Source organism: Chryseobacterium sp. II3a (assembly GCF_057815135.1).
The window spans coordinates 115,343-171,786 of the sequence record NZ_JBYPZJ010000009.1 but is presented as its reverse complement, the minus strand read 5'-3'; the positions used below and the strand labels follow the sequence as shown (position 1 = coordinate 171,786).

The window sequence follows — 56,444 nt, the reverse complement described above, 5'->3', positions numbered from 1 at the left end:
GGAAGTGTAGGGAATTTGTTTTCTATGGTAGAGCAGTTGAAAAAAGCTGGATGGGATGATCCAATTAATACTAAGGCGAAATATAATGATAAAGATGCCCTACTTAAAAAAGTTCCAGCATTAGCTGAGATATTTGCAATAACAGGAGCTGGTTTTAAGGAGGATTCTACGATTAATTCTCCTGGGGTTACAAGAGGAAAAGAGGTTCTAATAAATATGAATAACATTTCAAATATACTTAGTTATGCTTTTACACTGGGGCATGAAATGTATGGTCATGTTTTTGCAAACTTATTTTTTAGAGATACTTTTAATCGTGTAACTCGTACTCCAGAGAAAAGTACTAGGGCATTTGATTTTTTTCAAGAGACTATGGGGTTGGATTGGGAACTTAGGATGGGAAGTACAAAGTGGTGTGGCTTTTCAGGTCTTGAAGCAGCTTCGTTTTATTATAACGTGAAAAATTTAGGATCAGGATATGATCAATCAATTATTGATAAAGTAAGTATTTACTATAATCGATTAAAGTTCGAGTGGAATAATATTTATAATCAAAAATTAATACAACTCAAGAAATAATGAAAACTACATTTTTTATAATATTTTCCTTTTGTGGGAATTATCTTTTTTCGCAGATAAAACTAGAACTCAAGCTAGATTTCGATGATAAGATTGCAGATATTACTATAGTTAATAATTCTTCTGAAAACTACGCTTTTCCATTGGATAAAAGCTTTTTACGGCCATATGAACCTGAATGTTTTAATTATCAGGAATATGAAGGAGATTTCCCTTTTTTAGCATTAATGTTAATGATAGAAAAGCAAAATAATAACGAATTATTAACATATTATGTAGAGGACTACGTAGATCCTGTTAAGTTTGATTCAATAACTAGAGAATATCAAAAGGAGAAAAAAAAATATGATAATTTAATTGAGAATTGGAGAATTATAAACAAGATTAAGAAAATGAAAGATGCTAAAATAAATTATAGTATTATGAATAGTTTTGTTTATTTAAAACCAAATGAAAAAATAAATTATAAAGTCAGAATAAATATTAATAATATAACCAATCAAAAGTTTAAGTTTTACTCATACTCTTATGATTCTTTTCAAACATATAAGTATTATTTAGAATATTGTGATGTATCAAAGGCGTATGAGTATTTAACAAAAAAACAAAAGAAAGAAATAAAAGAAAAAGGCTATACATTATTCTCTAATAAAATAATTTCTAATTTTTATATAGATAAGAGGTAAAAAGATTTAATGGATTATTCAAATCCAAACTGCGCATTCTATGATAAAAAGCAAGTAAAAAGTATTTAAATTTAAGATGCAAATTTATAAGTATTAACAAATGGAGTATTACGTGCTATTACAGCAAATGCTACTGATTATTTTGCATTTCATGTTATTTATTACTAAGAGGGAATGTTTTCCCCTAGCTGCCGCACGAATCCTTTCGTGTGGCATTTTTATTAACAATTATCTATATTTATGAGTACAAAGACCACCTTGGAAATACCAGGGTAAGCTTTACCAAAAACAGCGCAGGCGTTATTAAGTTACAGATAACAACCACTATTATCCTTTTGGGTTAAACCATATTGGAAGCTTTTTTTGAACATACCTGATCTGGGAAGATGGGGAGTTGTAGCTGCTCTTGCAGAGGTAATGAGAAGACATTCTCCTTATAACTATTCATTTAATAATCCTGTCAACTATATAGATCCGGATGGCAACACACCAAGAGATATTTATGGAGAACATTCGGCCTTTAATGGAGATTACGATCCTAACACATCTTTATCCGGTTATAATGGAATGGGCGGAGCCCATGGGATGTATTTTGCGAATAATGATGGAGGTGGTTTTGGATCTGCGCAACAAGGAAGTGGTACTGGTGCATTATCTTTTAGTACTCCAGAGGGAATTAGGTTTGCTTTCAGCTATTTTGGAGGTGGCGGAAGTGTAGGGAATTTGTTTTCTATGGTAGAGCAGTTGAAAAAAGCTGGATGGGATGATCCCGCTAATACTCGTGCAAAATTTAATGATATCGATACTTTGGTAAAAAAAGTTCCTGCTTTAGCTGATTTTTTTGCAATAACAAAAGTAGAATTTATTGATAATACTGGTGGAAGTTGTGCAAATAAGGCTGAATACCAAAGAGTATGGATTAATATGAATAATGCTCAGAATATTTTAAAACTAGCTTTTACTTTAGGACATGAAATGAATCATTCATTTGCAGATTTATTTTTTAGTGATAAATTTAATGAAATTACCCATCAATCTAAAGGCTCAAAAACTACTACAAGTTCCTTTAATTTTTTCCAAGAAGTGATGGCTCTATCATGGGAAATACATTTGGGCTCTGATAGATATGGGAAACGTTCAGGTTTTGAAGCAGCTCAGTTTTACTATGGGCCAAATGGCTTAGGCTATAGTCAAAAAAGTATTGATATGGTAAATAAATATTTATATGAATTAAAATCGGCTTGGAATTTTATATATAACTCGAAACTGAAATAATATGAAAAATTTAATAATTTTGTTCCTTTTATTACATAATATTTGTAATTCTCAAGTTAAAATAACTTGGGAATACTCTAAAAATCTTAAAAAAGCTGATGTAATCATTTATAATGAGGGTGCGAAAGATATTCTCTTGCCTCTAGATTTTAAATCTTTAAAGCCTCATTTTGAGAATGAATGTTCTATGGTTGATTATGAATTTCCATATCCTTCTTTTGGGTTAACTCTATTAGTAGAAAATGAACATGAAAAGATGTTTGGCAGTATTCATAACATTGAAGTGTCAGAAAATAATAATTTTAATAGAATTGTACTAGAAAGACAAGAAATTAATAATGAATATTTAGATTTTATTAAAAAATGGGATGAAAGCAATAAAATTTCAGATTTAGATTTTGCAAAAAAAAATTATTATTTATATAATAATCTAGTATTTATTAAATCTAAGCAAAAAATTAAATTTCAAATTGCTGTTAACTTTGATAACATAACAAATCAAAAATATATTTATTATTATTATCCAATAGATTGGGGTAAGAAGATTGAAGTAATGCTTTCTACTTGTATTGATTCAGATACTTACAACTATCTTACGGAAAGACAAAAGCAAGAATTAAAAAAATATGAATTTTTTACAGGAAACTTGAGAAGTAATATAATTGTGTTAAATCAATAGTTTATATCTTGAAGTGGTTTCACAAGCTGCCCTAGCTGCCGCACGAATCCTTTCGTGTGGCATTTTTATTAACAATTATCTATATTTACGAGTACAAAGACCCCCCGCTCCCGCACGATTGTATCGTGTGGCAGATAATAAAAAACAAGCTGCCGCCTTTCGTGTGGTACTTTTATTAAAAATTAGCTCTATTTACCAATATAAAGAAAACGATAGTAAGACAATAAAAACTCCTCAACCTTTCATTCAGCCAATACAAAAATCATAAAACCAACATTTTTATCTCTCACTGAAAAATCGTATTTTTGTGCATCTAAAAAGTAAAAGAACGAATGAATTCCTACAAAAATCCATTGGAAGAGCGCTATTCCAGTGAAGAAATGTTATTTAATTTCTCACACAATAACAAATTCCGTACCTGGAGAAAGCTTTGGATCGCTTTAGCGGAGATCGAAAAAGACTTAGGCCTTGAAATTACAGACGATCAGATTGCTGAATTAAAAGCGAATGCTGAAAATATCGATTTCGATAAAGCCGCAGAATACGAAAAAAAATTCCGTCATGATGTAATGGCTCACGTTCATACCTATGGAGATGTGGCGCCTTCAGCAAAAGGAATTATTCACTTGGGAGCTACTTCAGCTTTTGTAGGAGACAATACAGACTTAATTCAGATCCGTGACGGGCTTTTAATCCTAAAGAAGAAGTTGGTGAACGTAATGAAAAATCTTTCAGATTTTGCAATTCAGTACAAAGACCTTCCAACATTAGGATTTACCCACTTCCAACCAGCTCAGTTAACAACCGTAGGAAAAAGAGCTACTCTTTGGTTACAGAGTTTGGTTCTTGACATCGAAGAATTAGATTTCTTCCTTGAAACGCTACGCTTTAGAGGAGTAAAAGGAACTACAGGAACGGCTGCAAGTTTCCTTGAACTGTTCAACGGAGATTACTCAAAAGTAAAACATTTAGATAAAGAACTTTCAAAAAGATTCGGATTCGAAAAAGTTTTTGGAGTTTCAGGTCAGACTTACGACAGAAAGATTGATGCTAAAGTAGTAGCTTTACTAGGAAATATCGCTCAATCTGCACATAAATTCACCAACGATTTACGTTTACTTCAAAACCTTAAGGAAATTGAAGAACCATTCGAGAAAAACCAGATCGGTTCATCCGCAATGGCCTACAAGCGTAATCCAATGAGAAGTGAAAGAATCGGAGCATTGGCAAAATATGTAATGTCTTTAACGACGAGTTCTGCAATGGTAGCTTCTACACAATGGTTTGAAAGAACATTGGATGATTCTGCGAACAAGAGATTAACAATTCCCCAGGCATTCCTTGCTGTTGATGCGATCTTATTAATCTGGAACAACATCATGAACGGAATCGTAGTATATCCGAACAGAATCAACAAGCATATTGAAGAAGAACTTCCTTTCATGGCTACAGAATATATCATCATGGAAGAAGTGAAAGCTGGAGGTGACCGTCAGGAAATTCACGAAGTAATCAGAGTTCACTCTATGGAAGCATCCAAGAAAGTGAAGGAAGAAGGAAAAGAAAACGACCTGATCGAAAGAATTTTAAACGATGACTCTTTAAAATTAGATAAATCAAAATTAAAAGAAGTTTTAGATCCGAAGAACTTTATCGGGTTCGCACCAATTCAGACAGAAGAATTTGTAAAGAACGAAGTGCAGCCGATTATAGACCAGAATAAAGATTTGATAGGATTAGAAGCTGATCTTAAAGTATAAAACACTATGCAGCCTTTTGGGCTGCATTTTTTATTTTACATCCAACCATGAACAAAGTCCTTTTACTCATTTCAATAATCCCTGTACTTGCTTTCTCTCAGGAGAAGGAAGTTTTAAGATATTTTAAAACCAAAGAATCCTTAGTAGGAGTGAAAAACGACAAAGGAATTATTATCATTCCTGCGCAATTTAAAATATATTCAGACCTTAAAGATGGGGATCTGGTAGAGGGCGAAACCATTCTCTTTGATGGTGAGAAAAAAGGCGAGAAGCCTCAGAAACACACCTGGGGATATGTCTATGACAGAAAAGGAAATTTCCTTTATACACCATTTCTATATGATAATGGCCCGGACTATTTTATAGAAGGATTAAGGCGTTTCGTTAAAAACGGAAAGATCGGGTTTGTGGATAGAAACGGAAAAACAATGATTGAACCCAAACATGATTTTGTTGACCATTTTAGATATGGATATGCATCATTTTGTGATGGGTGTAAAAGGAACGATGATGATGGCTATATAAAAGTACCCGGTGAGAAATGGGGAATGATGAATATCAAAGGAGAAACCGTTAAACCACTCACCCAATATTCTGATAAGGACGTGAAAATTGTTGGAAAATATTATCCATATCCTTTTCAATACAACGAAAAAGAAAAAAATATTCTTCAGTTTTTTGATAAACAAAATAAGCTGTTGTCAGATCTTTATTATGTTAACCAATACAATAAAATTCCTGAGAAAGAAAAGAGATTGTATTTTGAAATTATAGAAAGACCAAAAGAAAATTTTCCTTATTATCAGATAAACACTTACGATTACACAAAATATGATTTAGGAATGCTTTATCGCTTTAAATTCCTGGCTTCAGAAGATGGTAAATCTTTTTATGCCATAACAGCCTATAATGAGAATGGAGTTCCTTTTGAAGAATGGCTGAAAAAAGAAATAGAAGAAACAAAACAATATCAAAAAGAACACCCTGATAACCCAAATAAACTCAATAATAACCTGAATTAAACTTAATGAGAAAAAATATATTCATACTTATTTTTGCTTTGGCATTTGCAGAGAACCATGCACAAAACGATAAAAAAGTGTACTCAATCATTGATGCAGCGGCTCAAAAAGTTGCAGCAGAATCCAAAGCATATTCCGTTTCCGTTGGAGTTGTTAAAGACGGAAAAGTCTACACCAAGCACTTTGGTGAAATAGACAAAGGAAAAGGAAATAAAGCAGATGATAATACATATTTCTCCATAGCTTCTGTTACCAAGCTTTTTACAGGTCAGTTATTGGCTCAGGCAGTTCTGGAAGGGAAAATAAGTCTTGATGATGATGTACGTAAATACCTCAAAGGATCTTACCCTAACTTAGAATATAATGGAGTTCCTATAAAAGTTCGTAACTTAATTTCTTATGAAACAGCCTTGCCTAGAAATCTTCCTACTGATGATGAGCTGAGAAAAAACATGACGGATGAAACCCCCTTTCTTTACGAGAAGCTCAACGAAGGATATACAAAAGAAGACTTTAAAAAAGATCTGGCAGGTGTCACATTAAATACGGAGCCAGGTAAAGAATATAAATACAGTAATTTAAGCCTTGAACTAACTGGTCTTATACTGGAAAATATTTACGGAAAAAGCTATGAAACTCTTTTGAAAGAAAATATCTTCTCAAAAGCTGGAATGAATCATACCAAATTGGAACTTGGTAAAAATGAAGCCCAGGCCAATGGATACCATGAAAACTATCGTCTGATGCCCGTTGCACAAAGCCTTTTATGGGGAGCAGGTGGGTCGAAAACCGAATCTACGATGGCAGATATGATGAAGTTTTTAAAAGAACAGCTGAATCCACAAGATAAAATAGTACAGGAGTCTCAAAGAAATATTAGCAATAGTAAAGAAGGCTGGTATGGGTATTTCTGGGATAAATATTGGATTACCGCACAGGGTAAGAGAGGATTTAAACATGGTGGATCCTATGGAATAAATACCCTATTTACTATATTTCCGGAGCAAAACATGGGAGTATGTATCATTGTAAACATCAATGGTCCCGAAACATTTACCGCACTGTATAATGGAACGGACAGTTTAGTAGCCGATCTTATTTCAACCTCAGATAAAAAACAGGTATATGGATATTCCGTAAAGGGAGATAAAATCGTTTTCTCTTACACGCATCCTAAAAACCTGGACGGAAATCTTATCAATACTGTCTCCGTAGCAGGTAGTTTCAACAATTGGGACCCTGAAAATAAAGAATATCAGATGATAAAAAAGGATAAAAATCTTTATGAATTGGAGGTTCCGGTCTCCCGATTTGAAAAAGGAAAACCCTATTCTTTTAAATTGGTATTGAATAAAGAAGAATGGATTGGAGCTTCTAAAAACGCATCCAATAATGACGGAACCAAAGATAATAATCTGGCATTGATATTATAGGAAAAAGAAAGTAAAAAGAGTAAATTTGTACTCCGGGACGAGACCAATATGAATGGAACAGATGATGGTAATCTGACATAGGTACTCTGAACTCAAAAAAAGTAAAAAGAAAAATAAATCTAATATTAAAATCTGACATCTAATTTTTAATAATGTTACAGAATCAGGATCATCAACAATTAATTACCGATTTAAAAGAGCTGGTTGATAAGACGAAAAGTCAGGTTGCCGTTCAGGTAAACTCGGCAATGGTGGTTTTGTACTGGAAAATCGGGCAGAGAATAAATGAAGATGTTCTGGGGAATAAAAGAGCAGAGTATGGTAAAGAAGTAATTTTACAAATCTCTCATCAGCTTACCGTAGAATTTGGAAATTCTTTCTCTGAAAAAAATATTCGGAAAATGATGCAGTTTGCTTCAGTTTTTGATGATTTCGAAATTGTCGCATCAGCGATGCGACAATTATCGTGGACTCATTTTTTACTGCTGATTCCTATTTCTCAAGATACGAAGAGGAATTTTTACCTCGAAGTTTGTAAAATTGAAAATTGGAGCGTCAGAACTTTGAAAGAAAAAATAAGTTCTTTGCTTTTTGAACGGACTGCAATAAGTAAAAAGCCCGAACAAATCATTAACAAAGAACTTAAAAATTGGTCTGAAAATAATATTTTAAATCCTGACCTGGTTTTTAAAGACCCTTATTTCCTGGATTTTTTAGAATTGAAAGACACTTTTTCGGAAAAAGATTTAGAAGAGTCTATTATTGTGGAACTTCAAAAATTTATTTCCGAATTAGGAAGTGATTTTGCATTTCTTTCAAGACAAAAGAGAATCACGATTGATAACAGAGACTATTACATGGATTTGCTTTTCTATCATAGAAAACTAAAATCTCTGGTTGTTATCGAACTGAAATTAGGAGAATTTGAGGCTAGCCATAAAGGGCAAATGGAGCTTTATCTCTCATATCTTAACAAATATGATAAAGTAGAAGGAGAAAACCCACCGATTGGTTTAATTCTTTGCTCCGGAAAAAACTCTGAACATATAGAACTGATGAATCTCGAAGGAGATAATATAAAAATTGCAGAATATTTACTTATCTTACCTTCAGAAAGAATTTTGCTTGAAAAATTGAATCGATCAATAGAGATAGCAAGAAATAAATTTGAAAATAAATCTAATATTAAATAAAATCTGACATCTAATGTCTAATAACAAAAGAATTTTCGTAGAAAAAAGAGGAATTTTCGATGTTGAAAGTCCAAAAATTTTTGATGAAGTAAAAGCAGTTGTTCCGGCAATTCAAAGTGTGAAAGTCTACAATGTGTATGACATTTTCAATTTGAATGACGGGGAATTCGAGAAAGTGGTAAACAATACTTTTGTAGATCCTGTTACTGATATTTTACATACAGAAAACCCTGCAAAAAGCATCCACTTCGGAATGGAGTTTCTGCCTGGTCAGTACGATCAGAGAGCAGATTCTGCGCAACAGTGTATCGCTTTATTGACAGAGAATGAAAAATCAAAAGTAAGAAGTGGAAAGCTGATCGAATTTGTAGGAGTTTCAGAAGCTGATTTGGTGAAAATCAAAGATCTTCTGATCAATAAAGTAGAATCTCAGGAAAAAGACCTGTCTGTATTGGATATTCCTGCTGATGAAACACCATCAAAAGTGTTGATTCACGAAAATTTCATCAATTTCAATGATGCTGAGCTTGAAAATTTCTACAATAATCATGGTTTTGCACTAGGATTAGATGACCTGAAGTTTATTCAGGAGTACTTTAAAACTGAAGAAAGAAATCCTACAGAAACAGAACTGAAAGTATTAGACACGTACTGGAGCGATCACTGTCGTCACACGACTTTCGAAACAGAATTATCAGACATTAAGTTTGAAGGAAAATTCAAACAGACATTGGATACTATTTTCAATGACTATATCGAAAAAAGAAAATTCTTAGGCCGTGAGCTGAAACCTATTTCCTTAATGGATCTGGCAACAGTTTGTGGTAAATATTTCCATAAAACAGGGAATCTTGATAACCTTGTTATCTCTGATGAGATCAATGCTTGTACCATCCAGATCGAAGCCGAATATGATGGTAAAAAAGAACCTTGGTATTTGTTATTCAAAAACGAAACACACAATCACCCAACGGAAATTGAACCTTTCGGAGGAGCTTCTACTTGTTTAGGAGGAGCCATCAGAGACCCTTTATCCGGAAGATCTTTCGTATTCCAGGCGATGAGATTAACAGGTGCTGCAGATGTTTTAGAATCGGTAGACAAAACATTACCAGGGAAATTGCCTCAGAAAACAATTACCAAACAAGCGGCGAACGGATACTCATCTTACGGGAACCAGATTGGTCTTGCAACTACGATGGTTTCTGAAATCTATGATGAAGGCTACAAAGCTAAGAGAATGGAAGTTGGTTTCGTTACCGGAGCCGTTCCGGTAGATTGGGTAAGACGTGAAAAGCCTGCGAATGGTGATTCTATCATTATTTTAGGTGGCGCAACAGGCCGTGATGGAGTAGGAGGAGCAAGCGGAAGTTCAAAAGAACAGGACGAAACCTCTATCCACACCATGAGTTCTGAAGTTCAGAAAGGAAATGCAGTAGAAGAACGTAAAATCCAAAGACTATTCAGAAATCCTGAATTGACAAGATTAATCAAGAAATCAAACGATTTCGGTGCTGGAGGTGTTTCTGTGGCGATTGGTGAAATTGCAGACTCTTTGGAAGTAAATCTTGACGTATTACCATTAAAATATGAAGGATTAAACGGAACAGAACTGGCTATTTCTGAATCTCAGGAAAGAATGGCTGTTGTGGTAGATCCAAAAGACAAAGAAAAGTTCATCAAATTCTGTGAAGCTGAAAACATTGTTGCGGTAGAAGTGGCAAAAGTAACAGATTCAGGAAGAATGCAGATGTTCTGGAAAGGTGACAAAATTGTAGACCTTTCAAGAGCATTTCTTGATACCAATGGATGTTCAAAATCTCAGGAGGTAAAAATCAATCACCTTGAGGAAGTAAAAACAGAAACTAAAGCATTCAACGAAGAAAACTTCCTGAATACTTTAAAAGATAAAAACGTAGCTTCCCAAAAAGGATTATTAGAAATGTTTGACTCTTCAGTAGGAGGAACAACAGTTGCCATGCCTTTAGGAGGGAAATACCAGCAAACCCTAATGGAAGGAAGTGTACAGACATTACCGATCTTAGGAGCAAAAGATATCAAAACTGTTTCCCTTGCAAGCTGGGGATTCGATGCTGAAATCTCAAAACAAAACTCTTTATTGGGAGCATCTTACGCTGTAGTAGAAAGTGTAGCGAAGATTGTTGCTATGGGAGGTGATTATAAAAACATCAGATTAAGCTTCCAGGAATATTTTGAAAAGCTGGGTCAGGCTCCTGAAAAATGGGGTAAACCTTTAGCTTCACTTTTAGGAGCTTATGATGCACAAATTAACCTTGGATTAGCAGCAATCGGTGGTAAAGACTCTATGAGTGGAACTTATCAGGATCTGAATGTACCGCCAACATTGATTTCTTTTGCATGTGCTAACGGAGAAAAGCAAAACATCATTTCTCCTGAATTTAAAACAGCAGGAAACAAATTATATTTCTTCAACCACATTGCTCAGGAAAACGGCCTTCCAAACTATGATGCATTAAAAACAGTGTATGAATTCATCTTTGAAAACATCAAGTCAGGAAAAATCATTTCTGTAAAAACAGTAAAAGACGGTGGAGTTGCAGTAGCATTGGCAAAAATGAGTTTCGGAAACAGATTGGGGGCTGAAATTAACGCTGATGAAAATACTTTATTAGCTAAAAATATCGGTAGCTTAATCATCGAAGCTAAAGAAGAACTAAGCAATGTATCTCTACAGTTAATCGGAGAAGTAAAAGATTCAGGAATTTTAAAGATTAACAATCTTGAAACCCGCATCTCTAACCTCGAAGCTGCTTATACTGGTACATTCGAAAACCTTTTCCCAACAGTAGAAAAAGAAAAGCTGACGGTTGAAATTGATGAAAAATCAAACTCAATCCATCCAAGAAATATCATTATCAAAAAACACGGAATTGCACAGCCTAAAGTATTTGCTCCGGTATTCCCAGGAACCAACTGTGAGTATGATACCTTAAATGCATTCCAGAAAGAAGGAGCTGTAGTAAGCAGTTTACCATTAATCAATATCAGTCACCAATTATTGGATGAAAGTATTGATGCATGGGTAGAAGAGATCAAAACCTCTCAAATCCTTGCTTTCTCAGGAGGTTTCTCAGCGGGTGATGAGCCGGATGGTTCTGCAAAATTCATTGTTAACGTTTTAAAGAACGAAAAAATGAGAAATGCAGTTCACGAATTATTAGACAGAGACGGAATGATTATCGGAATCTGTAATGGGTTCCAGGCTTTAGTTAAATCAGGTCTGCTGCCTTATGGAAGAATTAAAGATCTGGATGAAAACTCTCCAACATTGGCTCACAATGCGATCAGAAGACACATTTCTCAGATGGTTACTGTAAAAGTAGTAAACGATGAAAGCCCATGGTTAAAAGGAATGAAAGGTCAGACCTTTACTATTCCGATTTCTCACGGTGAAGGACGTTTCATGGCTTCAGAAGAAGAGATCAAGAAGCTGTATGAAAATGGACAGATTGCAACGCAGTACATCGATTTTGATGGAAATATTGCCCACGGAATGCCATTCAACCCGAACAATTCATTATTCGGAATTGAAGGAGTAACCAGCCCATGTGGAAAGATCTACGGAAGAATGGGGCACCCGGAAAGATTTACGGAAGGTCTCATGAGAAATATACCAACCGCGAATTATCACAATATATTCAAAAACGGTGTTGAATACTTCAAATAACAATACAAGAAAAATGATCGTCATCCATGGCGGTCATTTTTCATCTTTAGAAGGTTTCTACGAAGAAGCCTCCAATGTGTTAATGAAAGACACAGACTGGAAAGTAGGAACATTAGATGGTTTTGATGATATTCTGTACGGTGGTTTTGGAGTCTTTGAAAACAAAGAGGAAATTGAGATCCTCTGGAAGAAATCACAAAAATCAGAAGAAGATTTAGGACTTAAAGCAACCCAGGAATTTTACAAAAACAAAATCAGGCAGGGGAAACCTTTTAACATAGAACTGATTCAGCAAAAATTAGACGATCTGAATGTAGGAAAAGGGCAAACACTGTTTGAGATCCTGGTAGAAATTATTGGATCACACCAGAATATTACTCTGATCTTGGATTGATGAGTAATGAGTAATGAGTAATGAGTAATGAGTAATGAGTAATGAGTGGAAATTTTGAAATATGAATTATTCACTGTTTTCAAACCTATCATTAAGCTTCATCAAAATCAATTTGTTGATTCTTTCTTAGCTCCCTAAAATCAACAGAATCATAATAGGAAATCTTTGCGTCAAAGAAATACATTTTAACCATTAAAAATGAAGACTTTAAGATAAGTTACGGTTCATCAAAGATGAGTTTAAGGAGCTTCTTATATAAAATAGTTTAGCTGTTTTCTTAATTACTTAAAAAATCGTAATGGTTCAAAATAATACTTTCAAAATAATACTTTCAAAATAATTTTATATTAAAAATCCCTTGCGGATAAGCTAGATTCAGTAGATTTTATCTTACTTTGAAGAATATTTAAAAGCTTTAAATATGGAGCAGAAATCAATAAACAAAAGAATTAATTGAATGAAGAAAATAGTATATGGGCTGTTCTTTGGGGATAGCATAACTTATGGAGAATATGACGGCGTTTTTGGAGGTTGGGTAGATATTCTAAAAAGATATGCCCTGCAAAAGTTCCATGAAGGAAATGGTGATGAACTCATCTTATTCAATTTGGGAATCGGAGGCGAAACAACAGAAGGTTTATTAAAGCGAATGCCTGTAGAATTAGAAGCAAGAAATTCAGCAGACGGAAATCTGGTTTTCATAAGCTACGGAGCCAATGATCTTGCTATAAAAGAAGGAGTACAGATTGTAAATCCTGAAAAATTTAAACATAATATCATCACAGCAGTTCAGCAGGCTCAACAGTTTTCTAATGATATTTACTTAGTAAGTATTCTTCCTATCTCTCAAAATATAGATGGAGTAATAGTAAGTTCAGGAAAGCTAAGATCCAACGAAGAGGTTGTCGCTTACAATCAAATTCTTAAAGAAATTGCAACCGATTATTCTTTAAGATATATCGATTTTTATAATGCAATATTAGATGATAAAGAAGTTCTTCTCTCAGCAGATGGAGTTCATCCCAATGAGAAAGGCTACGGAGTGATGGCCGAAATTGCAATCCCAATCATTGAAAAATATTTATAATGCCTTATTTATTTTCTTACGGAACCTTACAAAAAGAAAAGGTTCAACTCGAAACATTCGGACGGATTTTACAAGGTGAGAAAGATACCCTATCTCAATATAAATTAGGAATGCTTGAAATTACAGACCCGGAAGTTCTAAGGAAAAGCGGTCAAAAATATCATCCGGTTCTGGAACTCTCAGAAAATGCTGATGATGAAATAGAAGGAATATTATTTGAAGTAACAGAAGCCGAAATTCTTCAGGCAGACGAATATGAAGTAGATGATTATAAAAGGATAGAAACTGTTTTTAAATCCGGAAATAAAGGATTTATTTACGTGGGGAAATAAACTTTTTTGCATTTATCTTCAATGAGTGAATTTTATTTAGTAGTTTTAAGTAGCAAAAAAAACTACTATGAAAAATTTAAAGAAAATTAAAAGACAAGAGCTAAAAACTGTAAAAGGAGGAGGAGTAAATCCACCTAGGATTATTTATCCCAAAGATGAAAATGGAAACTGCAGCACCTTCCCCTATTACTATTATTGCCCAAAATATGATGGATGTATGACTGGGGAAGCATGGGATGCCTATTGTCCTTTGTAAGATAAAAATATTTAGTGAACAGAACGTTTCTGAGAAATACTTAATTTTCAGAAACGTTTTTGCTTTAAAAACAATATCACCGTCAATAGAAAAGGCCTTTAGCATGTTTTATATTTTTAATCCCCAATCCAATGGGTTTAGCCAAAACATAAAAATTAACCTCTAAAGCATCATTTATCATCTATTAATCATCATGCATTTTAAAATGTTTCTCCTGACAAACAGTTGTCACAACACCTATATATCTTTGTCATACAATAAAAAAATAAAAAATGAATAACGTACAAGTGGAACCTTTTAAGATGATAGGAATTGCAGTAAGGACAACCAATGAGAATGAACAGGCAGCAAAGGATATCCCGTTGTTATGGGAAAAGCTGATGAAAGAAAATGTATTGGAAAATATTCCTAATAAAATAGACAATACCGTTTATTCAATCTATACAGATTATGAAAAAGACCATACGAAACCTTATACTACACTGTTAGGATGTAAAGTAGAAAATCTTGATCATATTCCGGAAGGAATGATTGGGAAATCTTTTGAGGGTGGAAATTATATCAAGTTTACAGCAAAAGGAAATTTGGCGGACGGCTTAGTGATCAATGAATGGTTTAAAATCTGGAATATGGATCTGGGAAGAACTTTCACCGCAGATTTTGAAATGTATGGAGAAAAAGCACAAAACCCTTTGGATGCAGAGGTTGCTATTTTGATTGCTGTACAATAATCAAAATAGCAAGCAAAACTTATATTTATTTCACCATAAAAAAGCCTGTTCATCATGATGAGAACAAGCTTTTTTTATTTATAGAAAATAGTTTTTATATAATCTTTAGTTCCATCTCCATTATAATCAGAGTTGTCTGCTGCAAGAATGGTCAGTTTATTGGCAGTAATATCCAGTACTTCCGATTCATTATTATTAATCGTAAGTTTCATGTGAGCAGGATTGTATAGATAAGGTAATGTAGCGTCTTTCATTACACATTCAGAATTTATACTGTTATAATCATTCATATAATACTTACCGTTGTTTCTAAACTCATAAGTACTTTTTTTCTTGCAATCATCAGGAGGAGTTTCTGTAAGAATAGTCTCTTTATTATTCCCGGAAATGATGTATTGGGTCTGAATCTTCCAGATTCCTACAATATTGGTATCATAAACAGGGTCAGGAATAGATCCCTTTGGGGTATCATCACCTAAGGTACATGATATGAGACTTCCCGATATTAAAATTCCAGCGAATATCTTTTTCATAAATGAATTTTTGGCGAACTTAATGAAAATACTTCAAAGAATCCAGAATATTTTTTGCCTTTTTTTATTTTTTTAAAAAAGATATTTCCAATACACAAGAATCCCAATAATCACAGAAACAACAGCTATTAATACAACCGCTCCAGCTGCAATATCCTTAATAAAGCCAATTCTTTTGTCAAAATCGGGTTGAATGATATCACATATCTTTTCGATGGCTGTATTGAAAATTTCAGCACTTAAAACGGCTGTAGAAATAATAACTATAATGGCAGCATCGGTAGATGTAAGTTTTAAATAAAAAATCAGGACCAGATTAATGAAAAAGGCCAGAAGCTCGATCTGAAAATTCCTTTCCGTTTTAATCATCATAAAAACACCCCGGAAAGCATTCAGAAAACTTTTATGGAGAGGTGGTTTTTGCATGTTCCTTTACTTTTTTCAACAAAGATAGCTTTTGTATTTTGATTGTTGCCGGTAATCTGTTATATTTGGAAAACTAAGATTACAATATATTCAGCAGTCCATATTTTGATACAAAAATATACCGCTATGGAAACCAGAACGTAATATCGGGTCTGAAACCCCATTGACGATCTTTGTTAAAAACTCGTCAGGAATATTCTTTTCTTTGTTGTATGTATTTATTATATTTGTAGAAACTTATTTTATAAATCTATGAAATTTATTATTTCAAGTGGTGAACTGCAGAAGGCGTTGCAAACTGTAAGTGGCGTAATATCAAGCTCTCAATCGAGACCGATTTTAGAAAACTATCTTTTTGAATTAGACGGAAATAATGTTACCATTACAGCATCTGACGGCGAGACAACTCTTGTAACTTCTCTGGAAGTAAAGTCTGATGACTCAGGTAAATTTGCTGTTCCTGCTAAAATTTTTCAGGATTTTATCAAGACATACGGAGAACAGCCTTTGACATTTGTTGTAAAGGACAATGCGGAAGGAACTGGAAGCCAGCTTGAGATTTTAGATGAAAAAGATAATTTCGCAGTAGCATTAGATAACGCTGATGACTATCCTGAATTACCGGAATTCGATGCTTCTCAAAGCGTAGTAATGCCGGCTGGAGTTTTGTCTGAAGCTTTAACCAATACATTATTTGCCACCAGTAACGATTCACTTCGTCCAGTAATGACAGGAGTATTATTCCAGTTTGGAGAAAACGAAACCAATTTCGTTTCTACAGACTCTCACAGGCTTGTTGTTTACAAAAGAGCAGACCTGATGAATGCTGAACCAATGGAGTTTATCATGCCTAAAAAACCTTTGAATATCTTCAAAAATATTCTGGCAAGTTCGAATGATGACGTTAAAATCGACTTCAACGAGAACATGGCTAAATTTACTTTTGGTAAACATATCTGGATCTGTAGACTGATTGATGGTAAATATCCAAACTATACGGCGGTAATCCCTAAAGAAAACCCGAATGTATTAACCATCAACAGGAACCTTTTATTAGGAGCAATCAAAAGAGCCTCTATCATGTCTAATAAATCTACCAACCAGGTAAGATTTAAGCTTTCAGGAAATATTCTTCACCTTCATGCAGAAGATACTGAATATGCAAACAAAGCAGATATGCAGATCCCTTGTGATTATAACGGAGAAGATATCAATATCGGATTTAGCTCTAAATTCTTAACAGAAATGTTAACAATCTTAGGCTCTGATGATATCACCATGAAAATGTCTCAACCCAACAGACCGGGAATCATTGAACCGCTTGATGGTCTTGAAGAAAACGAAAATATCTTAATGTTGTCAATGCCGGTAATCGGATTGTAATATTAAAATACAAATACTAAAAAAGCTGGAGTAATCCGGCTTTTTTTGTTTCCAAGATCTTCATAGTTAAATATAATATTGAACCATGAAGAAAAATAAAAAATTTCCATATAGCTTCATCAAATCAATTTGTTGATTCTGTCTTTGCTTCTCAAAATAAGCATGTAAATAGTAAAAACTTTGTATTAAAAAAAATTAAACGCTAAGATCGCAAAAAGAGACAGCATAAACTGCATATTTCTGTTCGCAGGGGCATTTGCAGTGAGTAATAATTCAATTAAGATATAGAAAGGAAACAGTCATTTCTTGCTGAGTGAAACGCCTCTGCGATCTTAAAAATCATATTATCATTATAAAATCCTAGCGCACATTGCGTTAAAAGAACAAATCAAAATACAAATGAAATAATCACGTTATTTGTATTGCATAACAACTCTCATTATGGAAGTAAAAATACAATCTTACCCATCTTCAGATTTTCTTTCAGAATTTACTACAGAAAACTATACTGTAATGATATGGAAAGGGGCAGGAGTATTCTCCGTGGATGGGATCAATTACTCTTATAACGATTATAATATTCTATTTCTCTCACCTTATCAGAAACTGAAATTATTTTCCGATTCAGAAGAATGTATTACTCTCCTTCTTTTTCATGGAGATTATTACTGTATTGAATATCATAAAGATGAGGTGGCCTGTAATGGACTCCTTTTCAATAATATTTATCTGAATCCCGGTATAGAACTTTCAAAAGAGAATTATGAATATATCCTGGAACTTTTTAATCATATCAAAAGGGAAGAAAAGGAGAATCACCAGTTTTCACAATCTATCATTAGAACATACATTCAGTTGATTCTTGCTATTTGCAGTAAACAGAAAAATAGTATTGAAAATAACCAGGCACTCAACGAAAAATTACCCAACAGGAACGCAGTGGAATTTCAAAAATTATTGGAAGGCAACTTTAAAAAGGAAAAAGAACTTTCATTTTACAGTGGTAAACTCAATATTACCAACAATACTTTAAGTAAGCTTATCAAAAAAGAGTTTGCAAAAACACCTACTCAGCTTATTAACGAGAGAATCATTCTGGAGGCTAAAAAACTGCTTCATTTAACGTATCGATCCATAAAAGAAATTGCTTCAGAATTAGGATTTGATGATGAATTCTATTTTAGCAGATACTTCAAAAAATCAGTAGGCTGCTCTCCTAAACAATACCGGGATAAAGTAGGAATTTCAGTAGTGGCAAAAATGTCCATGTAATGTCCTGAAATATCTATGTTAAAGCGTTATGCACATGAATACCTTTGTTAAAAAAAGTAAATCATATGCAAAACAGTAAGTTGTACAGTCGTTTATTAAAATGGGAGGTTTATTTCTTTAATTTCTTAAGAATCTCCATCTTTGTAGTAATGGCCTGGATTGGCGGGCTTAAAGCCTTTCAATATGAGGCTGATGGAATAGTTCCTTTTGTGGCGAATAGCCCTTTCATGAGTTTTTTTTACAAAGATGCAGGGAATAAAGTAATGAATGAAGACCAAAAGCTGGTTTCAGAATATACATTGTATAAAAACCCTGAAGGAAAAATGGTGAAGAAAAATATTGATTGGCATACACACAACCGTACCTATACCTTTGCCTACGGATTGGGAACAATGATTGTGATTATAGGAATAATGGTGTTGCTGGGAATTTGGTTTCCTAAAATCGGAGCATTAGGAGGCGCTTTAACGTTTTTAATGTCTTTGGTTACTTTATCTTTTCTGGTGACCACTCCTGAAGTATATGTTCCTAATCTTGGTGGTGATGATCTAACACCTCAATACGGATTTCCTTACCTTTCAGGAGCTGGCCGTCTTGTCTTGAAAGACATCATTATGATGGCTGGAGGGTTGCTTTTATTTTCCGATAGTGTAAAAAGAATCATAAAGCCATCTTAGAACTTGTGTTGAAATTTTGGACAGAAGTAAGCATTATAATGATTCATACATCCTTTATGCGAAAAATCTATTAAAATTATTTGTCTTAAAATCGCTCTGAAATTTCTGTATTTCTCAAAAAAACACGACATTTGTACCGCGAAAAACCGACTCAATAACTGAACGGAATTTCAAATAAAAGTTTCAAAAATAGTGCAAATGAAACCTTACGTTTCGTTTGACGAATTAAACAAGTAGATAGAATAAGCAAATGAAAATATCAAACAACTGGCTGAAAGACTTTGTAAAAACGGAATTGAAAACTGAAAGAATCGGTGAATTCCTTACAGACATAGGTCTTGAGGTTGAAGGGATAGATAAATTCGAAAGTGTAAAAGGCAGTCTGGAAGGAATTGTTGTAGGTAAAGTGTTAACCTGCGAAAAGCATCCGAATGCTGATAAACTGAAGAAGACAACAGTAGACGTTGGAAACGGGAAGGTATTGAATATCGTTTGTGGTGCTCCTAATGTAGAAGCAGGACAAACAGTTCCTGTAGCCGTTGTCGGAACAAAAATCTATGATAAGACCGGAAACTTTTTTGAAATTAAAGAAGCAAAAATCAGAGGGGAGGTTTCTCAAGGGATGATCTGTGCAGAAGATGAGCTTGGCCTTAGCGAAGATCACGGAGGGATCATGGTTTTAGATGAAACTAAATATGAAGTAGGGAAGAATTTTGCAGACTATTTTGAATTGACGAACGATGAGGTTCTTGAAATTGGTTTAACCCCAAATAGAACTGATGCAATGTCACACTATGGAGTAGCGAGAGATCTTCACGCATTTCTTTCTACGAATCAGCAGAAGTCACAATTTAACAAAGTTGCTTCTGAAGCTTTAAATAATGAAGGTTCTCATGATTTCAAGCTTGAAATTGAAGACGCAGAACTTTGTCCAAGATATATCGGAGCGGTGATTGAAGATGTAAAAGTTGCAGAATCTCCAAGCTGGCTAAAAGACAGATTAAAAGCCATCGGATTAAGCCCTATTAATAATGTGGTAGATATTACCAATTATATTCTTCATGGATACGGACAGCCGCTTCATGCATTTGATGCAGATAAAATTGCAGACAAAAAAGTGAAGGTAGGAGTGGTAAAACCAGGAACAAAATTCACTACCCTGGATGGAGTAGAGAGAACTCTGAATGGTACTGAAATCATGATAAAAGATGGCAAAGATGCACCAATGTGTATTGCCGGAGTATTTGGTGGTGAAAACTCAGGAGTATCTGGAACTACCCAAACGGTATTCCTTGAAAGTGCTTACTTTAATCCAATTGCGGTAAGAAAAGGAGCTAAAATTCACAGCTTGAATACAGACGCTTCTTTCAGATTTGAAAGAGGAGTAGACCCGAATCTTACAAGAACGGCTATTACTCACGCTATTAAAATGATTCAGGAAATTGCTGGTGGAAAATTGGTGGGAGAACTTTTAGAAGAATATCCGAAGAAAATTGAAGATAATTATGTGATCATAAGATTCTCTAAAATTGAACAGATTTTAGGAACAAAAATTCACAGAGAAAAAGTAAAAGAGATCCTGAAAGCATTGGAAATTCAGGTGTTAAATGAAATACCTAACGGTTTTGAAATCTCTGTTCCTGCTTACAGAGCAGACGTAACAAGAGAAATCGACGTTATTGAAGAAATTTTAAGAATCTACGGATACAATAAAATCGATGCTCCACAAAAGATTTCATTTACACCAGTTAAACTGAGTGCAAATGATCAGGATGAATTGGAGAACAACTGGGCAAGAACTTTACAAAGCCTTGGTTTCAATGAAGTAATGAACAACTCATTAACTTCAGTAAAAGATGAAACGGATGCTGTGAAATTATTGAATCCCTTAAGTGGTGATCTCGCATTCATGAGAAAATCTCTATTAGAAGGATTACTTCAAAATACTGTTTATAATATCAACAGAAAGCAACAGGATATCAAGTTCTTTGAATTAGGAAAGATCTATCATAAAAAAGAGAAATACGAAGAAAGAAAGCAGTTAGCCATTATTGTTTCCGGAAGAGATGTAGCAGAAAACTGGCTGCAGCCTAAATCTGCAGTAAGTTTCTACAACCTTAAGGCTTATGTAAAAGTTTTATTGGAAAGATTAGGGGTAAATTATAAAGAAGTGGCTTTATCTGACGAAAGATTCTCTGATGCACTAGCTTATGAAGCAGAGGATAAAGTATTGGTAAGAATCGGTAAAGTGGCTCCGGCATTGTTAAAAGACTTTGATATTGATCAGGATTGTTTCTATGCTGAAATCGAACTTGAATTGGCTCAGGAATTACGTTCTAAAAACGAATTGAAGTTTAAAGACATTCCGAAATTCAACAAGATCAGAAGAGACTTAGCATTATTAATTGATAAAAATATTAATTATCAGGAGTTGTATCAGACTGCGAAGAAAAATAAATCTCCATTCATTAAGAGTATCAACTTATTCGACGTGTATGAAGGAAAAAATCTTCCGGAAGGTAAAAAGTCTTATGCCATGAGCTTTGAGCTTTTAAACGAAGAGAAAACACTGGAAGAAAAAGAAATTACTGAAGTAATGGAATCTTTAATTAAATCTTTCCAGAAAGAATTCAATGCAGAATTAAGATCATAGTAAAGAAGTATAATAATTTAAAAAGCGGGCTCTAAAGCCCGCTTTTTTTCTTTTAATTTTGAAATTTTACAAAATCTAGATAAAAAGCAGGATTTCCTGCATTGAAAGTTGTAGGAATGACTACATTAGTTTTTCCGGCAAATACAGTATAAGTCCCAGGATTAGCAAAGTAAAGTACCCGGTTTTGATCTCTTGGAAACATAAAGGCGGCGGTATTAGACCCACAATAGCTTCTCCATACATCACCGATACCATTAATGTAGAAAAAATAATCATTACATTCTGAATTAATGGATATCCCACAACGGAAAAAGTACCATCCCTTTTCTGGGATAATCACACTCAGCCCTGTATTAAAAGGTCCTCCTGCTGGACCGGTAAAAGGGTTTACAAGTGTCCCGGAGGCTGGAGTCCAGGCATTGGCAAAAGCAGTTACAACAGTAGTAGACCATGTTGCTACACCACTTGGATCGCTGGTAAGTACTTTACCTAGCCCCTGAGTACCATCAGTTATTTTCAAGGCTCCTGCTGTGGTTCCATTATTAATTTCTAGAGGAACAGATGGAGTAGTAGTTCCTATACCTATCCTGTTATTAGCACCATCTATGGATAATGTGCTATTGTTAACAGAAAATCCGTTAGTGGCGGAAGTTGTAAAGGCAAGAGGAAAATTACCTTGTGATATACTTGTATTTCTGCTAAGGCTTCCTCCTAACTCCATTTGACTTGCACTTAAAGAAAGTCCGTTTCCTGCTGTTGTAAGAGCATTTTTACCTACCTTTTGCCAGATATTTCCATCAAAAAAGTAATAGCCTTCTGCTGTGATATTAGCTGTTTTTGTACTTGGTACTGCAACAGCTGATGTTGCATAGATAAGGGTTCCTTTCTGATCTGCCCCATAACTGAGATCTCCTGCTTTAATCTGGTCTCCTGTAAGTCGGGGAGCTATAATTCCCTCAGGCTGACTGCCATCGGTGGTTTTAGCATTGATGTCAAGGCTGGCCTTAGGGTCAGAGGTATTAATGCCTACTTGGGAAAAAAACAAATTAAATGATAACAGAAACATTGTGGCGTAGAAGTTTTTTTTCATACTGTTTAAAATCTTTTTTTAAAGTCTAATTTTGATACAATAAAATTAATTGTTAAATATTGATATTGAAGATAAATTAGGGTTAAATTTATTATTAATTTATGTTTATATTTGTTATTTAATAAAATTTATATTTATATTTATTTATTGTTTGTTTTTTATTAATGGTTTTGTGTGGGTTTTGAATATACTGATAGTGCAGAATATTTTTTACTTCCTGACTAGGAAAAAATATATATTGGAAGCAAAACACATTGAAAATATCAACTGTTAAAGAATAATAAAATTGAATGCGGCCCGTTTTAATAATATAAAATCCGTAAATTTGGGTTAATTCAAATAGTAAAAAATGAAAAATCTTTTTTTAAGTATATGTGCAGCAGCAGTATTGGTATCATGTGGAACCATGACAAGCCCATCTGCTTCTAAAGTAGGAAAAGCTCAGCCGGCACTTGCCAATACAAAATGGACCTTGGCTGAGAACGTAAAAGGAAAAATCCCAACATTAAATATTGAAGGAGAAAAAATTAATGGAAATGCAGGATGCAATAACTATTTCGGAACAGCTACTATAGATCCTTCTACTGGAGGTTTTTCTGCCGGTCAGATGGGTTCTACAAAGATGATGTGTAACAATATCGGAGTAGAGCAGAATTTTATGGATATGATGGGAAAAGCTAATAAATATGTGATTTCCGGAAATACACTAGAGCTTTATAAAGACAATCTTTTATTATTGAAATTCAATAAATCAGAATAAAAAAAGAAAAGGAACTCAAATTGAGTTCCTTTTTTATGATTTAGATGTTATTAATCTTCCTCTTCTTCGTCGTACTTAGCCAACTCTTCATCGCACCATTTGAAAGCTGCTTCCACTACTTTTGTAGCTTCATCTGCCATAGTTTCTTCATCATCTCCTTCAAGATCATCTAACCACTCAACTTCCTCTTCCTCAACGTTTAGGATAAATCTTGGATATTCTGTGTGAACTACGAATAGATCTTCAGGAAATTCCGAATTATCTGCTAATAAAAACTTTGGTAATTTCATTTTTTTAATGTTTTAACTTTGAATCAAAGATAATAAAATTATTGATATTTATTCTTGTCGATCTTAACTTTTTGTAAAACTTTATAGCGCGTTAATGTTGTTTTCTGTAGCGTATCCTGAGGCTTTAAAGTAATACTTACCTGAGGGTTTACCGTGCTGATAATTTCAGCTAACTGCACTTTTTCTAAATCCTTTTCCTCAATAATAAAGAACTTCAAGGGTACCTTGTCTAAGTTTTCTGACTTTAAAAATTCTGTAATTGCTTTTCTGTTTTCAAGATAGTTTCCTTTTGAAAGCCATGTAAATAACATTCCGGACATCAGGCTTAAAATACCAATGATATAAACTTTGGTATTGAATATCTCAAACAGCTTTTTAAAATAAACCAGCCAGAGAGGAAGACTAAACGGAGCAATTAACCTATAATCAATAGGAGTTATAGAATAAAAATACTGGATAAAATAAGAACATACAATCCCAAAAACACCTATGAAAACATAGAAAAGTTCAGAATCTGAAAGCTTTTGCCTAACAAAAAGAAAAATCATCAAAAGGATATTCAAACTCCCGATTCCGTAAATTCCATAGTTGATGATACCTCCTGCCGGATTAGCCATGTGAATGAACGGATTAAAAGAAGTACTTAGTCCCTGGAATAATTCTACTAGTAATTCAGGAGTCGTGTGAAGTCCCATTTCTAAAAAGTCCTGTACATAATCCTTATTAAAATAATCAATGAATAAAAACTTATATAAAACTATGAAAATCATTCCTATAGCTGCTGAAATGATGAATGTCTTACCATATTTTCTTTTCCAGAAAATAAGCCCGTATAAACCTGTTCCTCCAATGATAAAGAGTGCACTATATCTTACGTTGTAGAGTAAAATCAGCGATAAAGAAAGATAAAAAACAGCTTTCCAACCTTCTAGTTTTCGATCGATAATAAGGGCTGTTATGTACAGAAAAAGGAAGACAAAAGGTAATATCAATGCTTCACTCATGGTGAAGGCAAAAATTGAAATGATGTTGAATAAGCTGCACACAAGAATTGACTCCCTGAAATAGAATCTTTTTTTCCAGGCCAATAAAATAATAAATAAACAGCCGAGAATACCTATGACTTTACTGCTCCAGAATTCATCAAACCCGAAGTAGGTAAAGAATTTGATGGCTGCAGGATAAGCCAAAGGAGTGGTGGTGTTATCAATGACAGGAAGTCCGTGGGCAAATCTCATATAGCGGATAGAATCCGGATTTACTCTTCCTTTTTCATTGAGCAGAAAACGAAAAATGGTCATCACTATAGTAATGATGACCAATAATATTTGAATGTATTTTTCTTTAATTTTCATCAAAGCTGTCGTTATTGAGTTTAAGTAAAGGTTGAAAGCCCAAATTTATAACTTATAACGCACAACTCATCATTTGAAGATTATTTTAAAAACATTTTTGCAACTTTTTCAGCTTTTTTGCTTTCAGAGTAATCATAGAAGCCTTCTCCAGATTTTACTCCCAATTTTCCTGCTGTTACCATGTTTACAAGCAATGGATTCGGAGCGTATTTTGGATTCTTAAATCCATCATACATTACATTCAGAATCGCTAGACATACATCAAGTCCAATGAAGTCAGCCAGTTGCAGTGGTCCCATTGGATGAGCCATACCTAATTTCATCACGGTATCAATTTCCTCTACACCCGCAACCCCATTGTAAAGAGTTTCGATAGATTCATTAATCATAGGCATTAAAATTCTATTTGCTACGAAACCAGGATAGTCATTAACCTCTACAGGAACTTTTCCTAGTGTCTTGCTCATTTCGTAAATAGCATCGAAAGTTTCTTTAGAAGTGGAGTACCCCTTAATAATTTCAACCAGTTTCATGATAGGAACCGGGTTCATAAAGTGCATCCCGATTACTTTATCTGCTCTTTTGGTAGCAGCAGCAATTTTCGTGATAGAGATAGAAGAAGTATTGGTGGCAAGAACACAATTTGCAGGAGCTAATTCATCCATCTGACCAAAGATTTTTAATTTAAGATCAAGATTTTCAGTAGCCGCTTCTACAATAAGGTCAGCAGATCCCACTGCGTCATTAAGCGATGTGAAAGTCGTAATGTTTCCTAATGTTTCCGCTTTTTGCTCTTCTGTAAGGTTTCCCTTTGCAATGATTCTGTCAAGGTTCGTAGTAATGGTTTTCAATCCTCTGTCTAATGCTTCCTGAGAAACATCCACAAGATTTACTTTAAAACCGCTTTGTGCGAAAGTATGTGCAATACCATTTCCCATGGTTCCTGCTCCGATAACTACAATGTTTTTGATCATTTTCCTTTATTTTTTTTATAGATAGTTAAATTTTTAGCATTGATAAGATCTTGCTGGTGAGCAATATCTGTGGAGTCAAAATTTACAGTTCCAATGTTCTGCTGCTGTCTGTTGTTGTTCTGATTAGAAACAGCAGCTGTGAGCCCCCTTACAAGACGGCTTCTCTGATTATTGGTAAGAAAATCAGTCCCAACATATAATTCAAATTCACCTTCTCTTCCTAAGCCTTTTTGAATAAGGATTTCCAGGTTTCTTATCTGATTTTTCTTTTTAAATTCTTTTAGGTAGCTGATGACAGGCTTTTCAGAAGCTGGGCCGCAGCATACACTTGTATAGCCGATCTTTAAATAGTTTTGATTCCTCTGTGAGAAGAAGAATGTGGCGCAAAATAAAGCTGCTGCTAATAGTCCTTTTTTCATAATGATGCAGTCCGAGAATCAATCCGATTCTCTGCGCTAAAATTAAGCTTAATATTTTATTTATTAAAATTATCCCAGACTGCTTTTGAAATGTTGGAGATTATTTTGCAGTTTTCTGCCTCTGATTCTTTGGAATTGCTTACATATATGGCGATTGCATAATGTTTTCCGTTGGGAAGTGTGATGATTCCCATATCATTTTCTGCGATGGTAAGAATATGGTCCTTGATGCTGGAAGATCCCGTTTTATGGGCTGCCGGAGTTCCTTTAGGCAGTTGTTCAACAATTTTGTTGGCTCCTGTTTTGGTGCCGAGCATGATCTGCATTAAATAATCAGTAGAGCCTTTTGAAAGCAGCTTTCCATCATAGAATTTTTTTAAAAGATCTACTGTAGAGTTGGTGGTCGTATAATTTTTATACAAAGAATCCCAGCCATTAATAGCCATTCCATGCTCGCTGTATTTAATCTGGAAGTCTTTTACACCTTTAGAGTCCATAAATTTCTGTACTGCCTGAGTGCCGCCTACAAGTTCTATCAGGATATCACAAAGATTATTATCACTTAATGCTACCGTGTAATCTATAATTTCTCTTACGGTAGCCTCTCTGTTTCCTTCAGGGTATTTGGTTTTGAAAGGAGACCATGTATTATAAAGTTCAGATTTTTTAATGAAAACCTTTTGATCTAAAGACAGTTTACCTTTATCTACAAGGTCGAGCGCAGCACACGCAACGTGAAATTTGAAAACACTCATCATAGCCAATTTTTTATTCCCGTTTTGGCTGTATTGATACGGGGTCTCAAATCCAAGAACAGATACTCCTACGGTTGCCTGTTTTCCTTTTAGAATGGTGTTTATTTTTTGTTCTAATGTAGATTTTTGTGCAGAAACAAATGCGGAAGTTAAAAGAAGAAAGAATGTTATTTTTTTCATAGTGATCAAGGATAAAAAGAAATCTCTTTTAAGGACTAAAAGGGAATCTGCAATTTAAGATAATTATTACTATTTCATTTCAAAATAATTCAGGTTTGTTCCGTCATTTTCAAAGAATATTCTGAGTTTATTTTCTCCTTTCTGAAGCGGAATGTTTTTCGTAGAAACAGTGGCCCAGTCTTCATCTTTGCCTGTAGGCGGAAGTGCAATACTTGCTAATACTTTTCCAGAAGCATCTTCCAATCTTATTTTTGATGGATGAATACTTGAGTATCTAATATCGAAGGTATAATTTTTATTTGCCTTGGAATTGACTGTATATTGCAGCCATTCTCCGGTTTCTGTTTTCCCTACATAATACTGATTGGTAATTTTATCATGGCAGAGATAGATGTCTACACCATCATTTCTCATCTGCTGGCCGGAATTCCATTCTGATCTTTTAGCCGGATCGCTTACCCAAAGGTTGATGAAATCTTTATCCAGGTAAGCGGAACCCATTCTCCCCAAATCATACTCTGAAGCAAATACTTTTCCGGGAACCTGATGATGTTTAAATGGTTTTGTAGATGCCTCTGAAACTTGCCTGAACATGGCATCAATAACGTCATTTTTTACTTCTACATTGCTGAATTTGTAGTTGTCTGCAATCTGCATCAAAGCTTTCTTTGCATTTTCTTTGGAAGGTTTTTCGCGTCCGTTTTTCCAATAGTTCAAAAGTTTTTCATATTCCGGAGTGGTTTTTACATTGGTGATTCCGGCAATATTATCAATCTTTTTCATTGGCCAGAACGCATATCCTATATTATGTTTGTCTAATAACTGAATCAGTTCCGTAAACCACACATTAGAGTTCTCGCCAGTTTCTCCGAGCCAGATCGGAATATTGTGTTTTTCTCTAAGATCCAGAGCAGATTGTATGGTTTTATCATCATTATAGTTCCAGTATTTGTGAAAGCTAAAAGCCATATTTTTGTCCCATACCGGGATTAAACCATTATAGTTATTTCCCCAGCCATTACCTTCAATAAAAATAATATGTTTTTGATCCACTTCTCTGATAGCTTCAGTGATGTCTTTTTGTAATTTCCAAAGAGGAGCATTAGACATTTCGTCTGTACCATTTGGATTTTTACCGGTGAAATTAATGTTAGGCTCATTGATAATATCATAACCGCCGATCCAAGGTTCATTCTTGTACCGTTCTGCTAACTTTTTCCAAAGGGCAACCGTTTTTCTTTGATTTTCCTCACTCTCCCAAAGTGACGGCTTAGACTTGTCATTATCTGAAATGTTGACATCATTTCCTTGTCCACCCGGAGCAGCATGAAGATCGAGAATCAGATACATTTTATTGTCTTTGCACCATTGAAGCAAATCATCAGTCATTGTAAATCCTTCTTCCAACCACGTATCCTTACCTTTTACTGCTTCTTTTTCTATGGGAAGTGTATAGAGATTATAGTGCATTGGAAGCCTGATAGAATTAAAGCCTGCTTTTGCCAGAAAATCAATGTCCTGTTTGGTGATGCCATTCTTTACATATGCTTTATAAAACTCCTGCATTCCATCATGGCCAATCAGTTCTGCTATTTTTTCTTTAATCTTATATTGCGGGCCTGCGAAATCAGCAGTTTTTAACATATATCCTTCCTGCAGCATCCAGCCTCCTAAGCCCAGACCTCTCAATTGAATATTTTCACCTTTGTCATTCACGATCTCTTTCCCTGAGGTTTTTAATAATTGTGATGTCCCAAATTGAGACAATAATAAAGCGGATAATAGGATAGCTCTTTTCATAGTTGTTTTGATTTTAAATAATAGGAGAGTCTAGGGTTTAATCATAATGAATCTTGACATCATAATAAAATCTATAGTAAGACCATATGTATTGTCAGAAATCCATTGCATATATAAAACAGAATTTTTCAATTGTTTATTGAATTGTTGTTCAAATATATTGCTTTTTTGTTTTTAAAAGGTTTTTTTATTGATAAATCTGTAATTTTTAACGAAAGGATCATATTTAAGAATGAAAGTTTCTTATACATACAAATAAAAATGCTATCTCATGACCATTTCTGATGATCAGTAAGATAGCATTAGTAGTACTGCTAATGAAAGCAGTGTATTTTATTTTGAACTGATAAGCTTCATAATTTCTAAAGCAACTTTTAATGCTTCAGTTCCGTCTTCAAGAGAAACTTCTACATTTTTATCGCCAGTAATAGCATCAGCAAATGAATTTAATTCATCAAGAATGGCATTGTTAGCCTGAATATTTGGATATTCGAACAAAATCTGATTTTTTTCTCCCTCAGCATTTTCAATAATCATGTCAAATGGAGTAGGGTTTTCAGGAGCATCTTTCATTCTGATAACTTCAGCTTTTTTCTCAAGGAAATCAACTGAAATATAGGCGTCTTTCTGGAAGAATCTGCTCTTTCTCATGGCTTTCATAGAAATTCTGGAAGTGGTAAGGTTGGCAACACATCCGTTTTCAAATTCTATTCTGGCATTGGCGATATCCGGTGTTTTGCTTACTACGCAAACCCCGCTTGCATGGATATTTTTAACCTTAGATTTGGCGATACTTAGCAAGATGTCAAGATCATGAATCATAAGGTCAAGGACCACAGAAACATCCGTACCACGCGGATTGAACTCAGCTAATCGATGGATCTCGATAAACATTGGGTTGCTGATGTATTCCTTAGTGGCAATAAAAGCAGGATTATATCTCTCAACATGTCCTACCTGCGCTTTGATTCCTTTTTCCTGACATAAACGAAGAATTTCTTCTGCCTGTTCCAGGGTTTGGGTAACTGGTTTTTCAATAAAGAAATGAAGTCCTTTTTCTATAGCCTTTAATGCATAATCATAATGATAGACTGTCGGAGTAACAATGTCCAGCATATCAATCTGCTCAAGCAGTTCTTCAAAATTTTCAAAATATTTATATCCGAATTCGGCTTCTAATTTTTTTCCGTTTTCAACATCTTTATCGTGGAACCCAACAAACTCGTATCGATCTGATTGATTGAGAAGTTTTAAATGGATCTTTCCCAAGTGTCCGGCTCCTACCAAACCTGCTTTTAACATAGCTGTATTAAATTTTTGTAAAGATAGTGAATGTTCATTATAAAAATACATGACTTTTCACTTAGATACTCCCCTAATTAAATGGAAATAAGTACAAATATTATCATTTTAAAGAATTATACTAAATTTGCGCTCTATAAAAATTATTAACTATGAAAAAAATATATTTTATCTTATCTGTAGCAGGACTATTGGCTACAGGGTGCTCAGGTTCTGGAGATAATATTGCCACTGAAGTACACAATAGCCAACCTCCACAACCTAAGTGTGAAACTCCAACAAGTTTAAGTTTTAAGCCACTGTACAATATTTTTTCCTGGAGCAGTAATAATGCCCAGGGAACAGGTTTTTTTGAAGTACAGTATGGTGAACAAGGTTTTTCTTTAGGAGCTGGCACTGTAGCCGAAGTGAACAATACTTCTTATAGTCTTCCATTATTTAAAGGCAAAAAATATGATTTGTATGTAAGAAAGAACTGTGGAACGACTGATGGCAAGAGTAATTGGGCAGGGCCAATCACTATTCTTTCTGAAAATACTACAGCTTGTGTAAAACCAGGCTATGTTAATTATACAACATCTACTTCCTCCGTTTATGATCCTACTTTTTCAGCTACTGTTTCTTGGGAAAGTGATGGACTGTCTGTATATGAAGTCTATTTAGGGACGAGTGGAACGCCTCCGGCTCCAGGAAATGGAGATCCGGTTCTTCCTGGAAAAAACGCCGCTTTTGTCAACTTAAATAAGACAATTTCTTATATGTTCTATGTAAGAAAAAGATGTGCAGATAATACATATACTGATGTTACTTCACAGGTTGTAAAATGGAATTAATAGATAAAACAGAAGCTGTCAGATTTTTGACAGCTCTTTTTGTGGATAATTCTTTTACCCGATTTCTGAAATCTAAAATCTAATTTCTTACTTTTGTCACATGCAGGATTCGTTTGTACATAAAGGAAAAAGAAAGAATTTAGTAGAATATCTCAGATACAGAATCGGGATTTCGGATGAAAATGTACTTTCGGCAATGAATGAAATTCCGAGACACCTTTTCATTGAAAGTATTTTTGAAGACTTCGCCTATGAAGACCGGGCATTTCCCATTTTGGCGCATCAAACCATCTCCCATCCCTCAACCGTAGCAGAACAGTCTGAACTGCTGCAGGTGAAAGCAGGTGAAAAAGTACTTGAGATTGGAACAGGATGCGGGTATCAAACTGCCGTTTTAATAGCGATGAAAGCTCATGTATATACTGTGGAAAGACAAAAAGATCTGTTCGATTTTTCAAAGAATAAGTTGAGGGAACTTCATTTATATCCTAAATTTCAAAGTTTTGGGGATGGTTTTGCAGGATTGCCCACTTTTGCTCCTTTCGATAAGATTATTGTAACCTGCGGGGCAGGAACTTTACCTACAGAATTATTAAAACAGTTAAAAGTAGGGGGTATAATGGTCATTCCTTTAGGGCCAACGGATGAACAGGTATTATACAGGTTCACAAAAGTAGGACCAACAGAGTTTGAAAAAGAAGAATTTGGAGCTTATAAGTTTGTTCCGATGTTGGGAAATACAAATCAATAAAGAATTAAGATTAAATTCTGAATTTAAAATAATTGTTCTGCTACGGAACTGGCAGACGCGCTTGTCTCAAATACCAGTTCTTTATTTGGGCCACTATACATATGAAAATTTGTGCATTTGTAGCCAGAAAAATGTAAGTTTTGAAGCAATATATCTGAAAGAAATTGTTTTGAAAAATAAAATATCGTTGTGGATGATAATTTAATTTTTTTTGTGTTTTTTTAATAAAATTTTAGTTCAGTTCGGAATGGAATTTGGACTCTTTTTACAACAAACCCACTTAAAATCTTATGGTTATGGATACAAACAGATTCAAAGCATCGCATGATTTTAGTAATCTTCAGAAGAACCTGCACAACAATCCCGGGTATAGTGTTGAAAGCTATTCTCAGCAGGCTAAAGAATACATTCAGGATATGAAAAGCAAAAATCAGGAGGCTACAAAACAAGGATTTATGGCCCACGCGCAGAAGTCGGCAAAAGAAGTTTGGGAAGAAATGCAGGAAATGGCTTCTGAGGCTTGGGAAAAGAATAAGAACGACGTGATAAAAAGAAATAATTTTTAATATTAAAGTTGAATAACCTTACTTTTTACAAGTGAGGTTTTTTATTTAAATCAAAATAAAATAATAATGAAAGTCTTTATCAATAAAAGAATTCCTGAAATTGGAATCAATATGCTGCAGGAAGAAGGATTACAGATTGTATGGCCTGAAAATGAAAACCTGACCCATGAAGAATGGTTGAATTATTGTCAAAATACTGATGTCATTTTAAATATTGGCGGTGATTTTAAATATGATAAAGCATTTTTCGATGCTTGTTCTAATGTTAAAGCTATTGCATTGTATTCTGTAGGTTTTGACCATGTGGATATCAAAGAAGCTAATCAAAGAAATATCCCGATTGGAAACACACCTGATGTATTAAGCAGAGCTACTTCAGATGTGGCTTTTTTATTGATGCAGGCAGTAGCAAGACGGGCGAGCTATAATTTTCAGAAAGTAAAAGACGGGCATTGGGGAAGTTTTGATCCTTTGCATGCTTTGGGACAGGAACTGTATGGTAAAACGCTGGGAATTTTTGGATTGGGAAGAATTGGTTTTCAAATGGCTGAGAAGTGTAAAAAAGCTTTTGATATGGAGATTATTTATCATAACCGCCATCGACATGAAGAAGCTGAAAGAGAGTTGGGTGCAGTTTATGTTTCTTTTGATGAATTGATAAGAAATTCTGATGTGTTGAGTGTTCATGCCAATTATACTCCTGAACATAGAAATCTTTTCAATCAATCTGTTTTTGATAAGATGAGTCCCAATGCGATTTTTATCAATACGGCAAGAGGCGGCTTTCATCAGGAACAGGATTTATACAATGCTTTAACTGAAGGGAAAATCTGGGGAGCGGGACTTGATGTAACCAATCCGGAACCTATATCTGACGATAATCCTATTCTGAACCTGTCGAATGTTTGCGTGTTACCTCATATCGGGTCTGCTACCATTGAAGCCAGAAATGGAATGGCCAGACTTGCTGCAGGAAATATCATTGCCTTTTCAAAAGGAGAGAAGATGCCTTATTGTGCTAACCCTGAAGTGTATTCCAGTCATTCATCATAACATTGGAACTATTTTTGTTCTCAATATATAAACCTTAAAATCTAAATATTATGGCACCAGAAAACAATATGAATGAGCAGAATAAAAGGTTGGAACGTATGGATTATGATCCCAACGAAGATATATTCAAAAGAGAAAAGCATATTTCGATTGATGGAGATGGTAATCCTATTTTTGAGGAAGATCTGGATGATGATAAGATTGATAAAGGACTGGATGTTCCCGGTGCAGAGGAGGATGATAGAATGGAAGAAATAGGAGAAGAAGATGAAGAAAATAATTATTGGAGCCTCAGCGATAATGAGGACGATCACGAAGAGGAAAATGATGATGTTTTAACTTAAACTTTCCTCGTAAAAAATATTTGCCTTGCTGATTTTCAGTGAGGTTTTTTATTTCTGGATGATAGCTTTATCCCGTAAGAAGAAATTCCCCTCCTCCGGAGGGGTGGATTCAAAAATTATTCAATTTTTGAAGACGGGGTGGTTCCATAATACGCAATAATAAAACATTCTAACTCTTTCATTACCAAGGTTAAATTATTCCTCACATCAAAATCACTAATTCTGAAAACCAATAACCCTAAAGACTCCAGATATTCCTGTCTAATACCATCATAGACTTGTTTTTCATCGTGACTTGAACCATCGATCTCAATAATTAATCCTAAGGATTTTACATAGAAATCAACAATATAGTTCCCGATAATCCTTTGTCTGTCAAAATCAATTTCATGGAAAATTTTTGCCCGAACCTTTTTCCAGAAAATGACCTCACCCAATATTCTGGCGGTACGTTTTTCTTTCAGGAGTGGTTTCAATCTGGGATTGTAGGGTAGGTTTTGTACAAAGTTCTTTCGAATGGGAATTCCATTGATAGAGGTTAGTATTTCTTTCATTTGTGTGTTTTTAACCACCCCGTCTTTCAAAATTCAAAGAATTTTGAAATCCACCCCTCCGGTGGAGGGGAATGTGAGTGCTTCTTTTCAAATATAGTATTTAAAATATACTGTTGAATATATTTTCACAGGATTGATAATCAGATTTTTTGCCTAATCATTGTTTTAGGCTTTCCTTTTCTCCTCTTTTGTTGCCTATATTTCATAATTTGAATATCTTTAAAACTTCAAACATTGTTTAAACATAGACCTTTAAATAGCAATATGACATTCCAAGAACAGATACAGCAGGGGATTCCTAATCAACTGCCACAACCAAAACCATACGAGATCAATATCAACCATGCTCCAAAGCGTAAAGAAATTTTAGGTGAAGAAGAAAAAAAGCTGGCATTAAAGAATGCCCTACGTTATTTCGATCCTAAGTTTCATGCAGAATTAATTCCTGAATTTAAGCAGGAATTGGAGGATTACGGAAGAATCTATATGTACCGTTTCCGTCCGGATTATGAAATGAAGGCGAGATCCATTGAAGACTATCCTGGGAAATCTGAGCAGGCGAAAGCAATTATGCTGATGATTCAGAACAATTTGGATTATGCAGTGGCCCAGCACCCTCATGAATTGATTACTTATGGTGGAAACGGAGCCGTGTTTTCTAACTGGGCACAGTATCTGTTGACGATGAAATATCTTTCAGAAATGACCAATGAGCAGACTTTGGTCATGTATTCAGGACATCCGATGGGGTTATTCCCTTCTCATAAAGATGCACCGAGAGTGGTGGTAACCAACGGGATGATGATTCCAAACTATTCTAAACCGGATGATTGGGAGAAATTCAATGCTCTTGGAGTAACACAGTACGGGCAAATGACTGCGGGAAGTTATATGTACATCGGTCCTCAGGGAATCGTTCACGGAACTACGATTACGGCTTTAAATGCTTTCAGAAAAATCAATAAAGATCCGAAAGGAGGCCTATTCGTAACTTCCGGATTAGGAGGAATGAGTGGAGCTCAGCCAAAAGCAGGAAATATTGCGGGCTGCGTTACCGTATGTGCAGAAGTGAATCCAAAGATCACTAAAATCCGTCACGATCAGAAATGGGTGAACGAAATTCATGAAGATCTTGATGCATTGGTAAAAAGAGTAAGAGAGGCACAGCAAAATAAAGAAACAGTTTCTTTAGCTTACCTTGGAAATATTGTGGATGTTTGGGAAAAATTTGACCAGGAAGATTTAAGAATTGATATCGGTTCAGATCAAACATCCCTTCATAACCCTTGGGCTGGCGGATATTATCCGGTAGGACAAAGCTTTGAAGAATCTAATGCAATGATGGCTGAAAACCCTGAATTATTCAAGGAAAAAGTACAGGAAACATTAAGAAGACATGCTGCAGCCATCAATAAACATACAGAAAAAGGAACCTATTTCTTCGATTACGGAAATGCCTTCTTACTGGAAGCTTCCAGAGCCGGAGCAGATGTAATGGCAGATAATCCAACATTAGGAAGAGAGTTTAAATATCCAAGTTATGTTCAGGATATTATGGGGCCTATGTGTTTCGATTATGGTTTTGGACCTTTCCGTTGGGTATGTGCAAGTGGAAATCCGGAAGATTTACAGAAAACCGATGATATTGCATGTGCTGTATTGGAGGAAATGATTCAAAATTCTCCGGAAGAAATCCAACAACAGATGAAGGACAATATCCAGTGGATCAAAGGAGCTCAGGAAAATAAGCTGGTGGTAGGCTCACAAGCAAGAATTCTGTATGCAGATGCAGAAGGAAGAATGAAGATTGCTGAGGCCTTCAATAAAGCGATTAAAAACGGTGAAATTGGCCCTGTAGTCTTAGGTAGAGATCACCATGATGTTTCAGGAACAGATTCTCCTTACCGAGAGACTTCCAATATTTATGACGGATCAAGATTTACTGCAGATATGGCGATTCACAACGTGATTGGTGACAGTTTCCGTGGGGCAACCTGGGTTTCTATTCACAATGGAGGTGGAGTAGGCTGGGGAGAAGTTATCAACGGAGGTTTCGGAATGCTGTTGGATGGTAGCGAAGATGCCGACAGAAGATTAAAATCTATGCTTTTCTGGGATGTGAACAACGGAATTTCAAGAAGAAGCTGGGCAAGAAACGAAGGTGCCATTTTTGCCATCAAAAGGGCTATGGAAGCTGAACCTAATTTAAAGGTAACCCTTCCTAACCTTGTAGATGAAAATTTACTGTAAACAATAAAGAATTCAGCATTGGCAAGTATCAATAAAAAACTGTTTTCACACCTCAATGTAGAGGATAGTGATCCTGTTTGGGAAAAATTTACTGAGGTTGAGTTTTCAAAGAAAAATATATTCTCGGACCATAAAGCCTATCTTCTTGAAGATGGGCTTGTCCGTAAATATTATATCAACAGCACTTCAGATATTGATACTGAAGTCTGTGCAGAATTTTACTTTCCCGGTGATATTTTTACAGTAGGGAATAAAGGCTCTGAAGGTATTTATGAATCCCTAAGCAGCGGTCTTGCCTGGGAAATTACTCTGGATGAAGTAAAGGAAATGTTCGCTATAAATCCTGAATGCCGTTTTGTACAGAATTATTACCTAAGCAGGAAACTGAATGCTGCTATGAAGCGCGAAATGCTTCTGCTTAAAAATACTCCACAGGATCTTTATGAATACCTACTGGAAAATAAACCCCATTATATTCAGAATATTCCTTTAAAATATCTGGCTTCCTATATCGGGATTACTCCTATCTCTCTAAGCCGGATCAGAAAAAGGATTAGTTAAAGGCTGGAAGCTGGAAGTTATCAAGGTATTAATAAATGATTTCACACTTTTAATAAGAGCTATTATCCTATTTTTTATAAACGCAAACTTTCAATTTTAAGTACACATTATTTTAAGTGGGCAAAGAGCTCATCGATTTTTAATCGATTTAATGAAGCGTGCCCCAACCATCAATTTCAGCACTGACTTGGCTGGCATCTTTACTTCCTTTGATTTTGTCTTTTAATGAATTAAAAACAGAGATATACGCTATCCTCGATTCAAAAAAGCTATCAGAAATTATAGGACGATAATTAACTTCGATCCTCCATTCTTCCATCTCCCAGCTTCAATTAATTAACTTTTGTTTATTGACTCGCACTCCATAAGTCTCTTCCTTTGTTTAAAAAAAGAATATGGAAATACAAAAATTAAACTGGGCAGGAATAAAGCTTATTTCAAATGGTAAAACCATCTTAATAGATGCAGCAGAAGATTTTTCTTATTACAAACCTGTGTTAGGGGAAGCGGTAGATGAAGTGATTAAATTTACAGATAAGGTAGAGGCAGATTATATCTTATTTACCCATATGCATCTGGATCATTTTGATAAAAGTGTTGTGGAAAAATGTCTGAAAAAGGATGGGAAACTGATTGTATATGCCGGGTTAGAATCAATGGTCAGAAAGATGATGGGAGATACTGAAATGGTTGTACTGAACCTTAATGAAGTTTTTACTGAAAACAATATTACCTTTAAGCCTGTATTTGCAATGGATGGAGTAGGAGAAATTCAATCTTCATGGATTGTAGAAGATGAAACAACTAAAATCTTTCATGGTGGAGATACCATCTGGCATAATCAGTTCTGGAAGCTTGGAAAAGAAAATAAGGATATAGATTATGCCTTTTTACCTGTAAATGGAGTAGTCGTTAACTTTGAAATTATTGGATTGGAATACAGCCCGGTTCCGGCTTCTCTTAATTTGAAGGAAGCTTTTGCTGCAGCTCATCTTTTACATGCTAAAAAGCTGGTTCCTATACATTACGGGTTGTTTACCCATGAAAAATTTTATATTCCTCAGTTATTTGATCAGAATGATTTACAAAAAACTTCCAAGGAGATAGGACAGGACTATCTTATTCTGAAAGATGGAGAAGTGTTGATGGATTTGTAGACAAAGATTTGTTTTTTTACAAATAGATTCATAAATTAAAAAATGAAAAAAATTGGAATTATAGGTTGTGGCTGGTTGGGCAATCATATAGCAGAGAAGTTATCAGATCAATATGAGATTTTTGCAACCACTACTTCAGAGTCTAAAATAAAAGATTTATCCGCTAAAGGATATCAGATTACCCAGGTTAGCTTTCCGGATGACGATATATCTGGAACAATGCACGAATGGGAAATAGCCCCACAGTTGGATGCTGTGATTATCACGGTTCCGTTTTCAGGAGTAAGAGGTACTGAAATCCCATTGCATGAGAGAGCTAAGAATTTACTCGCATTTCTTGGAGATTATAAAGGTCAGCTTTATCTGATGAGTTCTACAGGAGTATATCCTGATCTTGAAAAAGAGTTTACAGAAGATGATCGTCTTGCAGATGATATTCCAAGTGAGAGCATTATAAAAAACAGATTTCCTGAAGTCAATATTTTGAGGTTGGCGGGATTAATGGGAGATCAGAGGCTTTTAAAGAATTATAATATATCCAATCTGGATCTGTTGGTTAACCATATTCATTATGCCGACATTTGTTTAGTCGTTGAAAAAATGCTAAAGAAAAACTCTCAATCCAAAGTTTATAACGTGGTGGCGCCTGTGCATCCTAATAAAGAAGAGATCATCAACGCACAGAAAGATCTGCCATATTCAGGTGAACGTACCACCCAAGGAAGAACAATATCACCTTCAAAATTAATTTCAGAGCTGGATTATGAATTTGAATATCCTGATCCACGATATTTTCATCTTACGAAGACTGCTAGTGATGTTGTTTAAAAAAATAGAAACCTGCTGTGAGGCAGGTTTTTGTATTTTATATAACTCTATTTTCAATCCTGATAGTCAATGATTTCATATGTTATTTGCTCATTCTCTAGGTAGCTTTTTAGTTCATCAAGATCTTTCCACACATAAGAAGAGCCGTACTGACAAATATAAATCCCATTCTCCTCAAAAATAATACTGATATTAGGGATTTTTCCTGTATTTTCTGCATGTCTGAAATCCCAGAACACTTGTTGGGCATATTCATATTTTATCTCAAAAAAAAGCAGAGGTTTCCAACCTTTCCCATTTCAAGTGCGTCTTTATAAGTAAAAGAAATACTATGAAAATCAACATCCCAAAACCTTGTCATGAAAATTGGGACAGCATGAGAACTGATGAAAAAGGAAAGTTTTGCTCCGTTTGCTCTAAAACCGTTCATGATTTTACTGCTTTTTCAGATGAAGAACTTGTCAATACTTTAGAATTCAATCAGGAAATTTGTGGAAGATTTCGGGAAGATCAGTTAGGAGTAAACCTGAATTTTTCATTAGCGAGTAAATTGGCGCTGGGATTATTGGCCGTTAGTAGTTTTACCACTACTGTGAATGCACAGGAAACAAAAATTGGAAAAGTGAAGACTTCAGAGAATGTACCGGGAGTTAAGATGAGTGCCATATCTACTGATTCTTTCAATAGAAATCCATCTATAAGAATTGGAGCTCCCGTTTTAACCCCGGAAAACAGACCGCTGGTTTTACTGGATGGCAAAAAGATTTCGATAGAAGAATTACGGGCGATAAACACTGAAATTATTGAGACAGTCAATAGTTTTTCTGCAAAAGAAGCTGTAGAGATGTATGGTGAAGAAGCTAGAAACGGTGCCATTGTAGTTACTACTAAGAAGAAAAAGAAAATCAGATCATAAAAATAAAAATCTCCGGCGATCGAAGATCGCCGGAGATTTTTTAATATTTTAAAGTAAAAATTAATTTTTTACAGCTGCAATAGCCGCTTCATAATTAGGTTCCTGAGAAATATCCGGAACTTGTTCCTCATAAATAATATTTCCCGAAGGATCAATCACCACAACAGCTCTGCTGAGAAGTCCTTTCATAGAAGATTCTATCATTTCTACTCCATAATTCCATCCAAAATCAGAACGGAAATCAGAAAGCATCACCACATTGTTGATCCCTTCAGCCCCACAAAATCTTTTTTGAGCAAAAGGTAAGTCTTTGGAAATACAAAGAACCACGGTATTAGGAAGATTTCCTGCCTCTTCATTGAAATGATGAACAGATGCTGAGCAAACTCCCGTATCTACACTAGGGAAGATATTCAGGATGACATATCTCCCTTTGTAAGCATCTAAACTTTGATCATTCATATTTACATCCGTAAGAGTGAATTTTGGAGCCGGTTTGTTTACTTCCGGTAATTTTGAATAAGTACGCACAGGTGTTCCTCTTAGCATCACCGTATTGATCGCTTTGGATTTTTGAGCGAAACTAAGTGCTGAGAAAAGAAATAAAGTACTGAAAACTATTTTTGAAAACATTGAAAATTTATTTTTTAACAAAAATATTGTTTTTTTCAGTTGGCTGGGTTAATTTTCATTCAAATAGCTCTTAAATAGAGCAAATCTATTGAACCCTTATTCTTAAAATCAATTTTTACATCTACCTTTATTCTGCAAAATTCAGATTCAAATTATTAAATACTAAAAAAATATGAGCTCAGCAAACAATGCATCATTTCAAAATATTTTTAAAACCGAAAACGAAATCCCCGAAGAATATAAAGTTCCCGAAATCCATCAGAAAGTATACCTTCTGAATGGTGAACTGGTAGAATGGAATGGGGAAACACAGGACATTTATTCGCCAGTCTGTATCCCTACAGAAAACGGATTAGAGAGAAAACTCCTCGGAAGCATTCCTAGTATCGGCCCGAACGAGGCTATGGAAGTGCTTGAAGCCTGTGTAAAAGCTTATGATAATGGTCTTGGCGAATGGCCGACAATGTCTGTAGAGGGAAGAATCAAATGTATGCAGAAATTTGTTTATTTGATGATCCAGCAGCGGGATCTGATTATCAAACTGCTGATGTGGGAAATCGGAAAAACGCTGGCGGATTCTACCAAAGAGTTTGACCGTACCGTAGATTATATCAACCAAACTATAGATGCCTTAAAAGATCTGGACAGAGCATCTTCCCGTTTTCAGGAGGCGGAAGGAACCATCGCACAGATTAGAAGAGCACCGCTGGGTGTAGTTTTAAGTATGGGGCCATTCAACTATCCTTTGAACGAGATCTTTACCACCTTGATTCCGGCATTGATTATGGGAAATACGATTTTATTTAAACTGCCTAAACATGGTGTATTAGCTCATTATCCCTTATTAAATGCTTTTAAAGAAGCTTTTCCAAAAGGGACAGTAAATACTTTGTATGGAAAGGGTTCTGAAATTATTACTCCAATCATGGAAAGTGGTAAAGTAAATGTTCTGGCCTTTATTGGTTCCAGTAAAGTGGCTAATGGATTAAAGAAGCTGCATCCGAAGGTGAATCGTTTAAGAGCTATTTTAAGTTTAGATGCTAAAAATGCTGCTATTGTTACCAAAAATGCCAATCTTGATGTAGCGGTAAGTGAATGTATTCTGGGAGCACTTTCTTTCAACGGGCAGCGTTGTACAGCTTTAAAACTGATTTTTGTACAGAAAGAAGTTGCTGCAGCATTTACTATGAAGCTCAGTGAAGCAGTTTCAGCTTTGAAAGCAGGTTTGCCATGGGAAAAAGATGTGAAAGTGACTCCGCTCCCTGAAATAAATAAACCTCCTTATCTGCAAGAATGTATCGAAGATGCCATACAGAAAGGAGCTGCTGTTTTAAATAAAGAAGGTGGCTATACAGAAGAATCCTTTGTCTTTCCGGCAGTTGTTTATCCTGTAAACAGTGATATGAAACTGTATCATGAAGAACAGTTCGGTCCGGTAATTCCTGTAGTTCCATTTGAAGATATTGAAGAACCAATCGATTATCAGGTAAATGCTTCTCATGGAATGCAGGTAAGTATTTTCAGTGAAGATCCACAGGAAGTTGCGAAACTGATTGATCCGTTTGTAAATCTGGTAAGCCGTGTCAATATCAACTGCCAGGCACAGCGTGGTCCGGATGTATTTCCATTTACCGGAAGAAAGGATAGTGCGGAAGGTACACTTTCAGTTTTTGATGCCCTGCGTTCATTCTCAATCCGATCTCTGGTAGCAGCGAAACTTACAGATTCCAATAAAGAATTATTGAATACCATTGTAAGAGAGCATGATTCCAATTTTTTAAGTACTGATTATATTTTTTAGCACTAATCCCAAGCGGTATTGAATATCAAATAAAATCCTTAATAAACTTTTTGTTTTTTAAGGATTTTTTAATTTAGAACACGGGAAGAGATCTGACATTATCGTGCTGCCAGATTTTTTTTCAATTATTTCTGTAACAATTTTTTTTAATCAAAACTAACTCTATAGAGTAACAAGCTATGACCTCACTAGAGCAACAGTTTATCCATAAGATTGAAAAGCATAAGGGAATCATTTTTAAGATTTCTAAAATGTATATGTCTGAAAAAGACGATCGTGATGATCTTTTTCAGGAAATTACCTTTCAGCTATGGAAGGCTTATACCAACTTCAGGGGAGAAAGCGAATTTTCAACCTGGTTGTACAGAATTGCTTTAAATACAGCCATTATTTTCCTTAAAAACCAGAAAAAAAGAAGCTTTATTGGCAATGAAGATTTCTCTAACCAAGTCATCATTCAGGAAGAATATGATCATGGTAAAGAAGAGCGGATGGCGGAAATGTATAAAGCCATTCATCTGCTTAATCCCATCGACAAAGCTTTTATTTTCTATTACCTGGAAGATTTTTCAGGAAAACAAATCGCCGAGCAGATGGGAATCTCCGAAGGAAATGTGAGAGTAAAAATGAACCGGGCCAAAAATAAATTGAAAGATATCTTAAACCAATATAACACTAACCAACATTAAATTAGTAATCCAATGAATATAGATGAATTGAAAAATACCTGGAATGAAGATATTACAGATGAAACTCCTGAAATCAGCATAGATCAAAGAAATAAAATAAATCTTCCCCTTGAAAAAGTGCGCAAAAATATGCGTATGGAATTTTGGTGGGTGATAGGAATTTTTGTTTTTGCATTTATGGTTTGTTCCGTCTGCCAACCTTTTAAACTTCAATTGTATATTACAGTTTTGGTGGCTTCAATGCTTCTTGTTACCGTTTTCTTCTACAGTAAATTTTTTAAACTGTATAATGAGATCAGCAATACAGAACTGAAGACCAGCGAATCTTTGAAAGATCTCGTAACTCAGCTGAATCTGAATAAACAATATTATTTATCCTATTATATCAGTTTCGCACCATTTATAGTATGTGAAATCCTGATCGTACTGGAATTTATACCTTGGCCGCAACCTTTAAGCGAGATGAAGATTGCATTCATCCTGATTGGAAGCGTCATTGTAGGTTTGTTTTTATTGTTTTTCAGTGGTAAATTCTTTTTCCATCGTTATTATGGAAGATATATCGATCATATAGAATCTCTTTTAAATGAACTCAAAAAATAAAAACATCCGGCGGGCTGAAAGCCCGCCGGATGTTTTTATATATCTTATTTTGTCAAGCAAATATTGAATTTCCAATTAATTTTTATCCCCCTTTTCTTTTTCGATTTCACTCCTTATCCAATCCAGCTGTGGATCTTTTTTATCAATAATATCCTGCATGTTTTCTTTGATCTCTATATCTGGAATAACTCCTTTCTTAGTATCTGAAAAATCAATATTCGGCTGTACAAAAAGCAGACCGATTGGAAATCTGATTTCAGAATTAGGGAGTTTCTGGTAAGAATAGAAGCCAGCCACTGTTCCGTCATTGGCGCCTCCGGTTTCTTCCCCCACAAGGGTAGCTCTTTTGTCATTCTTAAGCTTTGCGGTAATTATAGAAGAGGCAGAAAAACTTCCACCATTAATCAACACAAAGACTTTACCATGAAACGCTTGTTTATTGGGTTTTGTAGGTTTGTCAGCTTTCATTTTATAGAAAACTTTTCCATCTTTTTTATAAGTACTGAAAGCCTGGGCCAAAAAGTAACTCGGATAAGAGATGCTTTTAATGGCATAGTCTAATGGAGAACTTTTTCTGAAATAATTAGTTCTCAAAGGGATATCTCTTGCAGTAACCTGAGAAGGTTTTATCAAAGTAAAAGGTTTATCAGTAAGATAGGAATACAGATTATTGATCTCATAAAGAGAACCTCCATAATTGTTACGTACATCTATGATGAGATACTCTGATTTTGCATTTTTAATCTTTGAGAAAGTCTTCTTATAAAACTCATCAGAATATTCTCGGGAAAAACTTTTCACTTTTATATAAGCAATGGAGCTGTCCTTATCCAGGAATTTAAAACTTCGGTTATAAGAATTGCTGGCAGCAACATAATCATTAAGCTTTTTTTCCGGAGTACGCTTACTCATTTGCTTATCCTTTTCAATATCGGTTTCTAACTTTGATTCCCGGGTTAAGGTGTAAGACTTTTTTTCACCTTTATAGAGCGTTTCGATGATGGCTCTGTCTGCCAATCCGTTTTCTGCAGTATAATAATTGAAAAACAGATCTTTTAAAAAATAGGGTTGAAAAGTAGTATTGTACCCATCACTGCTGATGAGACTTTTGTATTTTTTGATATAGTCTGAAACCGGAATATTATTGATAGACAGAACTTCCGTCCCCGGATGAATATTTTCAATAGAATCTCTGTTTTCTGTAATATACATCTGATCTCCGGAAATGTAATACCCAAATCTGCTAAACAATCCTTTTTTTTGATCCAGCTTTTTGATTTCTCTTTTAGTAAATTTTTTTCTCGGGATTCTTAATGAAAGATGTCCTTCACGCACGCCTGCAATGACAGGTTGAAGTTTAAAATAAAACTGAAGCGGAGTAAGCGGTTCATTAAGGGTTTGCTTAAGACTGTCAAATTTAAGATCTAATTCCTGCTTGGGTATATACCAATACAGTTGTGGATGCATCTGCTGGAGCTTTGAGTAAGCAAAATCTACATCTTCCTTAAGTTGCTCCGGAGGGATACATGAAGCCCGCTGTTCGTTGTGCTTTTTAATAGACGCACATGAGGAAAGCAAAGCCAGAATAAATATTACCGAGTAATTTTTCAATAGATCTTTGAGTTTTTTTAAGCCGCTAAAATAGAAAGTTTAAAATTAATCATCACTTAAATGAATGATAATTTTTTTGAAATACATGATAAATTTAGTTAAAAAAACACACTCAAACGCATCTTATTTTCATGTAAGAACAAAAGTTGATACCTTTGAAGTTTATTTTTTACAAATGATGTATTGGATTATTACAATTGTGGTTATACTGGTGATAGTTTATTTTATTGTAATAAACGGACCTGCATTTGGTGCGGTACCAAAAGGAAAACGCTTGGCTCGTATGAAACAGTCAAAGCTATATCGGAATAAACAATTTCAGAATATAAGTCATACACCATCCCTTGCTGAAGGTTATCAAATGACCCAGGTAACCTATGATTTCCTTTTTGGAAAAAAGCATCCTTTGCTAAAGCCTTTAAAGGAAATTCCTTCCATTCATACGAATTTGAAAACTCTGGATAAGAATACAGATATTTTCATCTGGTTGGGGCATTCTTCTTATTATCTGCAAACAGACGGCATTTCATTTTTGATAGATCCTGTATTAAGTTTATATGGTTCGCCTTTTAAATACTTTAACAAAGCCTTCAAAGGAGCTGATATTTTTAAGCCTGAAGATATTTCGGATCTGGATTATCTTATTATTACCCACGATCATTTTGATCATCTGGACTATCCTACGGTTAAATCAATTAAAGATCGTACCGGAATGGCAATTGTTCCATTAGGAGTAGGTGCCCATCTGGAACGATGGGGATACACGGAATCTCAACTTATTGAAGAAGAATGGGGAGCTGAAATTGAATTAAAAAACAATATACAACTGACCTTTACTCCAGCAAGACATTTTTCAGGCAGAAGAATAAAGCAGAATGATACCCTTTGGGCTTCCTACGTACTGGAAACCCCTACAAAGAAAATCTTTCTTGGCGGTGACAGCGGTTATGATTCCCATTTTAAAATGATAGGGGATAAATATGGCCCTTTTGACTATGCTATTCTTGAAAATGGGCAATATGGAGAAGCATGGAGATACATTCATACTTTACCTGAAGATGTTATTCAGGCTGCTGTAGATATAGACGCCAGACACATTATTCCTGTACATGCTGCGAAGTTTGCATTGGCACTCCATCCCTGGAATGAGCCTTTACAAAAAATAACAAGTTTAGGAAAAGAAAAAGGCTTAAACATCCTTACTCCTATGATTGGAGAGGTGGTAGATCTGAACCGTAAAGATCAGCAATTTACAGTCTGGTGGGAAGACTGATCAGGCATGCCAGATGTCTTTATATCTTCTGGGATGATTTTCAAATTGTTGGCGTACAAAATCACATTCCGGGTCTACAAGCAAATCTTTTTCTTCTGCATAGCGAACCAGCTCATCCAGCAATAATTTGGCATACCCTTTACCTTCACGTTCTTCATCCAGCTTGGTATAATACACAATAAGAAGTCGTCCGTCAACCTCTATGGACATATAACCCGCTTTTTTCTCATCAATAAACAACTGCAGTTCATCCTGATATGGAGATACCATAAATTTTATATTTTCCATAATTATTGAGATTTGGTGGATAAAATAATACTATTGAGAACTCCCGAAAGCATTATCTTCCTTAAAATTACAAAATTAATTAACACAAAATAATAGTTTTTGAGAATCTTAACGAATTTTATAAAAGTATCAGATAATTAAAAGATAAAAGATAAAAGATAAAAGATAAAAGATAAAAGATAAAAGATCTTGCCGTTAAACAACTATTAGCTATAACTATTATCCATTCAGATATCAACATCAATAGGGATGGGCTTTAACCCATCTAAAAAAACTTAAGTCAGCCCGTTGGCTTTGGAGCCAAAATCTAAAATTCTCAATCTCATTATAATTAATGTGATTTATTAACGATCAATCTTTATCCTTGAAATTCACTCATTCTCAAGTCTCAAATTCCAAACTAAGACCTCTGTTTAATAATATGAAACATTATTAAAATACCATTATTTACTAATTTAAAATTAAATAATTTGTCTTGTTTTCATAATTTATTTCAAATATAATCAGCTATTTATAATTTTAATTAACAAATATTGGGAATTGGAGTTAATAATTGGCACTTTAATTGAGTATGTGAACATGTTTAATTTAAAAGAGGAATGAAATGAAAAAGTTATTGCTAACAGCATTTTTAATTGGGACGTTCAGTTTGAGCTATGCCCAATCTGATTATTATAGCGATTATAGAAGAAGTATTTCAGATATTAACTGGCAGACTGTAGTGGCTGATCTACTGCTTTCCACTACTCAGGCTAACCAGATATATGCCTTGAATGACAGATACAGTAATTATGATTCATGGAATAGAGTATATGTAGTAGAGCCCGGAAGATGGAGAAATGATAGATACTCTGAGTTGGAAAGAATTCTGGGAAGAGAAAAATACATTGTCTTTAAAAAGAGATATTACAGAGGACAAAATCCTGTCATTATATACGAAAGAAAAAATGATTATAAAAAATATCGTAAAGAACGAGATAAGTATTATAAAGAAAGGGCTAAATACTATAAAAAGCAAAACAAACACAATCATGGGCGTCACCATGATGACTGGGATTAACCATTATCAACTATTATATATATTATTCACTATTGAAATGGCTGGCATTCGTGCTGGCCATTTTTATTATGAGTAATAAGTGATATCGTTGTTAAGCATTCCTATCAAAATCAGCATTGATAGAAATGAGCTATAATCTTAAACTTAGTTTAAGGAATCCTAATAAATAAACTTCCATAAAATCAATGTGAAAAAATAACCTCCATCTTCCATCTCCCTGCTTTCAGCCCACTAATTCCTTTCTTCAAAATTATATCCATTAATTTGTTTGAATTTTATAACTTTGAAATATGGAATCAAACGAATCAATAGAAGGTTTTTACGAACGAAATGCTCCGGGATTGGGGTCTCTCTGCTTAGGACCCAACAAAATGGGGCACTTTAATGTATTTTCACGAGATCACTGTTCTTTGTTATCACCATACAGCAGAAGAGATTATTATAAAATTTCACTGATTATAGGAAAAGGGAAACTTCATTATGCTGATAAATGGATCTATGTAGATCGTCCTGCATTATTGTTCTCTAATCCTATTGTTCCTTATTCCTGGGAAGCTGATGATGATAACCAGAAGGGCTGGTTCTGTCTATTCACAGAATCTTTTTTACAGAATGGAAGCCGTTTAGGAAATCTTCAGGATTCGCCATTGTTTAAAATTGGCGGAACTCCGGTTTTCTTTTTGGACGAAGACCAGCAGAAAGTACTTTCGGATTTGTATACCAAAATGATGAAGGAAATTGAATCAGACTATGTTCACAAGTATGATATGCTGAGAGCCTATCTTCACCTGATGATCCATGAAACCATGAGAATGCATCCGGCAGAAACATTTGAACCTTATCAGAATGCATCCCAAAGAGTAGCAACCTTATTTATGGAACTGCTGGAAAGACAGTTTCCGATTGACAGCCCTGAGGCATTTTTGAAATTGAAAACTCCTAATGATTATGCACAAAGCCTTTCCATTCACGTGAATTCTTTAAACCGCTCTGTAAAAGAGATTACGGGTAAGACTACGAGCCAGCAGATTACAGCAAGAGTAATACAGGAAGCCAATGCTTTACTTACCCATACAGATTGGAATGTTTCTGAAATTGCCTACGGACTTGGCTTTGAAGAACCAGCTTATTTTACTAATTATTTCAAAAAACAGACGGGAATAACCCCAAATGCCTTAAGATTAAACCTTGTTTGAATTTTATAATTCTTAGTTTGAATTCTATATCAATGGCGGCTGTTTCATGTTCTAATTTTGTCCTGTAGAAAATTAAAATAAATACCATCATGAAATTTAAAAAATTAGGAAACACCGGTGAACAACTTTCTGCTATTGGATTAGGCTGCATGGGAATGAGCTTTGCTTATGGCCAGGCAGATGAGCAGGAAAGTATCAGTACTTTGCACAAAGCATTAGATTTAGGCGTTAACTTTTGGGATACGGCAGATATGTATGCCGACGGAGAAAATGAAAGATTAATCTCTAAAGTTCTAGTATCCAACAGGGATAAAATTTTCATTGCTACTAAATTCGGATTCAGATTTAAGGATGGGAAAGCCAGCCATAGCGGTGCTCCGGGAACGTATTTTGACGGTTCTCCTGAATGGATCAGACAAGCAGTGGACCTAAGTCTTCAAAGATTAAAAATTGATACTATTGACCTGTATTATGCCCATAGAGTTGATCCAAACGTTCCCGTTGAAGAGACTGTTGGCGCTATGGCAGAGCTCGTTAAAGCTGGTAAAGTAAAATATATCGGATTGTCTGAAGCTTCTGCAGAATCTATTAGAAAAGCTAATAAAATTCATCCGATAGCTGCTTTACAGTCAGAGTATTCTATCCTTACCAAGGATGTTGAAAATGACATTCTTCCCACCATCAGAGAATTAGGAATTTCATTAGTTCCTTATTCACCATTGGCAAGAGGACTTTTCGCTAACATTAATGAAGTACAGAATTTGGGTGATGACGATTTCAGAAGATCACTACCTCGTTATCAGCAGGAATATCTGGAGAATAATACAAAACTAGCTAATGAGATTAATGAGTTTGCAGCCTCTAAAGGAGTAAAAGGAACTCAGCTGGCCTTAGCATGGGTATTGAATCAAGGGGATGATATCATTCCAATTCCGGGAACCAAACGTATTAAATATCTGGAAGAAAATGTGGCAGCGGCTAATATTGAGCTGTCTCAATCAGATTTAGATGCCATTGATGCCATTCTGAAAAAATATCCTAATGTAGGAGAAAGGTATAATGAAGGCTCTATGAAGTTAGTAAATAATTAAAAAAACTTAAATAAGCCGGGATCTGATAACAGTTCCCGGATTTTTTATGTAAAACAGAATCATGACATCTACTTTTATCAATAGTTGATCATGATGGGATAAAGAATAAAAACACCATTACACTATGAACAGAAGAGAGCTATTAAAAAGCAGCTTGTTGGCAGGAACACTAAGTCTTGTTCCATTTTCAAATCTATTTGCAGAGGAAAAGACGATTACAGAAAAAACAGAAGATGATCTTTCCGGTTTTAAAAAAATTAAACTTGGAGAATTAGAATTGTTTATTCTGACAGATGGATATATCCATGAAGAAAATCTGAATTCATTTGCTCCAAGAGGAAATGTTTCTGAATTGAAAACGATCCTTAAAGACAATTTCCGGGCTGATACCTATATTGATATGGCAATCAATATCCTGCTTGTTAAAACAAAAGAAAAACTGATCCTGATGGATACAGGAATGGGAATATTTGCTGATAAAAGAACTGGGTTTTTATTAAAAAGTCTTCAAAAAGCAGGTTTCTCCGCTAACGATATTACTGATGTTTTCCTCTCTCATGCCCATCCCGATCATATGGGCGGAGTCGTAGATAAACAGAATAAGCTTATTTTCCCTAATGCTGCTATTTTTATTTCGAAAATAGAACATGATTTTTGGATGAATGCTTCCGTGAAAGATTTTAATAACAGTGCTTTGAAGGCTCATCCCGAAATGCTCACCCAGATCATTCCGACCCTTCAGAATATCTTGAAAACTATTCAGCCAAAGTTGAAATTTTATGATTTAGACAAGACGCTGTATAATCATTTTAATTTTCAGTTAGCTCCAGGACATACTCCTGGTTTAACAGTCACTACCATATCTTCAGGGAATGAAAAACTGATGTATGTTGCGGACCTTATTCATTCAGATGTTATTCTTTTCCCTCATCCTGATTGGGGGTTTTCAGGAGATACGGACCTGGATATTGCTTCTGCCTCCAGAAAGAAATTTCTTAAACAGTTGGCAGATACAAAAACCAGAGCATTTGCCTCTCATTTACCATGGCCGGGACTGGGTTTTACAAAGGTAAAAGCTCCGGCATTTGAATGGATTCCGGAGATTTTTATGAATTAATTTAATAATTTAAAATATTCAATAAAAGCGGGCTGTTATTCTAACTGTAAACGAAGAAAGCCCGCTCTTATTATAAAAAAGAATTCAATAGGTTTTAGCCAAAACTTAAATCTGTCTCAATATCCATTCTGAAGAATACAGTTTCCTGAACATGATATAGGTAATAGTAAGAACAGAAAAGGCTATTATTGCATCTATTGTTGCAGGAAAACCAAGTACTGCAATTTTTGAAAAGAATGCAAAAGTTATATCAAAGAACATTCCCGCAAAAACCCATTCTTTAAATCTTAATAAGGTATTGGGAATCAGAAGAACCACAACACCTGATAGTTTAAATATTCCTAAAATATAAATAAAATGCGGTGGATAGCCTAGTTGCCGCGTGATATCCCAGACTACAGGATTTGTTGTGAGCTCAAATAAACCACTTGCTCCAAACCATAATGACATAAAAATAGCTCCTGACCAATAGATGATTTTTGTTGTTTTTGCTTTCATTGTTGTATTGTTTTTAAATGTTATTGTGCTGAATTAAAGTTAACTTTTGCTGTCCCGGAAATTTTTCCTGTTTTGGGATTTTGAAGGAAAGCTATAATTTCCCAATTATCTGTAGAAAACTCTTTCGGAAGTTGGAATGATGTTACTCCCTTTTGCTGTTGATGTAAGGATATTGAGTTCTGCTGATGAACAATCTGCCAGTGTCGTAAATGACGACCTTCATTTTCACCTTTGCCGACCTGGGTGGAAGATTGTTTTTCCACAAGGTTTATCAGAAGGTTATTTTTAGGATCAGCAGCAGCAGTTTCATATTGTACCTGGATTTCATTTTGAATAACCTCTGCTGAAAGGTTGATATTGGCGTTTTGAGAATTGAATAATGCCATTTGAATAGCTTTATTAACTGCATTTTCATCAGATCCCACAAATTCGGTTTTCCCATTAACAATCAGTTGAGGAGTATAAACCTGAGAACCAAGAATGTTGCTGTACATTTGTTGACGCTGAGAGTTTTCTGCAGAACTGAACCGATCTTTCCATCCTAAACGATTCCAATAATCCACATGATAAGAGAGGATATGAATATTTTCATTATTGTACTCTTTTTCAATCTTTCCCATCAATTCATCTGCCGGTGGACAGCTTGAACAGCCTTCGGATGTAAAGAGTTCCAGAACAGCAAAACCGTTGTTTTCTGTTGTTGAATATTGCTTTACCTTTTCTTTATTATCTTTCTGAACGAAAGCAAAAGCAGAAAATAGAGATAAGGTTAAAAAACCGACTGTGATTGTATTTTTTAGTATCATAACTTTTAATTTGATTCAAAAGTAGAGACTATTGGAGCTTAAGGGAATAGAAAGAAGGCTGAACCGGACAAATACAAAGATGAACCCGGAAATTATGGGGGGAACTATATTTGGATTGGAAGTTTTAGGAATTATAAAGCATGATATATTTGACGATGAGATAAAAAAGAAACCCCCGATTATATCAATCAGGGTTATAATGTATTAGAAAGCTTTTATAGATTATAATTAAGTACCTCCAGCTTACTTACATTACCTATCTTCCAGCCATGTGAAAAAGCTATGTGTTTTTTCTTTATTAATCAAGAGCTTTTCGGGAGTATCAATGGTAAGTTTTACCAGTATTTTACGCTGGAAATAATGTTCCATTTCCTTAATCGCTTTAAAATTAACAAGATATTGCCTGTTAACCCTGAAAAACTGCTTGTCAGATACCTGTTCTGCAATTTGTCCCAACGGTTGTGTAAGAGGAAACTGCTCTTTGGCAAATGTTACCAGATGAGTAATTTCATTATGAATATAAAAATAGGCAATCTCTTCTGTGGGAATAGTAGTGTATTTTTGATTTTTAAATACCAGAAAGCTATTCTTTCCTGCCGGTTGATTGATTTTTTGTAAAAGAGCACTCAGGTCAGGAAGTTCATTTTTCTGAAAGAATTTTTTTAAATCATCCACCTTTTTCAAGGCTTCTGCAATGTCTTCTTTGGAGAATGGTTTCAGCACATAATCCACTCCTTTACTTTTAAAAGCATCCAGCATATATTGATCAAAGGCAGTACAGAAAACCACGGGGCAGGTAATGTCTACAGCTTTGAAGATCTCAAATGAAAGCCCGTCGGAAAGCTGGATATCCATAAAGATTAGATCAGGCTTCATATCACCGGATAAGGCTTCTATACTGGTTTCTATACTATCATAAACGCCTAATATTTTTGAATCTGGTTTTAAGTTTGACAATAGGGCCTGCAGGGACTTCGCTGCCCTGAATTCGTCTTCAATGATGATGATATTCATGGATTAATGGGAGTTTTATCTGAAAGATTTTTTCGTCTGAATAAATAATAATATCTTGCTCCAGCAGGTGCTTGTAACGCATTTTAATATTGTCAAGACCTACTCCTAAAGAATCTTCTCTGCTAAGTTTACGTTGAACAGGATTTTCAATAATAATATGACTTTCAGTATTATATATTTTAATGTAAAGAGGTTTGTTTTGTGATACGATATTGTGTTTGATGCAGTTTTCAACCAAAAGCTGAAGGGTAAATGGCGGAACTAAAGTTTGAAGTATTTCTTTATCCAGTTCCTGAGTAAAGGTGATGCCGTCGCCAAAACGTGCTTTTTGGAGGAAAAGATAAGCATCTACAATTTTCATTTCTTCCTGAGTACTGATGAGGTCTAATTTCCTGCTTTCAAGAGTGAAGCGGTAAAAATCAGAAAGCTTTACAATGAAATCAACAGTTTCTTCGTCATGGGTTTCAGCCATAGATTTCAACGTATTCAGGCTGTTGAAAAGGAAATGTGGGTTGATTTGTTGTTTCAATAATTCATATTGAGCACCGAGATTGTCACTTTTTACTTTTTCCAGTTCCAATTCTACCTGCTGGCCGGTGTAATTATTCTGTAGAAGCGTTAAAAACATATAACAAACTAGATTGATAAGAATTCCGCGTACTTCTACCATCAGCATCACCGGACCAAAATTGATATGTGAAAGGATTAGCTGCTGAACCCATGCTAACCCGAACATAATCACCATTCCAAAAGCAAGAACGATCAATAATCTTGAATAGGATATATGCTGTCTCCGTTTACCTGTTCGATTCAGCATATAGATATTGATATACCACATGATTACTGAGAATGCAGCGGTAATGGCTGAGTTCACAATAGCCTCCCTCCAGTTGAACTCATGGGAAGCGAGCTGAGGTACAGATGATAAAATCCCAAGAAAAATGGAACTTATCCAGATAATGGCTGGTGAGATTCTTATTTTTTGCTGCTGCATCAGGACCGTAGATTTGAAAAGGTTAAATTAATGCTTTTTATTGGCAAAATGATTATATGTCTTTTGTTTTAAGGTCTGCTTACCGGCCGATAGCTCATAAAATAATGTATTCTTTCTGCCTTATTGAAAGGAATGCTCTTTGCCGCAGTATTTTGTATTCCATAAGAAATATTTCCTGTGGTATCCGCTTGAACGGTTTCAATACTGACCAATTCACCTGTAATTGTCCCTCCGATATATTGCGGATTGTCATGGTAACGCCATGTAACCAGCTTCATCAAAGATCCTGTATCCGGCGTATTACTTTCTTTTGATAAGGATTCTAGAGCTTTTTCATTGCCGTATAATGCAGACATGGTTTTGTTCTTAGGATTTAAAGATGTAGAAATAAACTGAAGATGTCCCGGATCAAAAACTACTCTAATCAAACCGGTATTGGTTTCGTTATTTTTTTTGTTGCACGAAGTAAGTGATATAAAACTTACCAGTAGGATCAATATTGTATTTCTCATTTTTTCTGTAAATTTTGAATAAGTCTTTGGGTGTTTACTTTCATCGGAACATCAAAAAGATAGCCCGTTTTTTCTGCCAATTGTCTGTGGCACGCAATGCAGGATTCTTTAGCAAATGATTCACTTTTGCCGGTAGGATGAAGATCCTTCCCTGAAAATTTTGCAAATCCCCAGCCTTCAGTATCCGTATATTTTCCGGTATCTTTTACCATAAACTGTGCATTGATAAATTCTCCTGCTCTGATTTCTCCATTAGGAAGTTCCTGTTGTTTCCATACAGATTTTACTACAATACTGCCATCTGGCCATGGATGAAAATTTTCTGTTTCAATGGCTTTCACAGCAATGTCGTTTCCATAAATAACCCGGATAGAATTGTCGAATAAAGTACTCATACTGATAACCTTCCAGTTTTTGAAATCATCAGTATATTGAACTCC

The 56,444-nt window shown here is 34.9% G+C and carries 58 protein-coding genes (1 of these 58 cut by a window edge); 37 read left to right on the top strand and 21 right to left on the bottom strand.

The window, feature by feature from the left end:
* From AC3HD6_RS19410 to AC3HD6_RS19345, 14 genes are all read left to right on the top strand, one after another.
* Positions 1–579 (top strand): hypothetical protein (locus AC3HD6_RS19410; RefSeq protein WP_488897836.1); only part of this gene is annotated, 579 nt, incomplete at its 5' end.
* Entirely contained in the window at positions 579–1,265 is a 687-nt protein-coding gene (locus AC3HD6_RS19405; RefSeq protein ID WP_488897835.1) for a hypothetical protein, read from the top strand. The genes AC3HD6_RS19410 and AC3HD6_RS19405, both read left to right, overlap by 1 nt.
* 363 nt (positions 1,266–1,628) lie before the next feature.
* Complete coding sequence (locus tag AC3HD6_RS19400) at positions 1,629–2,540, top strand: hypothetical protein (RefSeq protein ID WP_488897834.1); 912 nt, start codon at positions 1,629–1,631, stop codon at positions 2,538–2,540.
* Position 2,541: 1 nt separating this feature from the next.
* Positions 2,542–3,219, top strand: a complete 678-nt coding sequence (locus AC3HD6_RS19395) for a hypothetical protein (RefSeq protein WP_488897833.1) — start codon at positions 2,542–2,544, stop codon at positions 3,217–3,219.
* Positions 3,220–3,551: 332 nt separating this feature from the next.
* Positions 3,552–4,979 (top strand): adenylosuccinate lyase, encoded by a 1,428-nt coding sequence (gene purB / locus AC3HD6_RS19390; protein ID WP_488897832.1) that lies wholly within the window; start codon positions 3,552–3,554, stop codon positions 4,977–4,979.
* A 47-nt stretch (positions 4,980–5,026) separates the two neighbouring features.
* Positions 5,027–6,001, top strand: coding sequence for a WG repeat-containing protein (locus AC3HD6_RS19385; RefSeq protein ID WP_488897831.1), 975 nt, complete (start codon positions 5,027–5,029; stop codon positions 5,999–6,001).
* Positions 6,002–6,006: 5 nt separating this feature from the next.
* The gene (locus AC3HD6_RS19380) at positions 6,007–7,434 is read left to right on the top strand and encodes a serine hydrolase (RefSeq protein WP_488897830.1); all 1,428 of its coding nucleotides are present in this window, start codon (positions 6,007–6,009) and stop codon (positions 7,432–7,434) included.
* A gap of 152 nt (positions 7,435–7,586) precedes the next feature.
* Positions 7,587–8,627, top strand: a complete 1,041-nt coding sequence (locus tag AC3HD6_RS19375) for a PDDEXK nuclease domain-containing protein (RefSeq protein ID WP_488897829.1) — start codon at positions 7,587–7,589, stop codon at positions 8,625–8,627.
* Positions 8,628–8,640: 13 nt separating this feature from the next.
* Positions 8,641–12,336: a phosphoribosylformylglycinamidine synthase gene (locus AC3HD6_RS19370; protein WP_488897828.1), complete on the top strand. Its 3,696-nt coding sequence runs from the start codon at positions 8,641–8,643 to the stop codon at positions 12,334–12,336.
* Positions 12,337–12,349: 13 nt separating this feature from the next.
* Positions 12,350–12,730, top strand: a complete 381-nt coding sequence (locus tag AC3HD6_RS19365; RefSeq protein WP_488897827.1) for a barstar family protein — start codon at positions 12,350–12,352, stop codon at positions 12,728–12,730.
* A 457-nt stretch (positions 12,731–13,187) separates the two neighbouring features.
* Positions 13,188–13,817 carry an SGNH/GDSL hydrolase family protein gene (locus AC3HD6_RS19360; RefSeq protein ID WP_488897826.1) on the top strand — a complete coding sequence of 210 codons (630 nt, stop codon included), beginning with the start codon at positions 13,188–13,190 and terminating at the stop codon, positions 13,815–13,817.
* On the top strand, positions 13,817–14,149 hold the full coding sequence (locus tag AC3HD6_RS19355; protein ID WP_488897825.1) for a gamma-glutamylcyclotransferase family protein: 333 nt from the start codon (positions 13,817–13,819) through the stop codon (positions 14,147–14,149). The genes AC3HD6_RS19360 and AC3HD6_RS19355 overlap by 1 nt, the downstream gene beginning before the upstream one ends.
* Before the next feature lie 67 nt (positions 14,150–14,216).
* Positions 14,217–14,405, top strand: coding sequence for a bacteriocin-like protein (locus AC3HD6_RS19350; RefSeq protein ID WP_488897824.1), 189 nt, complete (start codon positions 14,217–14,219; stop codon positions 14,403–14,405).
* A 272-nt stretch (positions 14,406–14,677) separates the two neighbouring features.
* The gene (locus AC3HD6_RS19345) at positions 14,678–15,136 is read left to right on the top strand and encodes a GyrI-like domain-containing protein (RefSeq protein WP_488897823.1); all 459 of its coding nucleotides are present in this window, start codon (positions 14,678–14,680) and stop codon (positions 15,134–15,136) included.
* A 74-nt stretch (positions 15,137–15,210) separates the two neighbouring features.
* On the opposite strand, the gene AC3HD6_RS19340 is transcribed toward AC3HD6_RS19345, so the two are convergent.
* Together AC3HD6_RS19340 and AC3HD6_RS19335 are read right to left on the bottom strand one after the other, a co-directional pair.
* The gene (locus tag AC3HD6_RS19340; protein WP_488897822.1) at positions 15,211–15,669 is read right to left on the bottom strand and encodes a lipocalin family protein; all 459 of its coding nucleotides are present in this window, start codon (positions 15,667–15,669) and stop codon (positions 15,211–15,213) included.
* Between the two features lie 72 nt (positions 15,670–15,741).
* Entirely contained in the window at positions 15,742–16,095 is a 354-nt protein-coding gene (locus AC3HD6_RS19335; protein WP_488897821.1) for a diacylglycerol kinase family protein, read from the bottom strand.
* A 252-nt stretch (positions 16,096–16,347) separates the two neighbouring features.
* On the opposite strand from AC3HD6_RS19335, the gene dnaN reads away from it, so the two are divergent.
* The 4 genes from dnaN (at position 16,348) to pheT (ending at position 22,080) form a co-directional block, all read left to right on the top strand.
* Positions 16,348–17,478 (top strand): DNA polymerase III subunit beta, encoded by a 1,131-nt coding sequence (gene dnaN, locus AC3HD6_RS19330; protein WP_066692427.1) that lies wholly within the window; start codon positions 16,348–16,350, stop codon positions 17,476–17,478.
* Positions 17,479–17,919: 441 nt separating this feature from the next.
* Positions 17,920–18,750 (top strand): AraC family transcriptional regulator, encoded by an 831-nt coding sequence (locus AC3HD6_RS19325; RefSeq protein ID WP_488897820.1) that lies wholly within the window; start codon positions 17,920–17,922, stop codon positions 18,748–18,750.
* Positions 18,751–18,815: 65 nt separating this feature from the next.
* Positions 18,816–19,427 carry a DUF417 family protein gene (locus AC3HD6_RS19320; RefSeq protein WP_488897819.1) on the top strand — a complete coding sequence of 204 codons (612 nt, stop codon included), beginning with the start codon at positions 18,816–18,818 and terminating at the stop codon, positions 19,425–19,427.
* Between the two features lie 250 nt (positions 19,428–19,677).
* The gene (gene pheT / locus AC3HD6_RS19315) at positions 19,678–22,080 is read left to right on the top strand and encodes a phenylalanine--tRNA ligase subunit beta (protein ID WP_488897818.1); all 2,403 of its coding nucleotides are present in this window, start codon (positions 19,678–19,680) and stop codon (positions 22,078–22,080) included.
* Between the two features lie 52 nt (positions 22,081–22,132).
* On the opposite strand, the gene AC3HD6_RS19310 is transcribed toward pheT, so the two are convergent.
* The gene (locus AC3HD6_RS19310) at positions 22,133–23,170 is read right to left on the bottom strand and encodes a hypothetical protein (protein WP_488897817.1); all 1,038 of its coding nucleotides are present in this window, start codon (positions 23,168–23,170) and stop codon (positions 22,133–22,135) included.
* A 349-nt stretch (positions 23,171–23,519) separates the two neighbouring features.
* Between AC3HD6_RS19310 and AC3HD6_RS19305 the strand changes: the two genes are divergently transcribed.
* Positions 23,520–23,930 (top strand): META domain-containing protein, encoded by a 411-nt coding sequence (locus AC3HD6_RS19305; protein WP_488897816.1) that lies wholly within the window; start codon positions 23,520–23,522, stop codon positions 23,928–23,930.
* A gap of 50 nt (positions 23,931–23,980) precedes the next feature.
* Here the strand turns inward: AC3HD6_RS19305 and AC3HD6_RS19300 are convergent, their stop codons facing one another.
* The 7 genes from AC3HD6_RS19300 to AC3HD6_RS19270 all read right to left on the bottom strand — a co-directional run bounded on the left by AC3HD6_RS19300 (position 23,981) and on the right by AC3HD6_RS19270 (position 31,005).
* Positions 23,981–24,220, bottom strand: a complete 240-nt coding sequence (locus AC3HD6_RS19300; protein ID WP_002977986.1) for a DUF8828 family protein — start codon at positions 24,218–24,220, stop codon at positions 23,981–23,983.
* Between the two features lie 38 nt (positions 24,221–24,258).
* A complete protein-coding gene (locus tag AC3HD6_RS19295) occupies positions 24,259–25,575 on the bottom strand; it encodes a hypothetical protein (RefSeq protein WP_488897815.1) in 1,317 nt (438 codons plus the stop codon).
* 80 nt (positions 25,576–25,655) lie between these two features.
* Positions 25,656–26,546: a 3-hydroxybutyryl-CoA dehydrogenase gene (locus AC3HD6_RS19290; RefSeq protein WP_488897838.1), complete on the bottom strand. Its 891-nt coding sequence runs from the start codon at positions 26,544–26,546 to the stop codon at positions 25,656–25,658.
* On the bottom strand, positions 26,546–26,968 hold the full coding sequence (locus AC3HD6_RS19285; RefSeq protein WP_488897814.1) for a hypothetical protein: 423 nt from the start codon (positions 26,966–26,968) through the stop codon (positions 26,546–26,548). The genes AC3HD6_RS19290 and AC3HD6_RS19285 overlap by 1 nt, the downstream gene beginning before the upstream one ends.
* 56 nt (positions 26,969–27,024) lie before the next feature.
* Complete coding sequence (gene bla-A, locus AC3HD6_RS19280; RefSeq protein ID WP_488897813.1) at positions 27,025–27,903, bottom strand: CGA/CIA family class A beta-lactamase; 879 nt, start codon at positions 27,901–27,903, stop codon at positions 27,025–27,027.
* A 69-nt stretch (positions 27,904–27,972) separates the two neighbouring features.
* Positions 27,973–29,703, bottom strand: coding sequence for a cellulase family glycosylhydrolase (locus tag AC3HD6_RS19275; protein ID WP_488897812.1), 1,731 nt, complete (start codon positions 29,701–29,703; stop codon positions 27,973–27,975).
* Between the two features lie 333 nt (positions 29,704–30,036).
* A complete protein-coding gene (locus AC3HD6_RS19270; RefSeq protein WP_068945137.1) occupies positions 30,037–31,005 on the bottom strand; it encodes a Gfo/Idh/MocA family protein in 969 nt (322 codons plus the stop codon).
* A gap of 152 nt (positions 31,006–31,157) precedes the next feature.
* Here AC3HD6_RS19270 and AC3HD6_RS19265 point away from each other — a divergent pair, with 152 nt between their 5' ends.
* The 5 genes from AC3HD6_RS19265 to AC3HD6_RS19245 all read left to right on the top strand — a co-directional run bounded on the left by AC3HD6_RS19265 (position 31,158) and on the right by AC3HD6_RS19245 (position 34,552).
* On the top strand, positions 31,158–31,838 hold the full coding sequence (locus AC3HD6_RS19265; RefSeq protein WP_488897811.1) for a hypothetical protein: 681 nt from the start codon (positions 31,158–31,160) through the stop codon (positions 31,836–31,838).
* A 100-nt stretch (positions 31,839–31,938) separates the two neighbouring features.
* Positions 31,939–32,589: a protein-L-isoaspartate(D-aspartate) O-methyltransferase gene (locus AC3HD6_RS19260; RefSeq protein WP_488897810.1), complete on the top strand. Its 651-nt coding sequence runs from the start codon at positions 31,939–31,941 to the stop codon at positions 32,587–32,589.
* Positions 32,590–32,885: 296 nt separating this feature from the next.
* Entirely contained in the window at positions 32,886–33,155 is a 270-nt protein-coding gene (locus tag AC3HD6_RS19255; protein ID WP_488897809.1) for a prevent-host-death protein, read from the top strand.
* Between the two features lie 66 nt (positions 33,156–33,221).
* Positions 33,222–34,208, top strand: coding sequence for a 2-hydroxyacid dehydrogenase (locus tag AC3HD6_RS19250; RefSeq protein WP_488897808.1), 987 nt, complete (start codon positions 33,222–33,224; stop codon positions 34,206–34,208).
* A gap of 50 nt (positions 34,209–34,258) precedes the next feature.
* Positions 34,259–34,552: a hypothetical protein gene (locus AC3HD6_RS19245; protein ID WP_488897807.1), complete on the top strand. Its 294-nt coding sequence runs from the start codon at positions 34,259–34,261 to the stop codon at positions 34,550–34,552.
* Between the two features lie 116 nt (positions 34,553–34,668).
* Here the strand turns inward: AC3HD6_RS19245 and AC3HD6_RS19240 are convergent, their stop codons facing one another.
* Positions 34,669–35,106 (bottom strand): endonuclease domain-containing protein, encoded by a 438-nt coding sequence (locus tag AC3HD6_RS19240; protein ID WP_488897806.1) that lies wholly within the window; start codon positions 35,104–35,106, stop codon positions 34,669–34,671.
* A 264-nt stretch (positions 35,107–35,370) separates the two neighbouring features.
* Here AC3HD6_RS19240 and hutU point away from each other — a divergent pair, with 264 nt between their 5' ends.
* Both hutU and AC3HD6_RS19230 read left to right on the top strand, forming a co-directional pair.
* Positions 35,371–37,356: a urocanate hydratase gene (gene hutU, locus AC3HD6_RS19235; RefSeq protein WP_488897805.1), complete on the top strand. Its 1,986-nt coding sequence runs from the start codon at positions 35,371–35,373 to the stop codon at positions 37,354–37,356.
* 18 nt (positions 37,357–37,374) lie between these two features.
* A complete protein-coding gene (locus AC3HD6_RS19230; RefSeq protein ID WP_488897804.1) occupies positions 37,375–37,917 on the top strand; it encodes a Crp/Fnr family transcriptional regulator in 543 nt (180 codons plus the stop codon).
* Between the two features lie 148 nt (positions 37,918–38,065).
* Here AC3HD6_RS19230 and AC3HD6_RS19225 read toward each other — a convergent pair whose 3' ends face one another.
* Positions 38,066–38,236, bottom strand: coding sequence for a hypothetical protein (locus tag AC3HD6_RS19225; protein ID WP_488897803.1), 171 nt, complete (start codon positions 38,234–38,236; stop codon positions 38,066–38,068).
* A 76-nt stretch (positions 38,237–38,312) separates the two neighbouring features.
* On the opposite strand from AC3HD6_RS19225, the gene AC3HD6_RS19220 reads away from it, so the two are divergent.
* From AC3HD6_RS19220 to AC3HD6_RS19210, 3 genes are all read left to right on the top strand, one after another.
* Entirely contained in the window at positions 38,313–39,074 is a 762-nt protein-coding gene (locus AC3HD6_RS19220; RefSeq protein ID WP_488897802.1) for an MBL fold metallo-hydrolase, read from the top strand.
* A 42-nt stretch (positions 39,075–39,116) separates the two neighbouring features.
* Positions 39,117–39,902: a Rossmann-fold NAD(P)-binding domain-containing protein gene (locus AC3HD6_RS19215; RefSeq protein ID WP_488897801.1), complete on the top strand. Its 786-nt coding sequence runs from the start codon at positions 39,117–39,119 to the stop codon at positions 39,900–39,902.
* A gap of 331 nt (positions 39,903–40,233) precedes the next feature.
* Positions 40,234–40,818, top strand: a complete 585-nt coding sequence (locus AC3HD6_RS19210) for a hypothetical protein (RefSeq protein WP_488897800.1) — start codon at positions 40,234–40,236, stop codon at positions 40,816–40,818.
* A gap of 60 nt (positions 40,819–40,878) precedes the next feature.
* Here the strand turns inward: AC3HD6_RS19210 and tpx are convergent, their stop codons facing one another.
* Positions 40,879–41,379 (bottom strand): thiol peroxidase, encoded by a 501-nt coding sequence (gene tpx, locus AC3HD6_RS19205; protein WP_390881169.1) that lies wholly within the window; start codon positions 41,377–41,379, stop codon positions 40,879–40,881.
* A 244-nt stretch (positions 41,380–41,623) separates the two neighbouring features.
* Between tpx and AC3HD6_RS19200 the strand changes: the two genes are divergently transcribed.
* From AC3HD6_RS19200 to AC3HD6_RS19190, 3 genes are all read left to right on the top strand, one after another.
* Complete coding sequence (locus AC3HD6_RS19200) at positions 41,624–43,252, top strand: NADP-dependent glyceraldehyde-3-phosphate dehydrogenase (protein WP_488897799.1); 1,629 nt, start codon at positions 41,624–41,626, stop codon at positions 43,250–43,252.
* A 179-nt stretch (positions 43,253–43,431) separates the two neighbouring features.
* On the top strand, positions 43,432–43,941 hold the full coding sequence (locus tag AC3HD6_RS19195; RefSeq protein WP_488897798.1) for an RNA polymerase sigma factor: 510 nt from the start codon (positions 43,432–43,434) through the stop codon (positions 43,939–43,941).
* A gap of 12 nt (positions 43,942–43,953) precedes the next feature.
* A complete protein-coding gene (locus AC3HD6_RS19190; RefSeq protein WP_488897797.1) occupies positions 43,954–44,544 on the top strand; it encodes a hypothetical protein in 591 nt (196 codons plus the stop codon).
* A 75-nt stretch (positions 44,545–44,619) separates the two neighbouring features.
* Here the strand turns inward: AC3HD6_RS19190 and AC3HD6_RS19185 are convergent, their stop codons facing one another.
* Complete coding sequence (locus AC3HD6_RS19185) at positions 44,620–46,155, bottom strand: S41 family peptidase (RefSeq protein WP_488897796.1); 1,536 nt, start codon at positions 46,153–46,155, stop codon at positions 44,620–44,622.
* Between the two features lie 283 nt (positions 46,156–46,438).
* Here AC3HD6_RS19185 and AC3HD6_RS19180 point away from each other — a divergent pair, with 283 nt between their 5' ends.
* Entirely contained in the window at positions 46,439–47,428 is a 990-nt protein-coding gene (locus AC3HD6_RS19180) for an MBL fold metallo-hydrolase (RefSeq protein WP_488897795.1), read from the top strand.
* On the opposite strand, the gene AC3HD6_RS19175 is transcribed toward AC3HD6_RS19180, so the two are convergent.
* Positions 47,429–47,716 (bottom strand): GNAT family N-acetyltransferase, encoded by a 288-nt coding sequence (locus AC3HD6_RS19175; protein ID WP_068943752.1) that lies wholly within the window; start codon positions 47,714–47,716, stop codon positions 47,429–47,431.
* Between the two features lie 604 nt (positions 47,717–48,320).
* Between AC3HD6_RS19175 and AC3HD6_RS19170 the strand changes: the two genes are divergently transcribed.
* From AC3HD6_RS19170 to AC3HD6_RS19155, 4 genes are all read left to right on the top strand, one after another.
* A complete protein-coding gene (locus AC3HD6_RS19170) occupies positions 48,321–48,776 on the top strand; it encodes a hypothetical protein (protein ID WP_488897794.1) in 456 nt (151 codons plus the stop codon).
* Positions 48,777–49,066: 290 nt separating this feature from the next.
* Positions 49,067–49,972, top strand: a complete 906-nt coding sequence (locus AC3HD6_RS19165) for a helix-turn-helix domain-containing protein (protein ID WP_488897793.1) — start codon at positions 49,067–49,069, stop codon at positions 49,970–49,972.
* A gap of 89 nt (positions 49,973–50,061) precedes the next feature.
* Positions 50,062–51,063, top strand: coding sequence for an aldo/keto reductase (locus AC3HD6_RS19160; RefSeq protein WP_488897792.1), 1,002 nt, complete (start codon positions 50,062–50,064; stop codon positions 51,061–51,063).
* Positions 51,064–51,187: 124 nt separating this feature from the next.
* On the top strand, positions 51,188–52,180 hold the full coding sequence (locus AC3HD6_RS19155; RefSeq protein WP_488897791.1) for an MBL fold metallo-hydrolase: 993 nt from the start codon (positions 51,188–51,190) through the stop codon (positions 52,178–52,180).
* A gap of 105 nt (positions 52,181–52,285) precedes the next feature.
* On the opposite strand, the gene AC3HD6_RS19150 is transcribed toward AC3HD6_RS19155, so the two are convergent.
* The 6 genes from AC3HD6_RS19150 to AC3HD6_RS19125 form a co-directional block, all read right to left on the bottom strand.
* Positions 52,286–52,678, bottom strand: a complete 393-nt coding sequence (locus AC3HD6_RS19150; protein ID WP_488897790.1) for a DoxX family protein — start codon at positions 52,676–52,678, stop codon at positions 52,286–52,288.
* Positions 52,679–52,698: 20 nt separating this feature from the next.
* The gene (locus AC3HD6_RS19145; RefSeq protein WP_488897789.1) at positions 52,699–53,484 is read right to left on the bottom strand and encodes a DUF1223 domain-containing protein; all 786 of its coding nucleotides are present in this window, start codon (positions 53,482–53,484) and stop codon (positions 52,699–52,701) included.
* A 252-nt stretch (positions 53,485–53,736) separates the two neighbouring features.
* Positions 53,737–54,498, bottom strand: a complete 762-nt coding sequence (locus AC3HD6_RS19140; RefSeq protein ID WP_488897788.1) for a LytR/AlgR family response regulator transcription factor — start codon at positions 54,496–54,498, stop codon at positions 53,737–53,739.
* Positions 54,479–55,492, bottom strand: coding sequence for a sensor histidine kinase (locus AC3HD6_RS19135; RefSeq protein WP_488897787.1), 1,014 nt, complete (start codon positions 55,490–55,492; stop codon positions 54,479–54,481). The genes AC3HD6_RS19140 and AC3HD6_RS19135 overlap by 20 nt, the downstream gene beginning before the upstream one ends.
* A 68-nt stretch (positions 55,493–55,560) precedes the next feature.
* Positions 55,561–56,004, bottom strand: a complete 444-nt coding sequence (locus AC3HD6_RS19130) for a hypothetical protein (protein ID WP_488897786.1) — start codon at positions 56,002–56,004, stop codon at positions 55,561–55,563.
* Positions 56,001–56,444, bottom strand: the 3' portion of a protein-coding gene (locus AC3HD6_RS19125; protein WP_488897785.1) for a heme-binding domain-containing protein. It continues 534 nt past the right edge of the window; the window shows 444 of its 978 coding nt (coding positions 535–978); the start codon falls outside the window, past its right edge — the gene reads right to left on this strand; its stop codon occupies positions 56,001–56,003. Before AC3HD6_RS19125 ends, AC3HD6_RS19130 begins: the two co-directional genes overlap by 4 nt.

Excerpts from the sequence above, each read along its gene's own strand:
- AC3HD6_RS19405 (WP_488897835.1), top strand. The coding sequence starts at position 579 with ATGAAAACTACATTTTTTATAATATTTTCCTTTTGTGGGAATTATCTT.
- AC3HD6_RS19395 (WP_488897833.1), top strand. The coding sequence starts at position 2,542 with ATGAAAAATTTAATAATTTTGTTCCTTTTATTACATAATATTTGTAAT.
- purB (WP_488897832.1), top strand. The coding sequence starts at position 3,552 with ATGAATTCCTACAAAAATCCATTGGAAGAGCGCTATTCCAGTGAAGAA.
- AC3HD6_RS19385 (WP_488897831.1), top strand. The coding sequence starts at position 5,027 with ATGAACAAAGTCCTTTTACTCATTTCAATAATCCCTGTACTTGCTTTC.
- AC3HD6_RS19380 (WP_488897830.1), top strand. The coding sequence starts at position 6,007 with ATGAGAAAAAATATATTCATACTTATTTTTGCTTTGGCATTTGCAGAG.
- AC3HD6_RS19375 (WP_488897829.1), top strand. The coding sequence starts at position 7,587 with ATGTTACAGAATCAGGATCATCAACAATTAATTACCGATTTAAAAGAG.
- AC3HD6_RS19370 (WP_488897828.1), top strand. The coding sequence starts at position 8,641 with ATGTCTAATAACAAAAGAATTTTCGTAGAAAAAAGAGGAATTTTCGAT.
- AC3HD6_RS19365 (WP_488897827.1), top strand. The coding sequence starts at position 12,350 with ATGATCGTCATCCATGGCGGTCATTTTTCATCTTTAGAAGGTTTCTAC.
- AC3HD6_RS19360 (WP_488897826.1), top strand. The coding sequence starts at position 13,188 with ATGAAGAAAATAGTATATGGGCTGTTCTTTGGGGATAGCATAACTTAT.
- AC3HD6_RS19355 (WP_488897825.1), top strand. The coding sequence starts at position 13,817 with ATGCCTTATTTATTTTCTTACGGAACCTTACAAAAAGAAAAGGTTCAA.
- AC3HD6_RS19350 (WP_488897824.1), top strand. The coding sequence starts at position 14,217 with ATGAAAAATTTAAAGAAAATTAAAAGACAAGAGCTAAAAACTGTAAAA.
- AC3HD6_RS19345 (WP_488897823.1), top strand. The coding sequence starts at position 14,678 with ATGAATAACGTACAAGTGGAACCTTTTAAGATGATAGGAATTGCAGTA.
- AC3HD6_RS19340 (WP_488897822.1), bottom strand. The coding sequence starts at position 15,669 with ATGAAAAAGATATTCGCTGGAATTTTAATATCGGGAAGTCTCATATCA.
- AC3HD6_RS19335 (WP_488897821.1), bottom strand. The coding sequence starts at position 16,095 with ATGCAAAAACCACCTCTCCATAAAAGTTTTCTGAATGCTTTCCGGGGT.
- dnaN (WP_066692427.1), top strand. The coding sequence starts at position 16,348 with ATGAAATTTATTATTTCAAGTGGTGAACTGCAGAAGGCGTTGCAAACT.
- AC3HD6_RS19325 (WP_488897820.1), top strand. The coding sequence starts at position 17,920 with ATGGAAGTAAAAATACAATCTTACCCATCTTCAGATTTTCTTTCAGAA.
- AC3HD6_RS19320 (WP_488897819.1), top strand. The coding sequence starts at position 18,816 with ATGCAAAACAGTAAGTTGTACAGTCGTTTATTAAAATGGGAGGTTTAT.
- pheT (WP_488897818.1), top strand. The coding sequence starts at position 19,678 with ATGAAAATATCAAACAACTGGCTGAAAGACTTTGTAAAAACGGAATTG.
- AC3HD6_RS19310 (WP_488897817.1), bottom strand. The coding sequence starts at position 23,170 with ATGAAAAAAAACTTCTACGCCACAATGTTTCTGTTATCATTTAATTTG.
- AC3HD6_RS19305 (WP_488897816.1), top strand. The coding sequence starts at position 23,520 with ATGAAAAATCTTTTTTTAAGTATATGTGCAGCAGCAGTATTGGTATCA.
- AC3HD6_RS19300 (WP_002977986.1), bottom strand. The coding sequence starts at position 24,220 with ATGAAATTACCAAAGTTTTTATTAGCAGATAATTCGGAATTTCCTGAA.
- AC3HD6_RS19295 (WP_488897815.1), bottom strand. The coding sequence starts at position 25,575 with ATGAAAATTAAAGAAAAATACATTCAAATATTATTGGTCATCATTACT.
- AC3HD6_RS19285 (WP_488897814.1), bottom strand. The coding sequence starts at position 26,968 with ATGAAAAAAGGACTATTAGCAGCAGCTTTATTTTGCGCCACATTCTTC.
- bla-A (WP_488897813.1), bottom strand. The coding sequence starts at position 27,903 with ATGAAAAAAATAACATTCTTTCTTCTTTTAACTTCCGCATTTGTTTCT.
- AC3HD6_RS19275 (WP_488897812.1), bottom strand. The coding sequence starts at position 29,703 with ATGAAAAGAGCTATCCTATTATCCGCTTTATTATTGTCTCAATTTGGG.
- AC3HD6_RS19270 (WP_068945137.1), bottom strand. The coding sequence starts at position 31,005 with ATGTTAAAAGCAGGTTTGGTAGGAGCCGGACACTTGGGAAAGATCCAT.
- AC3HD6_RS19265 (WP_488897811.1), top strand. The coding sequence starts at position 31,158 with ATGAAAAAAATATATTTTATCTTATCTGTAGCAGGACTATTGGCTACA.
- AC3HD6_RS19260 (WP_488897810.1), top strand. The coding sequence starts at position 31,939 with ATGCAGGATTCGTTTGTACATAAAGGAAAAAGAAAGAATTTAGTAGAA.
- AC3HD6_RS19255 (WP_488897809.1), top strand. The coding sequence starts at position 32,886 with ATGGATACAAACAGATTCAAAGCATCGCATGATTTTAGTAATCTTCAG.
- AC3HD6_RS19250 (WP_488897808.1), top strand. The coding sequence starts at position 33,222 with ATGAAAGTCTTTATCAATAAAAGAATTCCTGAAATTGGAATCAATATG.
- AC3HD6_RS19245 (WP_488897807.1), top strand. The coding sequence starts at position 34,259 with ATGGCACCAGAAAACAATATGAATGAGCAGAATAAAAGGTTGGAACGT.
- AC3HD6_RS19240 (WP_488897806.1), bottom strand. The coding sequence starts at position 35,106 with ATGAAAGAAATACTAACCTCTATCAATGGAATTCCCATTCGAAAGAAC.
- hutU (WP_488897805.1), top strand. The coding sequence starts at position 35,371 with ATGACATTCCAAGAACAGATACAGCAGGGGATTCCTAATCAACTGCCA.
- AC3HD6_RS19225 (WP_488897803.1), bottom strand. The coding sequence starts at position 38,236 with ATGGAAGAATGGAGGATCGAAGTTAATTATCGTCCTATAATTTCTGAT.
- AC3HD6_RS19220 (WP_488897802.1), top strand. The coding sequence starts at position 38,313 with ATGGAAATACAAAAATTAAACTGGGCAGGAATAAAGCTTATTTCAAAT.
- AC3HD6_RS19215 (WP_488897801.1), top strand. The coding sequence starts at position 39,117 with ATGAAAAAAATTGGAATTATAGGTTGTGGCTGGTTGGGCAATCATATA.
- AC3HD6_RS19210 (WP_488897800.1), top strand. The coding sequence starts at position 40,234 with ATGAAAATCAACATCCCAAAACCTTGTCATGAAAATTGGGACAGCATG.
- AC3HD6_RS19200 (WP_488897799.1), top strand. The coding sequence starts at position 41,624 with ATGAGCTCAGCAAACAATGCATCATTTCAAAATATTTTTAAAACCGAA.
- AC3HD6_RS19195 (WP_488897798.1), top strand. The coding sequence starts at position 43,432 with ATGACCTCACTAGAGCAACAGTTTATCCATAAGATTGAAAAGCATAAG.
- AC3HD6_RS19190 (WP_488897797.1), top strand. The coding sequence starts at position 43,954 with ATGAATATAGATGAATTGAAAAATACCTGGAATGAAGATATTACAGAT.
- AC3HD6_RS19180 (WP_488897795.1), top strand. The coding sequence starts at position 46,439 with ATGAAACAGTCAAAGCTATATCGGAATAAACAATTTCAGAATATAAGT.
- AC3HD6_RS19175 (WP_068943752.1), bottom strand. The coding sequence starts at position 47,716 with ATGGAAAATATAAAATTTATGGTATCTCCATATCAGGATGAACTGCAG.
- AC3HD6_RS19170 (WP_488897794.1), top strand. The coding sequence starts at position 48,321 with ATGAAAAAGTTATTGCTAACAGCATTTTTAATTGGGACGTTCAGTTTG.
- AC3HD6_RS19165 (WP_488897793.1), top strand. The coding sequence starts at position 49,067 with ATGGAATCAAACGAATCAATAGAAGGTTTTTACGAACGAAATGCTCCG.
- AC3HD6_RS19160 (WP_488897792.1), top strand. The coding sequence starts at position 50,062 with ATGAAATTTAAAAAATTAGGAAACACCGGTGAACAACTTTCTGCTATT.
- AC3HD6_RS19155 (WP_488897791.1), top strand. The coding sequence starts at position 51,188 with ATGAACAGAAGAGAGCTATTAAAAAGCAGCTTGTTGGCAGGAACACTA.
- AC3HD6_RS19150 (WP_488897790.1), bottom strand. The coding sequence starts at position 52,678 with ATGAAAGCAAAAACAACAAAAATCATCTATTGGTCAGGAGCTATTTTT.
- AC3HD6_RS19145 (WP_488897789.1), bottom strand. The coding sequence starts at position 53,484 with ATGATACTAAAAAATACAATCACAGTCGGTTTTTTAACCTTATCTCTA.
- AC3HD6_RS19140 (WP_488897788.1), bottom strand. The coding sequence starts at position 54,498 with ATGAATATCATCATCATTGAAGACGAATTCAGGGCAGCGAAGTCCCTG.
- AC3HD6_RS19135 (WP_488897787.1), bottom strand. The coding sequence starts at position 55,492 with ATGCAGCAGCAAAAAATAAGAATCTCACCAGCCATTATCTGGATAAGT.
- AC3HD6_RS19130 (WP_488897786.1), bottom strand. The coding sequence starts at position 56,004 with ATGAGAAATACAATATTGATCCTACTGGTAAGTTTTATATCACTTACT.